This is a genomic window from Micromonospora sp. NPDC049240 (assembly GCF_040647835.1).
Lineage (GTDB): Bacteria > Actinomycetota > Actinomycetes > Mycobacteriales > Micromonosporaceae > Micromonospora.
Genome location: NZ_JBEZCX010000009.1, coordinates 1 through 55340 on the forward strand (window position 1 = coordinate 1; position 55340 = coordinate 55340).

53 protein-coding genes, 1 other RNA gene and 3 pseudogenes (1 of these 57 running past the window's edge) are annotated in these 55340 nt (G+C 71.3%); 21 read left to right on the forward strand and 36 right to left on the reverse strand.

Annotated features, from left to right (window positions below):
• A pseudogene (locus AB0B02_RS15110) lies at window positions 1–260 on the forward strand (type I glutamate--ammonia ligase); the annotation flags it as partial.
• 78 nt (window positions 261–338) lie between these two features.
• Here the strand turns inward: AB0B02_RS15110 and mptB (AB0B02_RS15115) are convergent.
• Complete coding sequence (gene mptB / locus AB0B02_RS15115) at window positions 339–1802, reverse strand: polyprenol phosphomannose-dependent alpha 1,6 mannosyltransferase MptB (protein ID WP_357300627.1); 1464 nt, start codon at window positions 1800–1802, stop codon at window positions 339–341.
• An 11-nt stretch (window positions 1803–1813) separates the two neighbouring features.
• On the reverse strand, window positions 1814–3217 hold the full coding sequence (gene mptB / locus AB0B02_RS15120; RefSeq protein WP_357300981.1) for a polyprenol phosphomannose-dependent alpha 1,6 mannosyltransferase MptB: 1404 nt from the start codon (window positions 3215–3217) through the stop codon (window positions 1814–1816).
• Window positions 3218–3262: 45 nt separating this feature from the next.
• Here mptB (AB0B02_RS15120) and AB0B02_RS15125 point away from each other — a divergent pair, with 45 nt between their 5' ends.
• Window positions 3263–4894, forward strand: a complete 1632-nt coding sequence (locus tag AB0B02_RS15125) for a hypothetical protein (protein WP_357300629.1) — start codon at window positions 3263–3265, stop codon at window positions 4892–4894.
• Between the two features lie 3 nt (window positions 4895–4897).
• Here the strand turns inward: AB0B02_RS15125 and AB0B02_RS15130 are convergent, their stop codons facing one another.
• From AB0B02_RS15130 to AB0B02_RS15145, 4 genes are all read right to left on the reverse strand, one after another.
• A complete protein-coding gene (locus AB0B02_RS15130) occupies window positions 4898–5347 on the reverse strand; it encodes a DUF6069 family protein (RefSeq protein ID WP_281936825.1) in 450 nt (149 codons plus the stop codon).
• A 46-nt stretch (window positions 5348–5393) separates the two neighbouring features.
• Window positions 5394–6377: an RNA polymerase subunit sigma-70 gene (locus AB0B02_RS15135; RefSeq protein ID WP_281936827.1), complete on the reverse strand. Its 984-nt coding sequence runs from the start codon at window positions 6375–6377 to the stop codon at window positions 5394–5396.
• Window positions 6378–6655: 278 nt separating this feature from the next.
• Window positions 6656–6859, reverse strand: a complete 204-nt coding sequence (locus AB0B02_RS15140) for a DUF397 domain-containing protein (RefSeq protein ID WP_281936829.1) — start codon at window positions 6857–6859, stop codon at window positions 6656–6658.
• Entirely contained in the window at window positions 6847–7593 is a 747-nt protein-coding gene (locus AB0B02_RS15145; RefSeq protein ID WP_281936831.1) for a Scr1 family TA system antitoxin-like transcriptional regulator, read from the reverse strand. Before AB0B02_RS15145 ends, AB0B02_RS15140 begins: the two co-directional genes overlap by 13 nt.
• Before the next feature lie 208 nt (window positions 7594–7801).
• Here AB0B02_RS15145 and AB0B02_RS15150 point away from each other — a divergent pair, with 208 nt between their 5' ends.
• From AB0B02_RS15150 to AB0B02_RS15160, 3 genes are read left to right on the forward strand one after another with little or no spacing between them, the layout of a single operon-like run.
• Window positions 7802–8062: a hypothetical protein gene (locus AB0B02_RS15150; RefSeq protein WP_357300634.1), complete on the forward strand. Its 261-nt coding sequence runs from the start codon at window positions 7802–7804 to the stop codon at window positions 8060–8062.
• The gene (locus AB0B02_RS15155) at window positions 8059–8370 is read left to right on the forward strand and encodes a hypothetical protein (RefSeq protein ID WP_281936835.1); all 312 of its coding nucleotides are present in this window, start codon (window positions 8059–8061) and stop codon (window positions 8368–8370) included. Before AB0B02_RS15150 ends, AB0B02_RS15155 begins: the two co-directional genes overlap by 4 nt.
• Window positions 8367–8621 (forward strand): flavin reductase, encoded by a 255-nt coding sequence (locus AB0B02_RS15160; RefSeq protein ID WP_281936836.1) that lies wholly within the window; start codon window positions 8367–8369, stop codon window positions 8619–8621. The genes AB0B02_RS15155 and AB0B02_RS15160 overlap by 4 nt, the downstream gene beginning before the upstream one ends.
• Before the next feature lie 139 nt (window positions 8622–8760).
• Here the strand turns inward: AB0B02_RS15160 and AB0B02_RS15165 are convergent, their stop codons facing one another.
• Both AB0B02_RS15165 and AB0B02_RS15170 read right to left on the reverse strand, forming a co-directional pair.
• Complete coding sequence (locus AB0B02_RS15165; protein WP_357300637.1) at window positions 8761–11793, reverse strand: bifunctional [glutamine synthetase] adenylyltransferase/[glutamine synthetase]-adenylyl-L-tyrosine phosphorylase; 3033 nt, start codon at window positions 11791–11793, stop codon at window positions 8761–8763.
• Between the two features lies 1 nt (window position 11794).
• Entirely contained in the window at window positions 11795–12562 is a 768-nt protein-coding gene (locus AB0B02_RS15170) for a type 1 glutamine amidotransferase (protein WP_281936838.1), read from the reverse strand.
• Between the two features lie 66 nt (window positions 12563–12628).
• On the opposite strand from AB0B02_RS15170, the gene AB0B02_RS15175 reads away from it, so the two are divergent.
• Complete coding sequence (locus tag AB0B02_RS15175; protein WP_281936839.1) at window positions 12629–13558, forward strand: LD-carboxypeptidase; 930 nt, start codon at window positions 12629–12631, stop codon at window positions 13556–13558.
• Between the two features lie 14 nt (window positions 13559–13572).
• Here AB0B02_RS15175 and AB0B02_RS15180 read toward each other — a convergent pair whose 3' ends face one another.
• Window positions 13573–14463, reverse strand: coding sequence for a virginiamycin B lyase (locus AB0B02_RS15180; protein ID WP_357300640.1), 891 nt, complete (start codon window positions 14461–14463; stop codon window positions 13573–13575).
• A 182-nt stretch (window positions 14464–14645) separates the two neighbouring features.
• Between AB0B02_RS15180 and AB0B02_RS15185 the strand changes: the two genes are divergently transcribed.
• Window positions 14646–15110 carry a hypothetical protein gene (locus AB0B02_RS15185; RefSeq protein ID WP_357300642.1) on the forward strand — a complete coding sequence of 155 codons (465 nt, stop codon included), beginning with the start codon at window positions 14646–14648 and terminating at the stop codon, window positions 15108–15110.
• 131 nt (window positions 15111–15241) lie between these two features.
• On the opposite strand, the gene AB0B02_RS15190 is transcribed toward AB0B02_RS15185, so the two are convergent.
• From AB0B02_RS15190 to glnA, 6 genes are all read right to left on the reverse strand, one after another.
• Window positions 15242–18256, reverse strand: a complete 3015-nt coding sequence (locus AB0B02_RS15190; RefSeq protein WP_357300644.1) for a carbohydrate binding domain-containing protein — start codon at window positions 18254–18256, stop codon at window positions 15242–15244.
• Between the two features lie 181 nt (window positions 18257–18437).
• Window positions 18438–18809 carry a VOC family protein gene (locus AB0B02_RS15195; protein ID WP_281936845.1) on the reverse strand — a complete coding sequence of 124 codons (372 nt, stop codon included), beginning with the start codon at window positions 18807–18809 and terminating at the stop codon, window positions 18438–18440.
• Between the two features lie 38 nt (window positions 18810–18847).
• The gene (locus AB0B02_RS15200; RefSeq protein ID WP_357300646.1) at window positions 18848–22192 is read right to left on the reverse strand and encodes a hypothetical protein; all 3345 of its coding nucleotides are present in this window, start codon (window positions 22190–22192) and stop codon (window positions 18848–18850) included.
• Window positions 22193–22260: 68 nt separating this feature from the next.
• Window positions 22261–22953: a WYL domain-containing protein gene (locus AB0B02_RS15205; RefSeq protein WP_281936848.1), complete on the reverse strand. Its 693-nt coding sequence runs from the start codon at window positions 22951–22953 to the stop codon at window positions 22261–22263.
• Window positions 22954–22987: 34 nt separating this feature from the next.
• Complete coding sequence (locus AB0B02_RS15210; protein ID WP_107161579.1) at window positions 22988–23413, reverse strand: DUF350 domain-containing protein; 426 nt, start codon at window positions 23411–23413, stop codon at window positions 22988–22990.
• 82 nt (window positions 23414–23495) lie between these two features.
• Window positions 23496–24845, reverse strand: a complete 1350-nt coding sequence (gene glnA / locus AB0B02_RS15215) for a type I glutamate--ammonia ligase (protein WP_107161577.1) — start codon at window positions 24843–24845, stop codon at window positions 23496–23498.
• Window positions 24846–25042: 197 nt separating this feature from the next.
• Here glnA and AB0B02_RS15220 point away from each other — a divergent pair, with 197 nt between their 5' ends.
• Both AB0B02_RS15220 and panB read left to right on the forward strand, forming a co-directional pair.
• Window positions 25043–26803, forward strand: a complete 1761-nt coding sequence (locus tag AB0B02_RS15220; RefSeq protein WP_357300649.1) for an NAD+ synthase — start codon at window positions 25043–25045, stop codon at window positions 26801–26803.
• 117 nt (window positions 26804–26920) lie between these two features.
• Entirely contained in the window at window positions 26921–27766 is an 846-nt protein-coding gene (gene panB / locus AB0B02_RS15225) for a 3-methyl-2-oxobutanoate hydroxymethyltransferase (RefSeq protein ID WP_357300651.1), read from the forward strand.
• Between the two features lie 76 nt (window positions 27767–27842).
• Here the strand turns inward: panB and npdG are convergent, their stop codons facing one another.
• The 5 genes from npdG to AB0B02_RS15250 all read right to left on the reverse strand — a co-directional run bounded on the left by npdG (window position 27843) and on the right by AB0B02_RS15250 (window position 31833).
• A complete protein-coding gene (gene npdG / locus AB0B02_RS15230; RefSeq protein ID WP_281936855.1) occupies window positions 27843–28541 on the reverse strand; it encodes an NADPH-dependent F420 reductase in 699 nt (232 codons plus the stop codon).
• A 157-nt stretch (window positions 28542–28698) separates the two neighbouring features.
• Window positions 28699–30135, reverse strand: coding sequence for an RNB domain-containing ribonuclease (locus AB0B02_RS15235; RefSeq protein ID WP_357300654.1), 1437 nt, complete (start codon window positions 30133–30135; stop codon window positions 28699–28701).
• A gap of 88 nt (window positions 30136–30223) precedes the next feature.
• A complete protein-coding gene (locus AB0B02_RS15240) occupies window positions 30224–30907 on the reverse strand; it encodes a histone (protein WP_357300656.1) in 684 nt (227 codons plus the stop codon).
• Between the two features lie 77 nt (window positions 30908–30984).
• Window positions 30985–31188, reverse strand: a complete 204-nt coding sequence (locus AB0B02_RS15245; RefSeq protein ID WP_107161651.1) for a hypothetical protein — start codon at window positions 31186–31188, stop codon at window positions 30985–30987.
• A 135-nt stretch (window positions 31189–31323) separates the two neighbouring features.
• Entirely contained in the window at window positions 31324–31833 is a 510-nt protein-coding gene (locus tag AB0B02_RS15250) for a hypothetical protein (protein WP_357300658.1), read from the reverse strand.
• Window positions 31834–32076: 243 nt separating this feature from the next.
• On the opposite strand from AB0B02_RS15250, the gene AB0B02_RS15255 reads away from it, so the two are divergent.
• The gene (locus tag AB0B02_RS15255) at window positions 32077–32448 is read left to right on the forward strand and encodes a hypothetical protein (protein WP_107161564.1); all 372 of its coding nucleotides are present in this window, start codon (window positions 32077–32079) and stop codon (window positions 32446–32448) included.
• Between the two features lie 5 nt (window positions 32449–32453).
• Complete coding sequence (locus tag AB0B02_RS15260; protein WP_281936864.1) at window positions 32454–32930, forward strand: roadblock/LC7 domain-containing protein; 477 nt, start codon at window positions 32454–32456, stop codon at window positions 32928–32930.
• A gap of 63 nt (window positions 32931–32993) precedes the next feature.
• Here AB0B02_RS15260 and AB0B02_RS15265 read toward each other — a convergent pair whose 3' ends face one another.
• On the reverse strand, window positions 32994–33620 hold the full coding sequence (locus AB0B02_RS15265) for a hypothetical protein (protein WP_281936866.1): 627 nt from the start codon (window positions 33618–33620) through the stop codon (window positions 32994–32996).
• 143 nt (window positions 33621–33763) lie between these two features.
• On the reverse strand, window positions 33764–34720 hold the full coding sequence (locus AB0B02_RS15270; RefSeq protein ID WP_281936868.1) for a threonine/serine dehydratase: 957 nt from the start codon (window positions 34718–34720) through the stop codon (window positions 33764–33766).
• Window positions 34721–35066: 346 nt separating this feature from the next.
• Here AB0B02_RS15270 and AB0B02_RS15275 point away from each other — a divergent pair, with 346 nt between their 5' ends.
• From AB0B02_RS15275 to AB0B02_RS15285, 3 genes are all read left to right on the forward strand, one after another.
• Complete coding sequence (locus tag AB0B02_RS15275) at window positions 35067–36335, forward strand: LysR family transcriptional regulator (RefSeq protein WP_281936870.1); 1269 nt, start codon at window positions 35067–35069, stop codon at window positions 36333–36335.
• A gap of 215 nt (window positions 36336–36550) precedes the next feature.
• Window positions 36551–37108, forward strand: coding sequence for a hypothetical protein (locus AB0B02_RS15280; RefSeq protein WP_281936872.1), 558 nt, complete (start codon window positions 36551–36553; stop codon window positions 37106–37108).
• Window positions 37109–37178: 70 nt separating this feature from the next.
• Window positions 37179–37532 carry a hypothetical protein gene (locus AB0B02_RS15285; RefSeq protein ID WP_357300662.1) on the forward strand — a complete coding sequence of 118 codons (354 nt, stop codon included), beginning with the start codon at window positions 37179–37181 and terminating at the stop codon, window positions 37530–37532.
• An 81-nt stretch (window positions 37533–37613) separates the two neighbouring features.
• Here AB0B02_RS15285 and AB0B02_RS15290 read toward each other — a convergent pair whose 3' ends face one another.
• Together AB0B02_RS15290 and AB0B02_RS15295 are read right to left on the reverse strand one after the other, a co-directional pair.
• Window positions 37614–39029 (reverse strand): HAMP domain-containing sensor histidine kinase, encoded by a 1416-nt coding sequence (locus AB0B02_RS15290; protein WP_357300664.1) that lies wholly within the window; start codon window positions 39027–39029, stop codon window positions 37614–37616.
• Window positions 39026–39403 (reverse strand): hypothetical protein, encoded by a 378-nt coding sequence (locus tag AB0B02_RS15295; RefSeq protein ID WP_357300666.1) that lies wholly within the window; start codon window positions 39401–39403, stop codon window positions 39026–39028. Before AB0B02_RS15295 ends, AB0B02_RS15290 begins: the two co-directional genes overlap by 4 nt.
• Window positions 39404–39607: 204 nt before the next feature.
• Between AB0B02_RS15295 and AB0B02_RS15300 the strand changes: the two genes are divergently transcribed.
• Together AB0B02_RS15300 and AB0B02_RS15305 are read left to right on the forward strand one after the other, a co-directional pair.
• Window positions 39608–39961 carry a hypothetical protein gene (locus AB0B02_RS15300; protein WP_357300668.1) on the forward strand — a complete coding sequence of 118 codons (354 nt, stop codon included), beginning with the start codon at window positions 39608–39610 and terminating at the stop codon, window positions 39959–39961.
• A 391-nt stretch (window positions 39962–40352) separates the two neighbouring features.
• Window positions 40353–41534 carry a Cmx/CmrA family chloramphenicol efflux MFS transporter gene (locus AB0B02_RS15305; protein ID WP_357300671.1) on the forward strand — a complete coding sequence of 394 codons (1182 nt, stop codon included), beginning with the start codon at window positions 40353–40355 and terminating at the stop codon, window positions 41532–41534.
• 220 nt (window positions 41535–41754) lie between these two features.
• On the opposite strand, the gene AB0B02_RS15310 is transcribed toward AB0B02_RS15305, so the two are convergent.
• A complete protein-coding gene (locus AB0B02_RS15310) occupies window positions 41755–42156 on the reverse strand; it encodes an immunity 51 family protein (RefSeq protein WP_357300673.1) in 402 nt (133 codons plus the stop codon).
• 28 nt (window positions 42157–42184) lie between these two features.
• Between AB0B02_RS15310 and AB0B02_RS15315 the strand changes: the two are divergent.
• Window positions 42185–42313: pseudogene (locus AB0B02_RS15315) on the forward strand (IS5/IS1182 family transposase); the annotation flags it as partial.
• 16 nt (window positions 42314–42329) lie between these two features.
• Here AB0B02_RS15315 and AB0B02_RS15320 read toward each other — a convergent pair.
• The gene (locus tag AB0B02_RS15320) at window positions 42330–42683 is read right to left on the reverse strand and encodes a nuclear transport factor 2 family protein (RefSeq protein WP_281936886.1); all 354 of its coding nucleotides are present in this window, start codon (window positions 42681–42683) and stop codon (window positions 42330–42332) included.
• 209 nt (window positions 42684–42892) lie between these two features.
• Here AB0B02_RS15320 and AB0B02_RS15325 point away from each other — a divergent pair.
• A pseudogene (locus AB0B02_RS15325) lies at window positions 42893–43105 on the forward strand (GntR family transcriptional regulator); the annotation flags it as partial.
• Window positions 43104–43649 (forward strand): HAD-IA family hydrolase, encoded by a 546-nt coding sequence (locus AB0B02_RS15330; RefSeq protein ID WP_357300675.1) that lies wholly within the window; start codon window positions 43104–43106, stop codon window positions 43647–43649. The pseudogene AB0B02_RS15325 and the gene AB0B02_RS15330, both read left to right, overlap by 2 nt.
• A 90-nt stretch (window positions 43650–43739) precedes the next feature.
• On the opposite strand, the gene AB0B02_RS15335 is transcribed toward AB0B02_RS15330, so the two are convergent.
• From AB0B02_RS15335 to AB0B02_RS15360, 6 genes are all read right to left on the reverse strand, one after another.
• Window positions 43740–43934, reverse strand: coding sequence for an AlpA family phage regulatory protein (locus AB0B02_RS15335; RefSeq protein WP_281575159.1), 195 nt, complete (start codon window positions 43932–43934; stop codon window positions 43740–43742).
• A gap of 1897 nt (window positions 43935–45831) precedes the next feature.
• Window positions 45832–46320 (reverse strand): SLATT domain-containing protein, encoded by a 489-nt coding sequence (locus AB0B02_RS15340; protein WP_281936893.1) that lies wholly within the window; start codon window positions 46318–46320, stop codon window positions 45832–45834.
• Window positions 46298–47824, reverse strand: a complete 1527-nt coding sequence (locus tag AB0B02_RS15345; RefSeq protein ID WP_281936895.1) for an RNA-directed DNA polymerase — start codon at window positions 47822–47824, stop codon at window positions 46298–46300. Before AB0B02_RS15345 ends, AB0B02_RS15340 begins: the two co-directional genes overlap by 23 nt.
• A 294-nt stretch (window positions 47825–48118) precedes the next feature.
• On the reverse strand, window positions 48119–48334 hold the full coding sequence (locus tag AB0B02_RS15350; RefSeq protein ID WP_281936897.1) for a hypothetical protein: 216 nt from the start codon (window positions 48332–48334) through the stop codon (window positions 48119–48121).
• A 415-nt stretch (window positions 48335–48749) separates the two neighbouring features.
• An RNA gene (gene rnpB / locus AB0B02_RS15355) (RNase P RNA component class A) lies at window positions 48750–49158 on the reverse strand.
• Window positions 49159–49225: 67 nt separating this feature from the next.
• Window positions 49226–50200 carry a serine hydrolase gene (locus AB0B02_RS15360; RefSeq protein WP_357300679.1) on the reverse strand — a complete coding sequence of 325 codons (975 nt, stop codon included), beginning with the start codon at window positions 50198–50200 and terminating at the stop codon, window positions 49226–49228.
• A gap of 114 nt (window positions 50201–50314) precedes the next feature.
• On the opposite strand from AB0B02_RS15360, the gene AB0B02_RS15365 reads away from it, so the two are divergent.
• Entirely contained in the window at window positions 50315–51076 is a 762-nt protein-coding gene (locus AB0B02_RS15365; RefSeq protein ID WP_281936902.1) for a sulfite exporter TauE/SafE family protein, read from the forward strand.
• A gap of 7 nt (window positions 51077–51083) precedes the next feature.
• Here the strand turns inward: AB0B02_RS15365 and AB0B02_RS15370 are convergent, their stop codons facing one another.
• Window positions 51084–52307: an MFS transporter gene (locus AB0B02_RS15370; RefSeq protein WP_357300683.1), complete on the reverse strand. Its 1224-nt coding sequence runs from the start codon at window positions 52305–52307 to the stop codon at window positions 51084–51086.
• Window positions 52308–52363: 56 nt separating this feature from the next.
• On the opposite strand from AB0B02_RS15370, the gene AB0B02_RS15375 reads away from it, so the two are divergent.
• Window positions 52364–52831 (forward strand): MarR family transcriptional regulator, encoded by a 468-nt coding sequence (locus AB0B02_RS15375; RefSeq protein ID WP_281936906.1) that lies wholly within the window; start codon window positions 52364–52366, stop codon window positions 52829–52831.
• Between the two features lie 61 nt (window positions 52832–52892).
• On the opposite strand, the gene mctP is transcribed toward AB0B02_RS15375, so the two are convergent.
• The 3 genes from mctP to AB0B02_RS15390 form a co-directional block, all read right to left on the reverse strand.
• Window positions 52893–54542, reverse strand: coding sequence for a monocarboxylate uptake permease MctP (gene mctP, locus AB0B02_RS15380; protein WP_357300686.1), 1650 nt, complete (start codon window positions 54540–54542; stop codon window positions 52893–52895).
• Complete coding sequence (locus tag AB0B02_RS15385; RefSeq protein WP_281936910.1) at window positions 54542–54787, reverse strand: DUF3311 domain-containing protein; 246 nt, start codon at window positions 54785–54787, stop codon at window positions 54542–54544. Before AB0B02_RS15385 ends, mctP begins: the two co-directional genes overlap by 1 nt.
• A gap of 133 nt (window positions 54788–54920) precedes the next feature.
• Window positions 54921–55340: the final stretch of a bifunctional RNase H/acid phosphatase gene (locus AB0B02_RS15390; protein WP_281936912.1), read on the reverse strand. 792 nt of this gene lie beyond the right edge of the window; only the last 420 of its 1212 coding nucleotides appear in the window; its start codon lies off the right edge, out of view; the stop codon is at window positions 54921–54923.

Below are 55340 nucleotides of genomic sequence, written 5' to 3' on the forward strand. Positions count from 1 at the left end.
GCAAGATCGAACCCCCGGCCCCCATCGACAAGGACCTCTACGACCTCCCCCCGGAGGAGTGGGGCGACGTCAAGCAGGTCCCCGGCTCGCTGTCGGCCGTGCTCGACTCGCTGGAGGCCGACCACGACTACCTGCTCGACGGCGGCGTGTTCACGCCGGACCTGATCTCCACCTGGGTCGACTGGAAGCGGGCCAACGAGGTCGACCCGGTGCGCCTGCGCCCGACCCCGCACGAGTTCGCGATGTACTTCGACTGCTGAGCACACTCTCGTCAGCACCGGCCGGGCCGGCTCCGCCTTCCGCGGGGCCGGCCCGGCCGTTCCGCTGGCGGGCCGGTGTCAGCGCGGCAGGTGCCGGCGGCGCAGGCCGGCCCGGACGCCGGCCACCACGACAGCCACCACCAGCACCGTCATCAGCACCGCGCCGGGCGCCTTGGTGAACCGGGCCAGGTTCGTGCCGTCGGGCAGCGTGAGCACCGAGGCCACCGCGCAGGGCGCCACGAACCAGACGGTCCGGGCCGGCGACACCACCGCCACCGCGAGCAGGGCCAGCGGCCAGACCGCGTACCAGGGGTGGAAGACCGGGGCGAGCAGCACGGTGGCGGCCAGCGCCAGCCCGCCCCCGAACAACGCCACCCGCTGCCGATCCGCGCCCGACCGGCGCAGCGCCGTCCACACCCACCACCAGAGCGCCACCAGCAGCCCGGCCAGCAGCACCAGCCCGACCACCCGGGTCACCGGCACGGCGTGCGGGTCACGCCCGGCCGCCTCACCGGCGTAGTCGATCACGAAACCGACAGCGGTCGGCGGCGAGGTCCACTGCTGCGAGTCGCCGCTGCGGCCGAGCCCGTCCACCCAGCCCAACCCGAGGCCGGTGGCGAGCGACAGGACGACGAGCGTGCCGAGCACCGCCGCGGCCAGCCGGCCACCGTCGCGCAGCAGCGCCCGCCAGGTGTGCCGGCCGGACACCGCGGCGAGCGCCGCGAACGGCAACACCACCACGGCGACCGCCTTCACCGCGACCGCCAGGCCCAACAACACGCCGGCCACCAGCAGCGCGCGCGGCGTGCCCGGCCGGCGGACGAGCGCCAGCAGCCCGAGCAGGAGCAGCCCGAGCGCGAGCACGTCGTTGTGCGCGCCGGCCACCAGGTGCACCCCGACCAGCGGGCAGGCCAGCACCAGCCAGGCCGCGCGACGGGCCGGCACCCCGGCGGCCCGGGCCAGGCCGGGCAGGGCGGCGGCGACCAGCAGCACCCCGGCCACCGCGACCAGCCGCAGCAGCACGATCGCCCCGACCAGGCCACCGCCGGCGAGCACCGCCAGCCCGGCCAACAACACGAAGAACGGCCCGTACGGCGCGGGCGTGTCCCGCCAGATCGGCGACACCGAACCGGTCCACGGGCAGCCGGCCGCCGCCACCCCCACCCGGTACGGGCTGACCCCCTGCGTCCAGGTCCAGCCCTGGCAGGCGTACGAGTAGACGTCGCGGCTGCCCAGCGGCGGCGCGGCCAGCAGCGGCAACGACCAGAGCCCGGCCGTCAGGTACGCCCACCGGCCCGACGGGGCGCCCCAGCGCAGCGACCACCAGGCGCCGACCAGCAGCACCGTCCCCACCAGCCAGCAGCCCAGCGTCACCGGCCCGTGCGGGGCCTGCCAGAGACCGGCGAGCGTGGTACGCGGCGGCGCGTCGGGCAGCGCCCCGCCCAGCCAGCCGGCCGCGGTGAGCAGGACCGCACCGGCGAGTCCGGCGTACCGGGCGAGCGCGGCGGCCACCGGCCGGACCGGCGCGTCGGGCTCGCTCACCGGCACACTCCTCACTCCACCGGAACCGGCTGCCGCCCCTTCCGAGCCGACCGTACCAACCACACGACCAGCACTATCACGAACAGCGTCATCAGCGGCGCACCCGGCATCTTGGTGTACCGGGGTAAACCGGTCCCGTCCGCCAGCACCAGGAACGACGACACCACTGTGACGATCGAGAACCAGCGCGTACGGCGCGCGGTGGCGGCGAGCACGGCCAGCGGCCAGAGCCAGTACCAGGGGTGGAACAGCGGGGCGAGCGCGACGGTGGCGACCAGCGCCAGCGCCGCGTACCAGAACGGCTCGCCCCGGCGCCACGCCCGGAACCAGAGCCACACCAGCAGCGCGACAAGCACCACCATGCCGATCGCCCGGGTCACCGGCAGCGCGTCGACGTGCACGCCGAACGGCGCCAGCAGGTACCCGACGGTCTGCCCGACCGCGGTCGGCGGTGAGGTCCAGGCCACCACCAGCCCGCCCTGCTCCAGGCCGCTGATGAAGCCGAGCCCGAGACCGGCCACGAGCGTCGCGCCGGCCAGCGCGGCCAGCGCGCCGCCGACCACCCACCCGCCGTCGCGGACCAGCGTCCGGATCCGGTACGGCCCGACGACCGCGGCGAGCGCCGCGAACGGCACCACCACCAGCGCGGTGACCTTGATGCCGGCGGCCAGGCCGAGCAGCAACCCGCCGGCGAGCAACGGCCCGGGGCGGCCCGGCCTGCTCGCCACCACGGCCAGCCCGGCGACGAGCAGGCCGACCATCATCGCGTCGTTGTGCGCCCCGGAGGCCAGGTGCACCGGCACCAGCGGGCTGGCCAGCGCCAGCCAGAGCGCCTGCTTCGGCGGCACCCCGCAGCGGCGGGCCAGCGCCGGCAGCGCCCAAGCGGTCAGCGCCACCCCGGCCACGGCGAGCACCCGGAACAGCGCGACGGCGCCCCACAGCGACCCGGTGGCCTTGACCACCGCGCCGGCGATCAGCACGAACAGCGGCCCGTACGGCGCCGGCGTGTCCCGCCAGATGTACGAGATGGTGTCCAGCCACGGGCAGGGCAGCGCCGACACGCCCTGCTCGTACGGGTTGATCCCGGCCGAGAAGCTGGCACCCTGGCAGGCGTACGCGTAGACGTCCCGGCTGCCCAGCGGTGGGGCGACGAGCATCGGCAGCATCCACAGCGCGACGGTCACCAACGCCCAGCTGGCCGAGGGCACCCGGTTCCGCAACGACCACCACGCCCAGGCCAGCAGCGCGGTGCCGGCCAGCCACAGTCCGATGATCAGCGGCCCGTCCGGGCCCTGCCAGATGCTGACCGGGGTGGGGCGCAGCTCGCCGTCGGGCAGGGCGCCGCCGACGTACGCGGCCACGGCGAGCAACACCGAGCCCGCCAGGCCGGTCCAGCGCGAGAGGTGGTGAGACACCCTCGTCATGCTGCCAGTACGGTGGTTCGCGATCAGGAGGTGGGCATGCGGGGCGGTCGGGTGGTGGCGGTGTCCGCCGCGTCGGCGCTCGTCCTCGCCGTGCTCCTCCTCGTCCTGCCGGCCACCGGCTCGGACCTGTCCGCCCAGGTGGCGCGCGCCGGCTTCTTCGCCGCGCACGGGCCGGCCCTGGTCGATCTGCGCTGGTACGGCGGCGTGCACCCGTGGGGCTACAGCCTCGTCTCGCCGCCGCTGATGGCGCTGCTCGGGGTACGCCCCACCGGCGCGCTGACGCTGCTCGCCTCGGCCACCGCGTTCGCGGCCCTGCTGGTCCGGCTCCGGGTGCCCCGCCCGCTGCTCGGCAGCCTGGTCGGGGTCGTCACGATCGCCGGCAACCTGGTCTCCGGCCGGGTCACCTACGCGCTCGGTGTCACGTTCGGCCTGGCCGCGCTGCTCGCCCTGACGCTGCCCGCCGACGTGACCGGCCGGGCCAACCGGATGCGCGCCGCAACGGTCGCCGTCGCCGCGCTGCTCGCCTCCGCGGCCAGCCCGGTGGCCGGGCTGTTCGTCGGGCTCGCCGGCGTCGCGCTGCTGCTCACCCGCCGGTACGCCGACGGCCTGCTGCTCGCCGTGCCGGCGGCCGGGCCGCTCGCGGTGACCGGGCTGCTGTTCGGGGAGGGCGGCTGGATGAACATCAGCCGGGCGGACACGGTCCACGCGGTGGTGACCAGCCTGCTGGTCGCGGCGCTGGTGGCGTACCGGCCGGTGCGGGTGGGCGCGCTGCTCTCCGCGGCCGGGGTGCTGGCGGCCGCGTTGCTGCCCACCCCGGTCGGGCTGAACGCCACCCGCCTGGTGGTGATGTTCGCGCTGCCGGTGCTGGCCGCCGCCGCGTCCCTGCCGCGCGGCCTGACCGGTCGGCTGTCTCCCGCCGCCGACCGCCGGGACGCGTTCGCCGGGCGCGAGGCGGTCGGGCGCGGGCTGCCCCGGGCCGCCGGGGCGGTCGGGTTGGCCGCGCTGCTGGCGGCGGTCTGCTGGTGGCAGCCGCCGGTGGTCACCGCCGACCTGCGCAGCGCCGACGACCCGACGGCCGATCCGGCGTACTTCGCGCCGCTGCGGGCGGAGCTGGCCCGGCGCGGGCTCACCGGGCGGGTGGAGGTGCCGCCGACCCGCAACTACTGGGAGGCCGCCCGCCTCGGCGAGGTGCCGCTGGCCCGGGGCTGGCTGCGACAGGCCGACATCGACCGCAACCCGCTGTTCTTCACCACCGTGCCGGGCGCTGCCGGCACCGGCGTCCCGCTGACCGCCGACAGCTACCGGGCCTGGCTGGCCGACAACGCGGTGCAGTACGTCGCCGTGCCGGACGCGGAACTGTCCTGGGTGGGGCGGCCGGAGGCGGAACTGGTGGCCGCCGGGCAGCCGTACCTGACCGAGGTCTGGTCGGACCGGCACTGGCGGCTCTACGCGGTCGCCGACCCCACGCCGCTGGTCGGCGCGCCCGGTGAACTGGTCCGGCAGGACGGCGCCTCGGTCACGTTCCGGGCCTCCGTCGCCGGTCCGGTGCCGGTCCGGGTCCGCCACGACCGCTGGCTGTCCGTCACCGACGGCGCCACGCTCTCCCCCGACGGCGACTGGCTCACCGTCACGGTGCCCCGCCCCGGCACCTACACGCTCACCGGCTGACCGTCACCCGGCCCGGCGGCGCAGGCTCCGCGTCAGGGCCGGGATCATCACCGCCGCCGCCACCAGATGCAGCCCGACCAACGCGGCGACGGTGGCGGTGTCCGCCCCCACCAGAAACGGCGGGACCAGCGAGATCGCGGTCAGCGACCCGACCGTCCACCCGAACCGCTCGGCGGGACGGGCGCTCCACCGCAGCAGGGCGGCGGCAATGATCACGCCCACGACGGAGAAGAAGCCGGTTACCACCGCGAACCCGCCCAGCGGGATGGTCTCGCCGCCGTCGGGGACCGCGAAGTCGACGCCGAGGGCGCGGGCGACGGCGGCGGCGAGGGTGGTGACCACCACCGCCGCGAGCGTGGCGACCAGACCGGTGCCGGCGAGCCGGCGGAAGCGGTGGCCGGTCCGGCCCGGCGCCGGGCCGGCGACCACCGAGGCGTCGTTGGCGCTGGTCATGTCGTTCCTCCAGGATTCGCTTCGGGGGACGCGGATGCGCACAGGACTACTCGGCGTCGTCGGCCGGCAGACGCCCGGGCAGCCCGAGCCGTGGGAACTGGTCGGCGTGGAACGTGACGATCTCGGCGATCGCCCCGCCGCTGACGCGCAGGGCGTCGACCGTCAGCGGCAGGTACGCGCCTGCCCCCTCCTGCCAGAGGTAGAAGGCGACGGCGGGCTGCCGGTTCACCGAGGTGGGAACGGCCCGCAGGCGCCCCAGCTCCGGGAAGCCGTCCGACACCCAGTCCGCGACCACTGCGGCGCGACCGACTTGGAGGCCCGGCGTGGGCGGCATCGAGCAACGCACGTCCTCGCGCAGCAGCGCGGCGAGTCGGCCGACGTCCTTGGCCACGCTGGCGTCGGTGAAGCGGCGGACCAACTCGCGGGTGCCGGCGTCCTCCTCGCCGCCGGTCCAGTCCTGCCGCTCGGCGGGCAGGTGCGCGCGCATTCCGGCACGGGCCCGCTGCAATGCGCTGTTCACCGAGTGGACGGAGTCCCCGAGCAGCTCCGCGACGTCCCGCGCCGGCCAGCCGAGCACATCCCGCAGGATCAGCACGGCGCGCGGGCGCGGCGCGAGGTGCTGGACCGCGACCAGGTACGCCAGCTCGATCGTCTCCCGTGCCACGGCGACCGCCTCCGGTTCGTCCGCGTCGCCTCCGGGCACCTCGTCGAGCAGCCGGTCCGGGTAGGGCTGCAACCACGGCACCTCACCGCCGGTCGCCGGCGCCGGGCGGCGCTTGGCGAGCAGGTCCAGCGAGGCGTTGGTGGCGATCCGGTAGAGCCAGGCCCGGAGCGTCGACCGGCCCGCGTAGGTCTCCCGCCGCCGCCACGCTCGCAGGAAGGTCTCCTGCACCACGTCCTCGGCGTCCTCGAACGACCCGAGCATCCGGTAGCAGTGCACGTGCAGCTCCCGCCGGTGCCGCTCGGTCAGCCCGGCGAACACCGGCCCGTCGATCTCGTCCCGCCCCGCCCGCCACGTCTGCGCGCTCATCTCGTCATCCTCGTGTCTCGTCGTGTCCCGTCGAGGGTGTGACGGACGCGGGCGGGAGAACTCATCACCGGTCGTCTTCGCCGCGCTTCGGCGTCGCCGGAACCCGGCCTCGCAGCCGTCCGCCCCCGACTTCGAGGAGGCATACGAACTGGGGCGGGCCGACGAACGGACGGCGCAGCGCGGCGAGGACCGCCCGGTGTCGCGTATCTACCAGTTCCCGCGCCGCGAAAGCTGAAGGCCCCCGGGCATGATCGCCGAGGGCCTCCAGGTGGTCGAGGTCAGCCGAGCGGGCCGATCTCCTTAGCGAGGTTGACGAAGCCCGCCCATGCTGCGGGCGGGAAGGCGAGCGTCCCGCCGTCGCGGTCCTTGGTGTCCCGCACGAAAACGCGGCCGGGAAGATTGTCCGCGACTTCCACGCACGCCCCGCCGTTGGAGCTGCTGCGGGTGCTCTTACGCCACTGAGCGCCGGTCAGATCATCCATGATCGTGCTTCCAATAGCTCGACGGTCTGGTCTCGCGGCAGCGCGACCGACCTCACGGTATCCCAAACCGCCCACAGCGGAGCAACGTCATTAGTGATCCGCCCGGCCGCCTGGTCGTCGAGGTAGCCGACGTCGTCCCCCTCGGGCGTGCTGGCGATGATGAACGGCCCCGCTTGGCCGGGGTGCAGGCCGGCTCGCAGAGGCAGTACGTGGATCATCACGTTTGGCCGCTGAGCGAGCGCGGCGAGGTGGTCAAGCTGCGGGCCGAGGACATCGGGTGCCCCTCGGCGTAGCGCCCCCTCGTCGATGACGAATACGACCAGCGGCGGGCGAGGGCGGTCCAGCACGGCCGACTGCCGACGTAGCCGAGCCTCGACGAAATGCTCAGCGTCCGCCGCGAGGAGTCCACTGGCGAGAACGGCGCGGGCGTAGTCAGAAGTCTGAAGCAGCCCGGGAATGACTGCGCTTTCGAACCAGCGCAGCCCCAGCGCCTCGCGCTCGATGTCAGCCCATGGACGAAACCACTTCGGGTCGCGCCGCCGCGACGCGTCCGGCCAAAGTTCCTCCGCGTCCCGACGAAGGAGCTCAGCCACCGTCGCGCGATGCCGAGTTTGGGGGATGCGGTCCTGGGTGACCCAACGGGCAACCGTCTTCGGGTCTACGCCTACCTGAGCTGCGACGCTTTCGGCGGTGTGCCCCGCCTCTGACATTGCTCGCTGGACAGCCCGGTTCATCCTTCTGTCTCATCCGATCGTCCCTGATGTCTGAGTTACATACTGCTACGCGGTGTTACTGTCCCGCAACTCTCGGCAGGCTGCTCTTTAGACGGCGCGGCCGGTGGGAGAAGGGGCCCGGCGACCGTGTCAGTCACGGGACCGCCTCGTCCGTCTGTCACTCAGCGCGGGGCGGCCCCTCTCCCAGTCCCCATGAGAGGAGCGCGCCGTGCACAGACAGAAGCCGAGGCTCTACCGGATTGCCGTCCTCTCCTCCCGCTTTCACCGCCCCCGCCTGCGCCTGGTCCCGCCCGGCCTGGCCTGCTCCTGCGGTCTGATGACCTGGCGCTACTGCCTGAGGTTGCGTCGCCGGGCCCAGGTAACCCCGCTCTACCCGCCACCGGCCACCCGCCCCCCGACGACCGGCCACGCGTGGGCGTCCTCCCCCGCGACGACGACCGTCTTCCGGCGCAACGGGGAGCGGCGATGACCGCGCCCCGTGGCCGCACGGTCGGCCCGCCCGCCCTTCCAGCGTTTCGCGCGGGCGACGTGCTTCACCTGACCCGTTCGGCGTCCCCCCAGTTCGCGCACCCGATCACGCTCCGCGTGATTCGCGAACTCGACTGGACGACCTTCGACGGGTGGCGCTGGGTGGACGGCTACCAGCTCGGCCCGGACGGCGGCGCGACCGCCCGCCGGTCGCTGTACGTTCGCGCCGACGGCGTCCGCAGACTCGATGCCCCGCCCCGCCGACCCGCGGCCCTACGCTGTTCGCTGGCTGCGGGGGTGATGGCGTGAATCACCTCACCGACGACCACTCCCCGGTCCGCCCGGGGTGGACGTGCCGCGCGACGGGCGGCCTTTGGCCGTGCACGACCGCCCGCACGGCGCTCCTCGTCATGTTCGACGGCGACCGCCGGGGCCTGATTCTTCACCTCGGCGCACAACTCGCCGACGCGATCGACGACTACGCGGCCCAGAACTCGGGGAGCATCCCACCGGGTCTGGCGGAGCGCATCATGGGTTGGGCGCTGGCGCTGCCCGAATGACCCCGCCCACCCGAGACCCGCTCCGTGTGCCCTTTCCGGACAGCCCAGCGCGGGCCACATTCTTCTTGGGACACTCCTCGGCACGCTGGCGCACAGGCGGTGTGCGTACGCGACGGCACGTTGCAGGGCCGGTATCAGGTCAGAGTGGGGCTTCGAGGATGCGCTGGACGACGGTGCGCGAGTGGCGGCCGGTGCGCAGGTACTCGTCGAGGAACTCGCCCGGGTCCTCGTGGCCGAGCAGGCGCACCACGCCGGCCAGCTCCACCCCGTGCCGGGGCAGTTGGTCGCCGGCCCGGCCGCGTACCAGCATCAGCGCGTCGCGGACCTGCGCGGCGAGCGTCCAGCCGGCGGCCAACTCGGCCGCGTCGTCGGGGTCGAGCAGGCCGGCCTCGCGGGCCGCCGCGAGGGCGTCGAGGGTACGGGTGCCGCGCAGCGCGGGCAGCCGGCCGGCGTGCCGGAGCTGGAGCAGTTGCACGGCCCACTCGACGTCGGCGAGCCCGCCCCGGCCCAGCTTGGTGTGGGTGGCCGGGTCGGCGCCGCGGGGCAGCCGCTCGGTCTCCACCCGCGCCTTGATCCGGCGGATCTCCACCACCTGCTCGCGGCTCAGCCCGTCGGCCGGGTAGCGCACCGGCTCGACCATCGCCTCGAACTCGGCGCCCAGGTCGGCGTCGCCGCAGACGAACCGCGCCCGCAGCAGCGCCTGCGCCTCCCACACCTTCGACCAGCGCGCGTAGTACTGCGCGTACGCGGCCAGGCTGCGGACCAGCGGGCCCTGCCGGCCCTCCGGGCGCAGGTCGGCGTCGACGCCGAGCGGCGGGTCAGGCGCCGGCGCGGAGAGCAGCCGGCGCAGCTCCTCCGCGATCGCGTGCGCGGCGGCGCTGGCCGCCCCGGCCGCGTTCTCGTCCGCCCCGGGCGGCGGGTCGTAGACGAACAGCACGTCGGCGTCGGAGAGGTAGTTGGACTCGTACCCGCCGAGCCGGCCCATGCCGATCACGGCGAAGCGCAGGCCCGGTGGCCCGGGTTGGGCGACCCGGGCGGCGCGCAGCGCGGCGGCCAGCGTGGCGTCGGTGACGTGGGAGAGCGCGGTGCCGACCGCGCTGACGTCCACCACCGTGGGACGGCGTGCCCCGCCGCCCGGCGGGCGTGGGGTGAGCGGGGCCAGCGACCCGGCCCGGCTGAGCACGTCGGCGGCGGCGATCCGGACCAGCTCGCGGCGGCGCAGCGCGCGGACCGCACGGGTGGCCTCGACCGGGTCGTCGTGCCGGACCGCCGCCGCCACGAAGCCCTCTACGAGGGTCTCCCGGGGACGCGGGGTCAGTTCGCTGTCCTCGGCCAGCAGCCGCAACGCCTCCGGCTCCCGGGCCAGCAGGTCGGCCGCGTACTTGGAGGAGGAGAGCACCCGGGCCAGCCGGCGCGCGACCGGGCCGGAGTCGCGCAGCAGGCGGAGATACCACGGGGTGCTGCCGAGCTTGTCGGACACCTGCCGGTAGTTGAGCAGGCCGCGGTCCGGCTCCGGGGCGTCGGCGAACTCGTCGAGCAGCACCGGCAGCAGCGTGCGCTGGATCGCGGCGGTGCGGCTGACGCCGCCGGTGAGCGCCTGGAGGTGCCGCAGCGCGCCGGCCGGGTCGGCGAAGCCGAGCACCTCCAGCCGGTGCCGGGCCGCCTCCGGGGTGAGCCGCAGCCCTTCGGCCGGCACCCGGGCCACCGACTCCAGCAGCGGCCGGTAGAGCAGTTTCGCGTGCAGTCGGCGTACCTCGGTGGCGTGGGTGACCCACTCGGCGCGGAACTCCTCGACGGCGCTGCGGCCCGGGGTGGCCGCGTAGCCGAGCGCGGCGGCGAGCCAGCGCAGCGCGGCCGGCTCGGTCGGCACGGTGTGCGTGCGGCGCAGGCCCTGGAGCTGGAGCCGGTGCTCGACGGCGCGCAGGAAACGGTAGCCGCGCAGCAGCGCCTCGCCGTCGGCGCGGCCGACGTAGCCGCCGGCGACCAGGGCGCGCAGCGCCGGCAGGGTGCCCGGCACGCGCAGCGACTCGTCGCCGCGGCCGTGCACGAGCTGGAGCAGTTGGACGGCGAACTCGATGTCGCGCAGGCCGCCCGGACCGCGCTTGATCTCGCGTTCCAGCTCCTTCGGCGGCACGTTGTCGAGGATCTTGCGGCGCATGGACCGGACGTCGGAGACCGCTTCCGGCCGCTCCGCCGCGGTCCAGACCAGCGGGGCGAGCGCCGCGATCCACTCCCGGGCCAGCACCAGGTCACCGACCGCCGGGCGGGCCTTGAGCAGCGCCTGGAACTCCCAGGTGCGGGCCCAACGCTTGTAGTAGGCCAGGTGGCTGGCGAGCGTGCGGACCAGCGGACCCCGGTTGCCCTCCGGGCGCAGCGCGGCGTCGACCGGCCACGCGACCAGCCCGCAGATCCCGATCAGCCGGGTGGCGACCTGGGTGGCGGCGATCAGGTCGTCGTCACCGGCGGCGACGAAGATGACGTCGACGTCGGAGACGTAGTTCAGCTCGTCGCCGCCGCACTTGCCCATCGCGACCACCGCGAGCCGGGGCGGGGTGGTGCCCTCGGGCAGCTCGTCGACCGCGATGTCGTAGGCGGTGGCCAGCGTGGCGTCGGCCAGGCCGGACAGCGCGGCCATGGTCTGCTCCAGGCCGCGCCCGCCGGTCAGGTCGGCCGCCGCGATCCGCAGCAGCGCCAACCGGTACGCCTGCCGCAGCAGCGGGACCGCGCCGGTGAGCGTGGTCAGCTTGGCGGCGGCGGTCAGGTCGAGCCGGCCGTCGGCGGTCGGGGCGAGCCCGTCCGGCTCGGTGGCCAGCACCGCCCACTGTCCGGGGTTGGCGACCAGGTGGTCGCCGAGCGCCGAGGAGGCGCCGAGCACCGCGACCAGCCGGCGGCGCAGGCCGGGGTCGGCGGCGAGCGCGTCGCGGACGGCGACCTCGTCGCCGTGCTGCCGTTCCGCCTCGACGAGCCGGTGGAGCTGGCGCAGCGCCAGGTCCGGGTCGGCGGCCCGGGAGAGCGCGGTGAGCAGCTCGACGGCCTGGTCGTCGGTGGGTTCCTGGGTGTCCGGCCGCCACAGGCCGAGCCCGTCCGGGCCGAGCAGGTCGACGGCGCGTGGACCGGTGTCGCTCTCGGCGAAGCCGTAGCGGGCCAGGCGCCCGCGGGCCGGCCGGGTCACCTCACGCCCCGAGCAGCGGCAGGCTGCGGCGCGGGCTGTCGTCGCCGAGTTCGCCGAGCGCGAGCGCGGCGAACCGGACCGCGAACGGCTGCCAGGCCTCCTCGACGTCGGCCATCGCCCGGTCGCACGCGGCCACCACCAGCTCCGGGTCGTAGCCCAGCTCGGCGAGCGTGGCCGAGTCGCGCGACCACTCGGCGATCATCGCGGTGTCGCACTCGATGTGGAACTGCAACCCCCAGGCCCGGTCGCCGAGGCGGAACGCCTGGTGCGGGTAGCGGGTGGACGCGGCGAGCAGCGTCGCGCCGTGCGGCAGCTCGGTGATCTCGTCGGCGTGCCACTGGAGCACGTCGGGCATCAGCGGCACGAAACGGAACAGCGGGTCGGTCTCGGCGGCGTCGCGCCGGCCGACCACGGTGGGGCCGACCTCCGGCCCGGACGGGCTGCGCTCCACCCGTCCGGCGTGCGCGGTGGCGAGCAGTTGCGCGCCCAGGCAGATCGCCAGCGTGGGCAGCCGGTGGCGGACCGCCTTGCGTAGCAGCCCCTCCAGCGCCGGGAACCAGGGCGCGCCCGGGCTGTCGTCGGCCAGCGGATAGGCCTGCTGGTCGCCGCCGAGCACCACCAGGGCGGCGTACCCGTCGAGGTCGGCGGGGAGCGCGTCGCCCGCGTGCGGGCGCAGGACGCGCAACTCCAGACCCCCCTCGGTGAGCCACTCCCCCAGTCGGCGGAGGTCGTCGGTCGGGTCGTTCTCGATCACCAGCGCGGTCGCCACGACGTCGAGGCTAGCCGGTACGCCCGACACCGGACGGTCCGGCTCGGCCGCACTAGGCTCGCGATCGTGTCCACCGACGACTGCCTGCGCCCACCGGTCCTGCGTCCCGGCGACGCGGTGATGCTGGTGTCGCCGTCCGGCCCGACCCGGCCCGAACGGGTGGCCCGCGGCGTCGAGCTGCTCACCGGCTGGGGGCTGCGGCCGGTGCCCGCGCCGAACGCGTACGCCCGGCGGGGTTACCTGGCCGGCGACGACGCGCTGCGGGCCGCGGACCTGAACGCCGCGTTCGCCGACCCGGGGATCCGTGGCGTGCTCTGCACCCGGGGCGGGTACGGCGCGCAGCGGGTGGTGGACCTGATCGACATGGCGGCGGTACGCCGCGACCCGAAGGTGGTGGCCGGCTTCTCCGACATCACCGCGTTGCAGTTCGCGCTCTGGCGGGGCGCCCGGCTGGCCGGGGTGCACGGTCCGGGCGCCGCCTGGCGGGACGAGCGCACCCCGATCCGCTCGGCGGAGTCGCTGCACGCCGCGCTGATGACCACGGAACCGGTGACGGTCGCGGCGGTCGGGACGGAGGAGACGTACCCGGTGCGGGTGCCCGGGCGGGCCGAGGGCCGGCTGCTGGGCGGCAACCTGTGCCTGCTCACCGCGTCGATCGGCACGCCGGACATGCCGGACCTGACCGGTGCGATCCTGCTGGTCGAGGAGGTGCAGGAGCCGCCGTACAAGATCGACCGGATGCTGACCCACCTGCGCCGCTGCGGTGCCCTGGCCGGGCTCGCCGGCGTGGCGGTCGGCCAGTTCACCGAGTGCGCGGACGGCTGGGACACCACCGTCGTCGACGTGCTGACCGACCGGCTGGGCGACCTGGGCGTCCCGGTCCTCGGCGGCCTCCCGATCGGCCACGGCCCCGGCCAGCTCACCGTCCCGGTCGGCACCCCCGCCGTCCTGGACACCGCCACCGACACCCTCACGGTCACCCCCGCCGTCCGCTGACCCCCTTCACCTCGTCAGGCCGGCGGGGTCAGGTGGGCGACCGCGCCGGTTTCCAGGGCGACCCAGACCGAGCCGTCGGGGGTGACCGTGAGGCCGTGCGGCTCGGAGTTCGGGGTGGGCAGGTCGTGGTGGGTGAACGTGCCGTCGGGGGCGAGGTGGCCGAGGCGGTTCGCGGCCCACTCGGTGAACCAGCAGCCGCCGGCGGGGTCGGCGACGATCGCGTGCGGCCGGGCCGCCCGGTCCGGCAGCGGGAACTCGTCGATCCGCCCGTCCGGCGTGATCCGACCGAGCTGCCCGGCGAGGATCTCGACGAACCAGAGCGCGCCGTCGCCACCCCGGGTGATGCCGACCGGCCCGGCCGCGTCGGTGGGCAGCGGATGCACCGTCACCGAGCCGTCGAGGTCGACGCGGGCGATGGCGTTCGCCTGGTTGAGCGTCAGCCAGAGCGCCTCGTCCGGCCCGACGGCCAGCATTGACGGGAAGCCCTTGGCGACCGGCAACGGGAACGTGCTGACCTCCCCGTCGGCGGTGACCCGGCCGACCGTGTCGTCGCCCATGCCGGCGTACCAGAGCGCGCCGTCCGGCCCGGTGACCAGGCCGCACGGGGCGCAACCCGAGGGCAGCGCAAGCGAGCCGCCCGTGCCGTCGACGGTGAGCCGACCGAGCCGGTGGTCGCCGGAGCGGGTGTACCAGAGCGCGCCGTCCGGACCGGTGGTGATGATCAGCGGCCGGCTCTCCGGCGGGTCCGTGCGGAAGGCCCGCACCGCGCCGTCCGGGCCGAGCCGGGCGACGCCGCCGGAGCCGGCCAGCGTCAGCCAGAGCGCGCCGTCCGGCCCGACCGTGATCGCGTACGGGCCGGAGCCCGGCCCGGTGAGCGCGACCTCGCGGATGACGGACTGTGTCATGAGGGGTGTCCTTCCCTCGGGATCTCCGCCAAGCGTCGCGGCCGTCCCGACGGCGCGGCAACCACATTTGTCCGGATGCTCGCCCGATTCCCAGCTCGCTGACAGGGTCGCCACGGGTTGCCCCCAGCTCCGACCGTCACTGTCGGTGACGTCATCGCACCACCACCGAGAAGGAGAACCGCATGATCCGCACGACGAGGAAGCGCCTGCTGGTCGGTCTCGCCGCCGCCGGCGTGCTCACCGTCGGGATCGCCGCCCCGACGGTGGCGCTCGCCGACGACAACAAACCGAGCGCCAGCACGAGCAGCGACCAGGGCGGCGACCGCCAGCAGCGGCACGCCGACCGGCAGGCCGAGTTCGCCGAGGCGCTCGCCAAGGAGCTGGGTGTCCCGGCCGACAAGGTCACCGCGGCGCTGGAGAAGCTGCGCGAGCAGCGGCAGGCGGACCGGCCGGAGCGGCCGACGCCACCGTCGGCGCAGGACCGCCAGGCCGCCCTGAAGGAGCGGCTGGACCAGGCCGTCAAGGACGGCAAGCTGACCCAGGAGCAGGCCGACGCGGTGCTCAAGGCCGCCGAGGCGGGCGTCTTCCCCGGTCCGGGCGGCCCCGGCATGGGCCACCGCGACTGGCACGGTCAGGGCGGCAAGTGACCCGGTGGCCCCGCCACCCCTCGCCGGCCGCACCTCCCTCCCGGCCGGCCCCGGCGGGGCCACCCAGATGAAAGGCGGGGCCCCTTCCTAACGCATTTCGCATAGGAGGGGGCCCGCTTAACACCTCCCGCTCAGCGCAGGTACGGCCCGTCCGCGCCGATCTTGCCGGGCGCCGGGTTGCCGGGTAGGTCGAGCACGTAGACCCGCAGGTTGCCCTGGCCGCTGACCGAGGCGGTCAGCGTGCCGTCGGTGACCGTGCGCACGTCGCCGCTGACCGCGTCCACGTACCGGCCGTTCGGCACGCCCCGGAACGTGGCCGAGCCGGAGACGGTGACCAGCGCGAAGCTGTCCACCGCGCCCTGCGTGAACCGCCGCTTGTACGCCATCGCGCCGCTCACGCCCTCGGTCGAGTACTGCCCCTTCTGCAACGCCGGCACGGCCCGCCGGATCAGGTTGAGCCGCTGCACGTGCTTGACCAGCGGCTGGGCGAGCGTGGTGGCCACCGCCCCGCTGGCCGACCCGACCACCCCGAAGTCGGCGGCGGTGACGCTGCCGGCCAGGTGGTCGCCGTAGTAGGCGCGGCCGGTGGTGGCCAGCGGGCAGGTCGGCCCGCAGTCGATCCGGGCGCCCTTCTGGAACTCGATCTCCGAGCCGTAGTAGAGCGTCGGGATGCCGCGGAACGTCCACATCAGGCTCATGTTCTCCGCCCAGGCGTCGGTGCCGCCGGTGTAGCGGGTGGCGGACTTGTTCGGCCCGTAGTCGTGGCTGTCGACGTAGACGACGTTGTAGGTGGCGTCGTTGTAGCTGTCGTCGGAGTCCTTCCCGTTGCCGAACGCGTTGCCGGCGTCGGAGAAGTTCATGTGCATCCGCATGTCGATGACGTTCATGCCGGAGAACTTCGAGTGATCCGGCGCGTGGTACGCGTTGCCGCGCAGGAATGCGTTGTCGGTGGTGGGCTGCCCGGCCGGGCCGAGGAGCTGCTCGTAGTCGTACTGCTCGATCGCGGCCCGCACGTCGTCCGGGCTGTACTCCTTGCGCTCCTGCCAGGTGAAGAACTGCGCGGAGTGGTTGACCGAGCCACGGTTCCACTTGTCGTTGACGAACGCGGCGACCTCGCCGAAGACGTAGAAGTCCTTGCCCTTCGCGCCGAACTTCGACACCGCGTGCTGCTGGATGGCGGGCAGGAAGCGCCGGTTCCAGGTGACCCGGGGGATGTGCACGGCGGTGTCGATCCGGAAGCCGTCCACGCCCATGTCGATGTACCTGTTGTACGCGTTGATCAGGTATTCCTGCACGGCCGCGTTCTCGGTGTTGAAGTCCGCCAGGTCCTCGTGCAGCCAGCAGCTCCGCGCGTCCTCGCCCTCCCAGTTGCCGATCCAGCACTGGTGGTACCTGTCGGCGGGGAACAGCTTGCTGGTCGGGGTGGGCCACTGGCACTGGTAGAGCGAGTAGCCCTCGGCGCTGCGCCCGCCGGTCGGCGTACCCCAGTTCAGGCACTGGTTGCCGGCCGGCGCGGCGGACGACCACACGTCGCCGTTGTACGGCCGGCCCTTGGCCTTGGCGTTCTGCGCCGGGGTGAGCGCCGGGTCGTTTCCGGTCGCCTCGACCATCGGGTCGTACTCGCGGCCGGCCTGCTGCTGGTCGTAGTACCACTTCCACTGGTCGTCGCGGGTGCCGTAGACGGTGGGCGTGAACAGCCCCTTGGCGCCCCACCGGGAGCTGTGGTTGTAGACCACGTCCTGGAAGATCTTGATGCCCTTGGCGTGCGCCGCGTTGATCAGGTCCTGGTACGACGCCCCGGCGCTCTCCAGCCGCGGGTCGACGCGGTAGAAGTCCCAGCCGTGGTAGCCGTGGAAGTCGTAGTCGGAGCGGTTGAGCACCACCGGCGTGATCCAGATGGCCGAGAAGCCGAGCGCCTTGACGTAGTCGAGCTTGTCGACCAGCCCCTTGAAGTCGCCCCGGAACATCGGGTCGTTGTTCGCCGCGTTGCCGGAGGCCACGTGCTGGCTGCCGCCCCGGTTGTTGGCCGGGTCGCCGTCGGCGAACCGGGCGGTCATCACGAAGTAGATGCTGTCCTCGCGCGGGTCGCCGCCGAGCGGGGCGCCGCCGGCCGGCGCGCTGCCGGTGGTCGCGGACGCCGGCGCGCTCGCCGTCGACCGGTTGCCGGCCGCGTCGAGCGCCCGCACCGTCCAGGTGTACGCCGTGCCGGGCCGCAGGTCGTACGCGACGTACCGGGTGGTGGTGCTGGTGACCGTGGTGCTCCCGGCGCCTCCGGTGCGGGTCAGCTCGTACCCGGTGACGGCCCGGTCGTCGGTGGCCGCCGTCCAGGTCAGGGTGACCGCCAGCCCGTCGGCGACGGCGGTCAGGCCGCCCGGCGTGGACGGCGGCGTGGTGTCCGGGACGGCCGGCGCGCAGGGGTCGGCGGCGGAGGCGGTGACCCGGCCGTTGTCGACGACGCTGCGTCCGGTGCCGAGGGTGTAGTCCGCGCCGCCGTTGTTGTCCCAGGTGCCGGTCGTGTTGTTGAACGCGGCGGTCAGCCCGGTGGCCGCGCCGAGGTCCACGATCCGGCGGGCCCAGCCGGCGCAGCGCGTCTCCATGGCGACGCCCGGCGCGGTGGTCCAGGTGCCGCCGGTGGGCCGGTAGTGCAGATTCGCGGCGCTCCATCCGCGCGGGGTGAGGTGGTACCAGACCTCGGCGGTGTTGCCGGCGATGCCGGACGGCGTCGGTGTGGGCGGGGCGGACGGCGTCGGCGTGGCACCCGCGCACGGGTCACCGGTGCCGATCCGGCCGGCGGCGACGGTCACGGTGCCGGCGCCGAGGCGGTAGTTGGCGCCGTTGTTGTTGTCCCAGACGCCACTGCCGTTGGTGAAGACGACCTGGGCGCCGGTGGCCGCGCCCAGGTCGACGACCTTGCGACGCCAGCCGGCGCAGGCGGCGTCCATCGGCACGCCGGGCACCGGCGTCCAGGCCTGCCCGTCCACGCCGTAGTGGATGTTGACCGCGGTGCCCCAGGCGGCCGGCGGTTGGTAGTAGACGGTGACGGTGTTGGCCGCCGCGGCGGCGGTGAACGGCAGCAGCGCGGCGAGCACGCCGGCGGCGAGCGCGAGCGCTCCCCACCGGCGGCGGGTGGTGGTCCTGCCTCTCATGGCGGCTCTCCTGACACCCCGGCCCAACTCAGCGGACGCAAGGGGATGAAGGCGTTGCAAGAACTTGCGACGCGTGGTGCCAGGAAGTTACCAGCTTCGATCAGATGAAACCAGATGTTCACCATCGACGATGTGTGCAACCCCTTGCACCGACCGCCCACCTCTTTCATCCGGACCGCGCTCAGCCTCCGGCGGGCGGGGTGAAGACGCCGAGCAGGTTGCCGGACGGGTCGCACAGCCGCGCGTGCACCAGGCCGCTCGGCGCGGTCACCGGCGCCGCCAGCACCGTGCCGCCGGCCGCCTCCGCCCGCCGGCACGCCTCCGCCACATCCGTCACCTGGGCGTAGAAGATCGCGTAGTTGTCGGCGGCGGCGTCGGTGCCCCGGATCGCGCCGCCGATCCCCCGCTCGCCGCCGGCCGCCGTCTGCCGGTACGAGTTACCCGGGCCGCCCTGCTCCTCGAAGCTCCAGCCGAACAGGTCGGCGTAGAACCGCTGCGCCTCGTCCGGCCGGTCGGAGCCGATCTCGAACCAGGTCACCGGCGTGCTGGACATGCTGCCTCCTCACCGCACCGGCCGGTCGGCCGACGCCGTCAGGATCCAGCGTCAGGGGTGCCCCCGACAGCGTCCTGTCGGTGTTTCGGCGACAGATTCTCTGGATCGTCCACCAGCGGAACCAGCCGGTGCGGCAGGTCGGGCCGCCGCCCGCCGTACCGCCGATCGATTTTGTCGAGAAGCGATGCCGCAATCGGCATGGTCATCACGCCGATTTCGTGCAACCGCACCATCACGTCGACCAAGGCCTCTTCGGAGAACAGATCGGGCAGCGGCACGTGCTTTTCCACCACCGCGTCGACGAGTGCGGCGAGTCGCTGGTCCACCTCCCGATCCATGCCGAGGACCCGCTGCACGCAGCGCATCATCGCCGACAGATGAGCCCTGGAGGCCAGCAGGTTCAGCCGCCACACGGCCTCCGACACGTCGGCCACCACCTCGGCGGACGCCTCGTCATCGCCGGCCACGCGATCGAGCAGCAGGCGCAGGAAGGTGACCCGATCCCAGTCGGGTACCCTCTCCGCGCCGCGCTCGGCCAGGACCACACAGCGCAGGTACACCCGCCGACGCTCCTGCTGCGAGGCCGGACGCATCGGCAGCAGCCACGCATCGAGCAACGCGTGGGCAGCGGACGACGCGCCGTCCTGGTCCGGCCCGACAACCACGGCGAGCGCCGTGGCGAGCTTGTCGAACACCGGCTCCAGCGCGCCGACCAGCACCGCTCCGTCGACGTCACAGGCGAGGTGGGCGGCGCGGCGGACCCGGATCAGCATCTCGGCCGACAGGCCGATGCTCGCCTCCTGCGGCGCACCGAGCGCCCACAGGGGGTCGGCGTCCGGTGGCACCGCGAGGCGGTCACCCAGTCGCAGCCGGACGTCCCGGTCCGGTCCCGCCCCGAGCCGATCCAGGGCCAGCACGTCGCTGAGGCTCTGCCACTCCTCCGCTGGGAGCTGGGAACGCCACAACCCCACCTGGGCCCGCCACTCGGCCACCGGATCCTCCGGAAACAGCGTCCGTCCGGACGTCTCCCACACCGCCACCAGGATCAGCAGCAGCAGGTTGGCGGTGTAGGCGGCGCATCGAGCGGGCTCCCGCAGGCGACGGGGACGGTAGTCGTCGAAGCGGCGGCCACCGGTCGCGAAGAGCGCGGCCCGGAACAACCGCACCAGGAGGTCGGCCCAGGCGTCCCGGACGGGAATCTGCCGCCCGCGCAGGTTCTCCTCGATGAAGACGAGCACCGTGCTCCGGCTGCTGAGCACCGCGTACGAGAGCAGGGCGTGCAAGAGGTCGTCCTCGACCGGTTCGACGGTCAGCGTGAGGCTGGCCGCCCCACGCCGCGTGACCAGATCGTCGACCACCTGCGCGGTTAGCCGGGCCACCAGGTACTCGCCGAATGTGGCGTGCAGGAACTCGTACGTCTCGCGGCGCTGTGCCTCATCCTCGACGCGGGCGCGATGGATGAAGAAGAACCGGCCCAGCACGACCTCAGCCGCCGCCAGCGGGGCGCGCAGCCCGTCCCGCCGGCCAGCCGCCGACCCGCCGAAGGGCAACGCGGCCAGGTCGGCGTCCAGCTCGACGGTGCTCACCCACTGCACGCCCCGGTTGAACATCGCAAAGGCGACCACCGCCAGCCGGCACAGCTCCTCCTCGACCGCCCGGTCCAGCTCCGGCTCGGGCAGGCCGGCGCGTTGCTTGACCACCTCCCGCCGGGCGAAGCGGCGCAGCAGCCGCTCGTACAGCTCGCCACGGCGCAGCTCGCCGGCCTGGCGCAGGTCGTGCCCCTCGGCGTCGTAGAGGGCCAGCATCAACAGCAACAGCGGCTGCTCGGCGAGTTCCCGGTGTGACAGCACCGTGGCCGGGTCGAGCGGCCGGGCACCCGGCACCCGGAACGCCGTGGCGTTGACCCGGTTCCAGGTGCGCACCCAGGCGTCGATCCGGGGCTCATCGAACGGTTCCAGCCGCACCGCGAACGTGCCGGGCGGCGGCTGGGCGCGGTCGGCCACGCTGGTGCGGCTGGTCACCACGACCGCCACCGGCCGCCCCTGGTCGGCCTCCCGCCGCTGGAACTCGGCCACCCGGCGCAGATAATCGGTCTGGCTGACGCCGGTGGCCTGCAACAGCTCGTCGAAGCCGTCGAGCAGCACCATCGGCAGCGCATCGCCGGCCGAGCGGGACAGCGCCGGCCACTCGACGCGCTCGCCGGTGTCCTGCCGCACCGCCTGTTCGATCTGCTCCTGAATGTCGCCGGCCGCGTACACGTCGCGGAGCGCCACCCGGACCACCAGGAAGTCGGCGGCGGGCAGGCGGGCGGCGATGATCCGGGTGAGCACTGACTTGCCCGAGCCGGGTTGCCCGAGCACCAGCAGCGGGGCCCGGACGGCCCCGGGCGAGGTGAAGTGGACGACCAGCGCCTGCCAGAGGTCGTCGCGGTCCGGTTGGTCGTGCCACCAGTTCTCGTCGCTGGGCCGCGCAGTCCGGTCCAGCTCGGCGATCCGGCACAGCGGCGGCACGTACGCCTCGCCCAGCGTCGGCACGGTCAGCCCGGCCGGCACGTCGCCGGAGGTGATGATCGGTCGGGTCAGTTCGGCGGCGTACGCGGCGGCGAGGCCGGCCCGCCGCCCGTCCGGAGCCGAACCGGTGGACAGCTCGGCCAGGGCCCGGTGCAGATCCGCCAGGCCCAGCGACAGCCGACGGACCTCGACCCGGGTGGCCTCGTGCTCGTGCAGGTCGATCCAGAAGGACACCTCGGGGAAGTCCACGGCGAGCCGGTGCAGCAGGGCGGCGTACCGGTCGACGGCGGCTTCGGGCAGATCGTTTAGGGCCTGCTCAGCGACCCGCCAACTCAGGTCGGAGAGCGCATCTCCGGCGGCCAGCCCGCCGAGGAACCTGACGAACCCGTGGGCCTGTTGCGCATACCAGGCGGCGAGCGCTGCCCGCAGCGCCGGCTGGGGCAGGTGCGGGCCGGGCACCGGCGCGGCGGTTTCGAACAGTGCGGCGATGAGGTCGTCCGCGGCGTATGGGGCGCCGGCCAGGAGCAGTTGGTCGGACCGGTCAATCGCCAGCTCTCCGACGTCGAACGGCAGGCCCAAGCCGTCGAGCGCCTCGAAGAACGCGGTCACCGCGATCACCGCGTGCGCCGCCTCCAGCCGCTGCGTCCGCCCGTACCGGGACAGCCCGGAGCGCTTCTCGGACACGCCACGCACCAGCTCGTGACCGAGCCGCACGAACTCGGCTTTGGCGTCGAAGATGCCGAGTAACGCCGGCACCGGCACCGACGCGGCCAGCAGAACGCCCCCGGTCAGCTTGTCGAACCAGTCGACGACCTTGCTCTTCTCCCCGCCGAGCAGGCGTACCGCGTCGGCGTAGCTGAGCGTGTCGGGCACCGGCGTTCCTCCCCAGGGACGGCAGACCCGCCAGCGTCCCCCATCCGAACCGGAGACGCTGTCGGTTTTCAGACCAGGGTCAGCGGGCGCAGCCGGTCGACCGGGAGGTCGAGGTCGTCGAGGTGCAGCTCCCGGGTCACCGGCTCGGCCAGCGGGCGCACCGAGCGGATCCGGTCGGTGCGGAAGCAACGCAGCCCGTCGCGAAGCCGGCACCAGGCCACCAGGTACCAGTGCGTGGCGTTGCCCAGGTAGGCCAGCGGCTCCACGTCGCGCGCCGAATCCGCGCCGTCGCGGTCGGCGTACCGCAGGCGCAGCACCCGCCCGGCGGCGACCGCGTCGGCGACGGCGGCCGGGACCGGCGTGCCAGGCCCGTCGCCGACCAGGTGCACCCGGCCGGCGAGCCGGTGCGCTTCGGCCACCGCGGCCGGCGGCATCACCGCGACCAGTTTGCGCAGCGCGGCGCCGGCGGCCGGGGCGAACGGGGAGCCGCCCAGCCGGTGCAGCGCCACGGCCATCGCCACCGCCTCGGCCGGGGTCAGGTTGACCGGCGGCAGCGTGCGGGCGCGGTCGACCACGTAGCCGCCGGTGCGGCCCGGCTCGGCCCAGATCGGCACCCCGGCGCCCTGGAGCGCGGAGATGTCGCGCTCGACGGTGCGGGTGCTGATCTCGAAGCGGCGGGCCAGCCAGCCCGCGCTGCGCGGGCGCGGCGACACCGCCCGCAGCTCCTCGACCAGGGCGTAGAGACGGTCGGTGCGGTTCACGTCCCGGACGCTATGCCCCGGGTCCGACAATCGGTCAGGCGATGCAGGCGCAGACGATCAGCGCGGCGCCGAAGTGGGTGGCGGCGCTGACCCGGGCCGCCGGGTGCGGCTCGTCGGCGGCGATGACGTCACCGAGGCGGCCCGGCGTGAGCAGGTCCAGCACCAGGAAGGCCAGCGCCATCACCAGCAGGCCGACCAGCCCGAAGATGACCGTGGAGGCCAGCCCCTTGGCGAACGAGCTGTAGCTGGTCAGCACCGCGGTGAAGACGATGCCGGCGATGCCGAGCTGGTTGGCGGCCAGCAGCAGCGCGGCGTTGCCGTTGCGGCGCGTCCAGATCAGCTCGCGCAGCTTGCCCGGGGTGAGCAGGTCGACAAGCAGGAAGCCGGCGGCCATCAGCGCCACCCCCACCACCCCGAACACGATGCTCTGCCACGCCCCGTTGAGCAGGTCTTCCAGCACCGAACGCCTCCCCGGCTCCACCCGCCCGGGCGCGGGTGCGCGGGCGGTGCCGCAGACGATAGCGGCACCGCGCAAATTCGATCTAGAGGGAGAGGTAGCGCTGCCGCTCGTAGGGGGTGACCTCGCGGCGGTACTGCTCCCACTCGGCCCGCTTGTTGCGCAGGAAGAAGTCGAAGACGTGCTCGCCGAGCACCTCGGCGACCAGCTCGGAGCCGGCCATCACGTCGATCGCCTCGGACAGGTTCTCCGGCAGCGCCTCGTAGCCCATGGCGCGGCGTTCGGCGCTGCTCAGCGACCAGACGTCGTCCTCGGCGCCCGGGGGCAGCTCGTAGCCCTCCTCGATGCCCTTCAGACCGGCGCCGAGCATGACCGCGAAGGCCAGGTAGGGGTTGGTCGCGGAGTCCAGCGAGCGGACCTCGACCCGGGCCGAGTTCGGCTTGCCGTACGCCGGCACGCGGACCAGCGCGGACCGGTTCAGGTGCCCCCAGCAGACGTACGCCGGGCTCTCGGTGATCCGGTCCGGCAGCGCCTGCGGGAACAGCCGCTTGTACGAGTTGACCCACTGGTTGGTGACCGCGGTGTACTCCCGGGCGTGGGTGAGCAGCCCGGCGATGAACGACTTGGCGACCTTGGACAGCTTCATCGGGTCGCCGGCGTCGTGGAACGCGTTGCGCTCGCCCTCGAACAGCGACAGGTGGGTGTGCATGCCGTTGCCCGGCTGGTCGGTGAACGGCTTCGGCATGAAACTGGCCTGCACGCCGGTGGAGAGCGCCACCTCCTTCACCACGTGCCGGAACGTCATGATGTTGTCGGCGGTGGTGAGCGCGTCGGCGTACCGCAGGTCGATCTCCTGCTGGCCGGGGGCGACCTCGTGGTGGCTGAACTCCACCGAGATGCCGATCCGTTCCAGCGCCAGCACCGCCTGGCGGCGGAAGTCGCGCGCCACGGCGTGCGTGGTGTGCTCGAAGTAGCCACCGGTGTCCACCGGGATCGGCACCGAGCCGTCCTGCGGGCCGTTCTCCAGCAGGAAGAACTCGATCTCGGGGTGGGTGTAGAAGGTGAAGCCCTTGTCGGCCGCCCGGGACAGCATCCGGCGCAGCACGTGCCGCGGGTCGGCCCAGGAGGGACTGCCGTCGGGCAGCAGGATGTCGCAGAACATCCGGGCGCTCTCGCCGCTGACCCCGCCCTCGAACGGGAACACCTGGAACGTGGTCGGGTCGGGCATGGCGACCATGTCCGACTCGAAGACCCGGGCGAACCCCTCGATGGCGGAGCCGTCGAAGCCGATGCCCTCCTCGAAGGCCGCCTCCAGCTCCGCCGGGGCCACCGAGACGCTCTTGAGCGTGCCGAGCACGTCGGTGAACCACAGCCGGACGAAACGGATGTCCCGCTCCTCCAGCGTACGGAGGACGAACTCCTGCTGACGGTCCACATCCACCCCTCGTGACACGTACGTTCTCCACCGATCGGGTCGGACCGGCTGACCGCTCAGTCTCCACCGACCCCGTTACGCCGACGTTACGCCCTTCCCCGGCGCGCCGCGCTACCGTGTCCCGGCCCGGGAGACGGTTGCCGGGTCCGGAGCATCCGGCCGGATTCGGGCCGGACGACTGGGGCAAGATGGGGAACATGCCCACCCTGCGTCTCGCCCTGTGCCAGGTCAACCCGACGGTCGGCGACCTCACCGGCAACGCCGACCGGGTCCGCGCGTGGACCCGCAAGGCCGCCGACTCCGGCGCCCAGCTCGCGCTCTTCCCCGAGCTGATGCTGACCGGCTACCCGGTCGAGGACCTGGTCTTCCGCCGGTCCTTCGTCGCCGCGTCCCGGGCCGCGCTGCACCGGCTCGCCGCCGACCTGGCCGACGACGGCCTCGGCGAGCTGCCGGTGCTTGTCGGGTACCTGGACGCGGACGGGCCGCCGCAGGTCAGCGCCGACGCCGAGCCGGGCCGGGGGGCCCGCAACGCGGCGGCGCTGCTGCACCGCGGCGAGGTGGTGGCCACCTACTTCAAGCACCACCTGCCCAACTACGGGGTGTTCGACGAGGACCGCTACTTCGTGCCCGGCGACACGCTGACCGTGGTGCGGGTGGGCGGCGTCGACGTGGCGCTGACCATCTGCGAGGACCTGTGGCAGGCCGGTGGGCCGTTCGCGGTGGCCCGGCAGGCCGGCGTCGGGCTGGTGCTCAGCATCAACGGCTCGCCGTACGAGCTGAACAAGGACGACGCGCGGCTGCCGCTGGTGCGCCGGCGTGCCGCCGAGGCGGGCGCCGCCATCGCGTACGTGAACATGGTCGGCGCCCAGGACGAGCTGGTCTACGACGGCGACTCGCTGATCGTGGCCGCCGACGGCACGCTGCTGGCCCGGGCGCCGCAGTTCGTCGAGCACCTGCTGGTGCACGACGTGGAGCTGCCGGCGGCGCCGGCGACGAGCGGCGGCGCCACCGACCTGGCCGACGGGATGCGGCTGGTCCGGCACGAGGTGCCGGCGGTACCGGCCGCGCCGACCGGGCCGGCGGCGACCGGCGGGATCATCGAGCCGGTCGCCGACGAGGCCGAGGTGTGGCAGGCGCTGGTGCTGGGCCTGCGCGACTACGCCGACAAGAACCGGTTCCCCTCGGTGGTGCTCGGGCTCTCCGGCGGCATCGACTCGGCGGTGGCCGCGGCGCTCGCGGTGGACGCGCTCGGCCCGCGCCGGGTGGTCGGCGTCTCGATGCCCAGCCAGCACTCCTCCGAGCACTCCCGCGCCGATGCCGAGGAGCTGGCCAAGCGCACCGGCCTGGACTACCGCATCGAGCCGATCCAGCCGATGGTCGACACGTTCCTGGCCAACATGTCGCTGTCCGGCGTGGCGGTGGAGAACCTCCAGGCCCGGGTCCGCGGCGTGATCCTGATGGCGCTGTCGAACCAGGAGGGCCACCTGGTGCTGACCACCGGCAACAAGAGCGAGCTGGCGGTGGGCTACTCGACGCTCTACGGCGACTCGGTGGGCGGCTACAACCCGATCAAGGACGTGTGGAAGACGCTGGTCTGGCGGCTGGCGAAGTGGCGCAACGCGGACGCGGAACGGCGCGGCGAGACGCCGCCGATCCCGGAGAACTCGATCGGCAAGCCGCCGTCGGCCGAGTTGAGCCCCGGCCAGCTCGACAGCGACACGCTGCCCGACTACGACGTGCTCGACCCGATCCTGATCGGGTACGTCGACGGCGACCTGGGCCGCGACGGCCTGGTCGAGTCCGGTCACGACCCGGCGGTGGTCGACAAGGTGCTGCGGATGGTGGATACCGCCGAGTACAAGCGGCGGCAGTCCGCGCCCGGCACCAAGATTTCCATGAAGGCGTTCGGGCGGGACCGGCGGCTGCCGATCACCAACCGTTGGCGCGAGGACGGCTGAGCGCGCCCGCGCCGGGAGTGAATTCCTCCACTCCGGCCTGCCCCCGACCGGCCGCCCGGTGCGACGATCGCGGGGAACCCGGGGACCGCGTGCGCGGCCTCGAGGAAGGAGATTGTCATGGTGGAGTCCACCCCGACCGAGGTGACCGCCCTGTACGGCGGGCCGGCCACCCGGCGGATCCGCACCCGCGACCTGATCGCCGCCAAGGAGCGCGGCGAGCGGTGGGCCATGCTCACCTCGTACGACCAGTACACCGCCTCGATCTTCGACCGGGCGGGGATTCCGGTGCTGCTGGTCGGCGATTCGGCCGCGAACAACGTGTTCGGCTACGAGACCACCCTGCCGGTGACCGCCGAGGAGCTGTTGCCGCTGGTCCGCGCCGTGGTACGCGCCACGACGCACTCGCTTGTCGTCGGCGACCTGCCGTTCGGCTCGTACGAGGAGGGGCCGGCGCAGGCGCTGCGCACCGCGGTGCGGTTCATGAAGGAGGGCGGCTGTCACGCGGTGAAGCTGGAGGGCGGCCGGCGCTGCGCGGCGCAGATCGAGGCGATCGTCGGCGCCGGCATCCCGGTGATGGCGCACATCGGGTTCACCCCGCAGAGCGAGCACACGCTCGGCGGGTACCGGGTGCAGGGCCGGGGCGACACGGCCGAGGAGGTGCTCGCGGACGCGCGGGCGGTGGCCGAGGCGGGCGCGTTCGCGGTGGTGCTGGAGATGGTTCCGGGCGAGGTGGCCAAGCGGGTGACCGGTGAGCTGTCCATCCCCACGGTCGGCATCGGGGCCGGCCCGGACACCGACGGTCAGGTGCTGGTCTGGCAGGACATGGCCGGGTTGCGCACCGGCCGCGCGCCGCGGTTCGTCAAGCGCTACGCCGACCTGGCCGCCGCGCTGACCGAGGCCACCCGCCAATTCGCCGACGAGGTGCGCAACAGCGAGTTCCCCGCCGCCGAGCACACCTTCTGACGGCGTAAGGAGGGGCCCCTTCTCAACGCCTGGCGTATAGCAGGGGCCCCTTCTCAACCAGCGCGCGCCAGCGCGCTCAGAGGTCCGTCACCCGGATGCCGGCGTGCGCCTTGTAGCGTTTGTTGATCGCGATCAGGTTCGCGGTGAACGCCTCGATCTGGTGGGCGTTGCGCAGGCGGCCGGCGTAGATGCCGCGCATGCCGGGGATCCGGGCGGCCAACGCGGCGACCACGCCGACCAGGTCCCGGTCCTCGGTGCAGATCAGCACGTCGAGGTCGATCCGGTCGACCTCCGGGTCGGCCAGCAACGGCGCGCTGACGTGGTTGAACGCGGCGCAGACCCGGGAGGCGGGCAGCAGCGCGGCGGCCTGCTGCACGGCGCTGCCCTCGGCCACGGTGAGCGCGTACGGGCCCTGCTTGTCGAAGCCGAGCGGGTTGACGCAGTCCACCACGATCTTGCCGGCCAGCGGCTCGGCGAGCGCGGTGAGGGTGGCGGCGTGCCCGTCCCACGGCACCGCGACGATCACCACGTCGCTGCGCCGGGCGACCTCGTCGTTGCCGGCGCCGGTGACCGTGGCGTCGGCCGGCACGCCGGGCAGCGCGGCGATCTCGGCCGCGGCCTCGGCGGCCCGGTCGGCCGTGCGGGAACCGATCAGCACGGTCTGCCCGGCCCGCGCGAACCGGTAGGCGAGCCCTCGGCCCTGGTCACCGGTGCCCCCGATGATGCCGACGGTGAGCCCGGAGATGTCGGGCAGCGTGGTCGCGTCGTAAGCCATGCGGCCATCCTCGCAAAGAGCGGCGGCGCGCCGCGCGCCGAGACGCTGTGACAATGCCCGCGCGCGGGGGCGACAACGGCCGGGCGGACGCCGAGGCGGCCGGTTCAGGCGCCGGGTCCGGCGGAGACGACCCGGGTCGGCGCGAGGACGGTCCCGGTCAGGCGCGCTCGAAGGCGACCTTCCGCTCGGCCGGGTCGGCGACGGTCAGCCGGACCCGGACGCGCTCGCCGAGCGGCAGTTCCCCGGTGCAGCGGGCCCGTACCGGCGGCTCGTCCAGCGCGACCGTGCCGCCCGGCGGGCGGCCGGGCCGGCCGTTGCCCGCCGGTCGCGGCTCGTCCACGTCCAGCACCGCCGCCTCGAACGTCTCCCCCACCCGGGGCGCCAGCAGCACCGCCTCGGCCAGCTCGATCGCGCCGCGGGTGGCCGCGCCGGCCGTCCGGTCGGTCGCCGCCATCACCTCGGGCAGCTTCGGCAGCGCGGCACGGACGTGCGCGGGCACCTCCCGGCCGTCGTGCAGGGCCAGGCAGACCTCGGTGGCGTACCGGTCGGCGAGCCGGCGCAGCGGCGCCGTGACGTGCGCGTACGCGGCGGCCACCCCGCCGTGCTCCGGCTGCTCGGGCACCGCGCCGTCGAAGGCGGTGTACGCGGCCCCGCGCATCAGCTCGGCGGCCTGGTCGACGAACGCGGCGGCCCGGGGCTGCGACGCGTCCAGCCCGGCGAGCACCCGACCGACCGACGTGCCGTCCGGCCAGGGCACACCGAGCGGGCCGGCGGCCAGCCGCAGCCGGTCGACCGCCTCCGACCGGGGGCGGGGCATGGTCCGCAGCAGCCCGATCCGGCCGGCGAGCATGATGTCGGCGGCGGCCATGCCGGTCAGCAGCGAGATCTGGGCGTTGTGCTCCTCCATCGGGCCGGGGCCGCGCAGCACCAGACGCCACCCGTCGCCGTCGGGCTCGACGTCCTGCTCGGGCAGCGGCAGGTTGATCGCGCCACGGCGCAGCCCGCGCTCGGTGAGCAGCGCACCGATCTCGGGCAGCAGCGCGATGGGCTCGGGCAGCCGGCCGGCGTCGGCGTCGCGCTGCACGCCGCCGTAGTCGAGTTTGGCGCGGCTGCGGATCCGGGCCCGTTCGAGCGTGACCGCGACGGTGCCGCCGTCGGCGTCGAGGTCGATGGTCCAGAGCACGGCGGCCCGGTCGACGTCGGGCAGCAGGCTGGCCGCGCCCTCGCTGAGCGTGTGCGGGTGCAACGGCACGTTGCCGTCCGGCAGGTAGACGGTCTGGCCGCGACGCCAGGTCTCCGCCTCCAGCTCACCGCCGGGGCGGACGTGGGTGAGGACGTCGGCTATCGCGTACCGGACGCGGTAGCCGCCGCCGGTGCGGCGGGCGAGGTGCATCGCCTGGTCGAGGTCGCGCGAGGTCGCCGGGTCGACGGTGACGAACGGGACGTCGGTCCGGTCGGCGACGGCCGGCAGCGGCGCGGCGGCGGCGTCGTCGGCTTCGCGCTGCGCCGCGGGCGGGAAGCTCTCGGGCAGTCCCAGCTCGCGGCGCAGCGCGCCGAAGTCGATGCGGGGCGCCAGTACGCGTCGGATGACCACGCGGTCAATCCTGACAGCGCCCCGCCCGTTCCGCTCACCGAGCCCGGCGGGTCGGCGCGCGGCCCCTCCCCGCCGGCGGCGGCAGCCGTCAGGCGGAGGCCCGGCGGGCCGGCGCCTTCCGGGCCGTGGTCTTGCGCGCGGTGGTGGTCTTGCTGGCCGGCGCCTTCTTGGCCGCCGTGGTCTTCTTCGCGGCGGTGGTGGTCTTGCGCGCGGTGGTGGTCTTGCGCGCGGGCGCCTTCTTGGCCGCCGCCTTCCGGGCCGTCGGCCGGGTGGAGGCGGTGGTCTTCTTCGCCGTCGTCTTCTTCGCGGCCGTGGTCTTGCTGGCGGTGGTCTTCTTCGCCGCCGTGGTGACCTTCCGGGCTCCGGCCGTCTTCTGCGCCGCCGTGGTCTTCTTCGCCGCGGTGGTCTTCCTGGCGGCGGCGGTGGTGGTCTTCCTGGCCGGCGCCTTCTTCGCGGCGGTGGTCTTCTTCGCCGCTGCCGTCGTGGTCTTCTTCGCGGGGGCCTTCTTCGCCGCCGTCTTCTTCGCGGTGGCCTTCCTGGCGGGCGCGCTCTTGGCGGTGGTCCTGGTGGCCGGCGCCTTGCGCGCCGCCGACACGACCTTCTTGGCCGCCGCCTTCTTCGCGACCGCCTTCCTGGCCGGGGTCCGTCCGGCGCCGGCGCCCGAGGCGTTCGGCGACGCCTTGGTGACCGTCGTCGTCCTGCCCGCGGTGGTCCTCTTCGCGGTCGTCCGTTTCGCGGCCGGGCGGGTGGTGGCCTGCTGTGCTACGGCCATCTCGGTTCCCTTTCCTGGGGACGTGCTCTCGCCCTCGCGGAGCACGGATCACCTCGACGCGGTCCGTCCCGCGCCGTCTATCGGCCCTCCCCGGCCCAACGGGCGTCCTCGGCGTCCCACGCGTCGTTCCGCTCCCGCACCTGTTGCAGGGCGTTCTCCGCGTCGGCGGCTGAAGCGTACGGTCCGAGAACGTGCTTCGCGGGGCACACGTCGGCATCGGTCTCGACCCGGTGGTGTCGCGTGCACCAGTAGTAGTGCCCACCACTTCCGTCGTCGCTCATGCGATCACTGTGCACCGGGAACCGCCCGGCCGCCACCGGAACGCCACAAATAGTCGTCGCCTTCTCCACATTAGACCTGATCGGGGCCGTTCCGAGGGGGAACGGCGGAAGACCCCCGCGGGATCCCGCCGGGCGTCAGACGGGTGCCGCGACGGGTTCCGGAGAACATGGGCTCGACCACCACCCGGTCGGTGATGAGGAACCGTTCCCACGCCGTCGGGCGGGGCAGTCCGAACGACGAGTCGGTCCAGCAGGTGAACAGCCGAGCGGCGCGGACACCCGGTCCACCGCGTCCGGCGGCAGGTCGGCGACGGCGGGTGCGGTCGCCGGAATCGCGGCGACCACCGTGCGGGCCACCGGCGCGTCGGCCGCGACCAGCGCGCCCAGGACTCCGACCAGCCAGGCCGTCCGCGTCCGTCCCCGCCGGGTCAGCGCGACGAGGCCGGCCGGCGGCGCGAGCAGCAACACCCCGGCGGTACGCCACAGGCGCCCGCGCGGCACGGCCCGGTCGACGGGCGACGTGGCCGCCCGGCTGGTCGCCGGGCTGGCGGCGAAGCGGAGCATCGCCCACCGCCGCCCCGACCGGGCCAGCTCGTGCAGTTCGGCGGCCCACTCCCGGCCCAGCTCGGCGCGGGGTGGTGGCACCCGCCGCTCGACGGCGCCTAGCAGGTAGGTCCACGATCGACCATCGGCCGCCGAGTCCCATATACGGGACCAGCGGCCGGCCGGGGCGGACCGGACAGGTGGATCACCGGCCGCTCGGGTGCAGGCCGGACCTCCTTGTGGAAGCCTTCGACGAAGCATATTCACGGGAGGCGCCGGCTGTCAGCCCGCACGACACCCCGAGCGGAGACCGGCCCACCCGGCCAACACCCTGGGGAGAACACCGTGGGCAACCTCGACGTCGCGTTGAAGAACGCGATGAGCATCGACGGCGCGATCGGAGCCGCGCTCGTCGACTACACCAGCGGCATGACACTCGGCGTGGCCGGCGGCACCGGTGAGATCGACCTGACGGTTGCCGCCGCCGGCAACACCGACGTGGTCCGCGCCAAGCTGCGCACCATCGAGATGTTGAAGCTCGACGACGAGATCGAGGACATCCTCATCACGCTCGGCAGCCAGTACCACCTCATCCGGCCGCTGAGCAACCGCACCGGCAAGGGCCTGTTCCTGTACCTCATGGTGAGCAAGAGCCGGGCCAACCTGGCGATGGCCCGGCACCAGCTGCGCGCGATCGAGGAGAGCCTGGAACTGTGAGCCGGGTGGACGATCTCCCCCGCCGTACGCCGGCCGCGGCCGGCACGCTGCCACCGGCGCGGAGGTTGCCGCCGTCGCTGGCGGGCAACCCGACGCTGCCGTACCCGGCCATCGGCCAGGAACTGTCCGAACTGCGGCTGCAGATCCCCGGTGTGCACGGCTGCGTCCTCGGCGGCGTCGACGGCCTGCTGATCACGCACAACCTGCAGAACGAGGCCAACCCGGACGACCTGGCGGCGCTCGCGGCGACCATGTTCGGGCTGGGCCGGCAGGTCGGCTTCCGGCTGGGCCAGGGCGACTTCCAGCAGTCCACCGTGCGCAACGAGAACGGCTACCTCAGCGTGTACGCGGTCAGCCGGCAGGCGTTGCTCGCCGTGGTCGGCACGGACAGCATCAACGTGGCGCGCCTGCACCTGCACGCCCCGACCACCGCGGCCCGGCTCGCCGACCTGCTCGACGGCGTCACCCCGGCCACGCCCTGACCCGAGCCGGTCGCGGCGTCCGCGAGGGTCGCCGCGACCGGCTCGTGGTGGTGGTCTCCGGCTTCAGGAGCCGACCTGGCTCAGCGGGCCGGCCAGACTCGGGTAGTTGCGGGTGCTCATGGCCTGCACACCCGCGGTGTGGTCCCCGTTGAACGGGGTGGTCGCGCCCGGGCAGCCGGCCGCCACCGCCTCCTGCGGCGAGTTGAACCAGAGGCCCAGGTGGTACGTGTGGATCGGGCCGAACGCCGGGTTGAGCGTCGCGTCGCGGCCCGGGTGGGTGTTCGGCGCGGGCCCGGCGCCGGGCGCGAGCGCGAACGTCTCGATGTTGAACCGTCCGACCACCGTCACCCGGGCGACGCCGTACTGGCTGGTCCGCATGTCGCTCTGGTACCACGACACCCCGAACGGCGCGTCCGGCAGTTGCAGGACGAACAGATCGAAGTTGGTTCGTGGCGGCAGGCCGGCGGCCCGGATGGTCATGATCTCGTTGAGCCCCTCCGGATGGACCCGCACCTCGGCGCGAGCGTTCGGCAGGCAGCCGGCAGCCTCGGCGCCCTGGGAACGGACCATGGTGAACGAGAAGGTACGCCCGTCCGCGCTGGCGGAATTGCGCACGACACCCGAAGCGACGAGCGTGCTGGCGGCGGCCACGGCGAGAAACGCCCCGACGGTCCTGATACGGAACCTCATGATGTCCTCCCTTCGCCGGGTCGATGAATGCCCGGCTGTGGAGAGGTTATGACCGTCGATTACCATCAGTGCCGCAAAGACCGAGATCCGGCAATATGAGCGCTTTTCGCCGGAGGTCCGTGTCGATCTCGTGGCACCCCCGCTCAGCCGGCGAACCGCCCGGCCCACGACACCACGTCGGCGACGGTGGTGTTGCCGCCGCAGACCACCAGGCCCAGCCGGGCGTCCGCACCCACCCGGTCGCGGACCCGACGGGCCGCCGGCAGCAGGCATCCGGCGGCCGGCTCGGCCCAGACCTTCGCGTGCTCCGCCAGCTCCACCGTGCCGCGCACCGCCTCCGCGTCGGAGACCACGAGCACGTCGGTGACCAGCGCCGTCACGTGGTCGTAGGTGAGCTGCGAGACGGTCGGCGCGCTGAGCGTGGTGACGATCGACGACAGCGGCACCTCGACCGGCCCGCCCTTGGCCAGGGCCTGCGACATCGCCTGCGCGCCTTCGGTCTCCACGCCCCAGACCCGTACCCCCGGCCGGCGGGCTCGCAGCGCCGCGGCCACCCCGGAGATCAGCGCCCCGCCGCCGACGCTGACCAGCACGTCGGTCAGCTCACCGGCGTCCTCGGCGAACTCCAGCCCGACGGTGCCCTGCCCGGCGAGCACCACCGGGTCGTCGAACGGGTGCAGCAGCGTGCGACCGTCCTCCCGCAACCGGGACATGAGCGCGAACGCGGCGGCCATGTCGTCGGTCAGGCGGACGTCCGCGCCGGCCGCGCGGGAGACCTCGACGGCCCGCGCGGGCGCGGTCCGCGGCATCACCACGGTCGCCGCCACGCCCAGCGTCCCCGCCATCACCGCCACCGCGATGCCGTGGTTGCCGCCACTGACCGCCACCACGCCGGCGGCCCGCTCGGCGTCGTCCAGCGCGAGCAGCTTCGCCGCCGCGCCCCGGGCCTTGAACGACCCGGTACGTTGCAGCAGCTCCAGCTTGGCGGTGACCGGCACGCCGAGCAGCTCGGACAGGCCGGGGCTGGGCACGGTGGGCGTGTGGACCACGTGACCGGCGATCCGGTCCGCGGCGGCCTCGATGTCCGCGAGCGCGATCATCACCGCAGCGTGCCACAACCCCTCGCGCCAGGACCGGCGAGGGACCGCCGGCCCGACCGAGGTGGCCCCCCGCGCCGGTCGGTCGCGTCGGCGGAGGGGCAGGTGGGCCGGCGCTGACCGGCGGTGCCGTCGCCCCGGCGTACGGAAGATGACGGGGTGATCGCCCGACGGCGATCCGAGCGCCGGAGGCCGGTGGCCGACGGTGCGGTGCGTCCCGGTGGCCCTGGGCGGCGAGACGCCGGTCGGTCGCCTAGGCTGCGCGCATGTCGATGCCGGCGGCCGGTGGTGCCGTGGCGCGGTGCGGGGCGGTCGCGCTCGCCGTACACCCGACGGAACGGTGAGCACGATGACCGCACCCGGGTCCGCACTGCCGTGGGGGATGCTGCACACGATCGGCGTGGTGAGCACCACGCCCAGCATGACCCGGGCCGCCGAGCTGCTGCGGGTCTCGCAGCCGGCGCTGAGCCGACGGGTGAACGCCGCCGAACAACTCGCCGGCACCGACCTGTTCGACCGCACCGGCAGCGGGGTGCAGGTCACCGCCGCCGGTCGGGCGCTGGCCGACGCCGCGCGACGCATGTCAGGTCCGCTGCGCGCCGCCACCGCTCCCCCGGTCGCCGGCCCGCCGGAGTGCGCCTTCGCCACCTATGTGACCTCGCTCGGCGAGCTGGTGCGGTGGTTCTCGCAACGTTGGCCGGCGAGCCGGTGGCACGGGGCCGAACTCCGGCCGGAACTCGCGATGGTCGACCTGGCGCAGGGCGCCCTCGACATCTTCCTCGGGGTGCACACGCTGCACCACGCGCCGGTCACGGCATCGGTACGGCGGCACGTGGCCGTCCGCGATCCGCTGCGGCTGGCGATGAGCACCCGGCATCCACTCGCCGCGAACCCGGTGCTGACGCTCGCCGAACTCCGGCACGAGCCCTGGCTGACCAGCAACGATCCAGCGGTCGAGCAACTTCTGGTCGAGGCGTGCCGGGGCCACGGCTTCCACCCGCGGATCGCGTACCGGACCGACCGCACCCGCAGCATCCGGGATCTGGTGGCGGGCGGGCACGCGGTGACGCTCTGCGTGCCGGTCGCCCGCACCGACGACGAGGTGGTGGTCCGCCCGGTGATCGGCCTGCCCAGCCTGGACCTGGTGGTGGCCTGGAATCCCGAGCGGCTCTCCGCCGCACTCGCCGACCGGTTCTGCGGCGTCCTCATCGGCTGGTATCTCTCCCGTGCGTGGTCCGTGCCGGCGTTCCGGTCCTGGTTGGACGCGCACCACGCCGAGGTGATCAGCGCCGTGACGATCGGCGTCGACGAGGCCGGCGACCCCGACCCGGCTCGCGACGTCATCGACTGGAACGACCTCCAGGCCGCCTTCGAGGTGCTGCGCACCGGCTCCGCCCCGCAGGCCGCCTCCCGGCTGGGCTGCTCGCCGAGCACCGTGCAGCGACGCCTTCACCGGCTGGAGCGCCAGGTGGGCGACGCGCTGCTGGAGCGGTCCGCCGAGGGCCGGCCGGAGCCGACCGTACGGGGCTTCCTGCTGCTGCACCACCTCTACCGGGCGCAGGCGGCCCGCGATGCGCAACTGACCGCCGAGACACCGTCGATCTCCAACAACACATAGCCGCAGCTTGAATTGTCTTAGCATTGACGGAACGGCTTTTCCGGAGCAGAGAAACCGGATCGTCGCTTCGCGCAATTCACCTCTGGTTGCTAACGTCCGATCTCGTCGAGCGTCCTTCGTCAATGCGACGGGGAGCAATTACCGACGCTCCGAGAGTGGCCCGCGAACTGGAGGTAAGACGTATGCGGAAACGCGTTCCCAGCCGGATGGGAGCAATGCTGCGGCACGGACTCGCCGCCCTGGCCGTGCTCGGCCTGACCGTCGTCGGCACCGTCGCCGGCAGCACCGAACCCGCCCGAGCCGACTCGACTGTCGTCTGCGCCAACGCCGGGGTGCCGGCCGGCTACGTGGTCACCGGCGTCGGGATCAACCAGTGTGCCGGCTACCACCGACTGGCCATCACCAACGACCTCTACGAGGGCATCCCCGTCTGCAGCCTGTGGGGAATCCCCGGGGGCTGGTACGCCACCGGCGGCGCCGCCAACGACGCCACCTGCGGATACAGCAACCGTTTCCAGATCAGGGCCGGCCTCTACGACGGCATCTCCGTCTGCGCGGCGACCGGCATCCCCGGCGGCTGGATCGCCACCGGCGCCCGCTCCAACGACCCGAACTGCGCGAACCTCAACCGCTACCAGATCACCTCCAGCCTCTACGACGGCATCTCCATGTGCGCGGCGTCCGACGTCCCGGGCGGCTGGGTCGTCACGCAGGTGCTGGCCAACGACCCGAACTGCGCATACCTGAACCGGTACGTCATCCGACGACTCTGAGCGCAGTTCGACCTCGGCGTAATCCCATTCCGCACAGCTCGCATCCCGCACCCGAGAAAGGCAGCAGACAATGGACAGAAGACACGTCAGAACGTGGGCGACGACGGCCCGGAACGGCGCGGTGGCGCTGACCGTCACGGTGGCCGGAGTGGGCGCGTCCCTGGCGATCGGCAGCCCGGCCCAGGCCGCGACGACCTCCATCTGCGCGGTCGGCTCGATTCCCGCCGGGTGGGTCGCGACCCTGGGCCGCTCCAACGACCCGAGCTGCGGCTACCTCAACCGGTGGCAGATCACGAACGAGATCTACCCCGGCATGAGCATGTGCGCGGCGAGCAACGTGCCGGACGGCTGGTACGTGTCCCAGGTCTTGGCCAACGACCCCAACTGCGCCTACCTGAACAGGTTCACCATCTACCCGTACTGACCGGTGCGACGTGGACGGGCGCGGCGGACGGCCGCGCCCGTCCCCGGGTGGGCAGCTGATGGCTGCTGGCTCCTCCGGCGCCTATGCGCGGTATGGCAGGCGGAGGCTGAAGACCGCTCCCCCCTCCGCCTGATTGGCGGCCTCGATGTCACCGCCCATCAGTCGCGCATTTTCCCGGGCGATCGACAGCCCCAGCCCGCTGCCGTGGGAGCGGGGACGGCGACTGTCCGCCTTGAAGAAGCGATTGAAGACGTAGGACAGCGCCTCCTCGGGGACGCCGCCGCCGCTGTCCCGCACCTCGACGAGGAAGTCCGTCGGGCGTGGCAGGACGCCCACCGTCACGGGGGTCGCTCCGTGCCCGAGCGCGTTGCCGATCAGGTTGCCGAGGATGACGTCCAGACGCCTCGGGTCGAGGCGTGCGCGGAGGGTGCGCGGCGCGTCCAGCGTGACGGACGACCTCCATTCGTGGACATCGAGACATGCGGCCACCTGCTCGACGACATCCACCTCTTCCGCGGCGGGTGCTGCGACGCCCGCGTCGATCCGCGACAACTCCAGCAGGGTGTCGACCAGATCGTTCAGCCGTCGCGTCTCGGTGACGAGCAGCCGCACCGGCCGCGCGATCCGTGGTTCGAGTCGGTCGATCTCCTCGTCCAGCAGGTCGGCCACGGCGCTGAGTGCGGTCAGCGGCGTACGCATCTCATGGGACAGATCCGCGGTGAACCGCCTCATGACCGACTCCGGCGAGTGCCGGACCGGATCCGCACGTGGCTGGTAGGCCGGATTCGGCACGAACGGCGCCGTGCCCAGGGAATTGCGGTCCCGACACTGCGGCTCCGGTCGCTCGGCCGCGCGCAGCGACGAGCGCATTCCTTCGTAGATCTCGTTCAGGGTGAGCGACCTGTCCGCCCCCGGGATACCCCGATGCAGGATGCCGACGAGTTCTCCGGTGAAGGCCGTGTGGAGCTCGCCGGGCGGGGCCAGGGCGAGCGCGTTCTCCGCGGCCGCCGCGAGCAGATAGGTCCCGTCGATCTCGGCGAGGCCGAGCCCTTCGGACATCGCACCGAGGACCCGCCCGCTGTAGCAGCAGTCCAGGACCACGATGCGTCGCGCCGCCCGGCTCGCCTCGAACGGGCGTCTGATCCACTGGTAGGGCACCGCCGAGTCGTAGACCTCGTGCGCGTGGCTGTCGTACAGAGCGAGGTACAGCTCACCGGTGCCCGGGTCGATCAATCCGTGGCCGGCGTAGTAGAAGACCAGCGTGTCGGTCGCCTCCCGGGCGGCCCGCTTGAGCGCCTGCGAGACCAGGCGGGGCTCCCGCGGGTCGGACACGACGGTGCAGTGGGTCGGGGGCAGGGCCCACACGTCCTCGGACGTGAACTTGTCCCGCAGCGCCGCCACATTCGCGGAGACGGCCGGCAGGTCGGCCAACTGCGCGAAGCGGCTGGCACCCACCAGCACCACTCGGGACCGGTCCGGATCGGGCAGCCCGGTCACGAACGGCCGCGCTCGTCCGACGGTGCGTCAAGAAGGCCGCGGAGCAGCCGCTCGGCCTGGTCCGGCGCCACGTCGGTGATCGTCACACGCCTGCCGTCGGGATGCTCCACGGTCACCGACCGGGTGCCCGCCCCGCGGGTGGCGCGCCACTGCACGATGGACAGCGCCAGTGAGGCGACGCTGAAGCCGGAGCCGACGATGAGCGAGACGACGTCGAGCCCCGAACCCATCCCGCCAACCGGCGGGTGCGCTGCCGCTTCCCATTGCACATCGGCACACCGCCGCGCCTGCGGATCGGCGAGCAGCCAGGCATGGATCGAGCGAAGCTCCGCCTCCGCCGTCGTGGCCGGCTCGACCGAAAGACTCAACCGCACCCGAGTCCCCCTTCGGCATCGATCCTGATGCTGCCGATGCCAATCTACGACCTCCGTGCACGCCCGGTGTGGCCGGCGCATTCCCCTTCCCGGAGGGCCAGCCGGCCTGGTCTGGGCCGGCTGTCGGGAACCGAATGCGGTGGTTCCGGCGAGGCGTGCACCGGTACTGTCCGAGCCCATCATGAGGCGAACAGGAAGCTGGACGTGAGCAGCGACGACGGCACGACGGTGCTCTGGCGCCCGACCGGGCCGGCAGAGCTGGATCTCGTCCGCCAGTCCGGATGGCGGGCGTGGCCACCGCGTCTGCCGGACCAGCCGATCTTCTACCCGGTCCTGAACGAGGAGTACGCGGTCAGGATCGCCCGGGACTGGAACGTGCCGGCATCCGGCGTCGGCTACGTGACCCGCTTCCAGGTGGAGTCGGAGTTCCTGAAGCGCTACCCGGTGCGGCAGGCCGGCGGGCAGACCATCCTGGAGCTGTGGGTGCCCGCCGAGGAGCTTGCCGAGTTCAACGCGCACATCGTGGGTCCGATCGAGGTCGTGCACGAGTTCCGGTAGCCACACGAGTTCCGGTAGTCGCCGAGGCGCGCCGCAACCGACAACCAGCCACCGCTACCAGCTGATCCAGGTTCCCGCGCTTGGCGGCGATCCACGCCTCGACGTCCTCGGCGAGTCAGACGTTGCCCATCCGGAGCGTGGCCACAGGTTCGGGGAGCCCGGAATCCGTTTGCATGCAGACCGGTGGGGGTGAGTAGTGTTTGCGCCATGTCGAGCCCTGAGGCATCCAAGGTGGGGGCTTTCGGTCACGCCGTCAGCCCCCTGAACCGCTGAGTTCATAGTCCGCTTCCCCGCAGTCTTCGCTGCACCGGACAATCGCGCGCACGCCTTGGGGCGCTGGCCGCGGTGACGAGACGTCTCCTTCTCCTTCTCGCTCACCTCGGAGTTCTTGATGCCTCTCCCGCTCCACCTGCTTGCCGTGGCGGTCTTCGCCATGGGCACCTCGGAATTCATGCTCGCCGGCCTTGTGCCGGCCATTGCCGTAAGCCTCAACGTGTCGGTCGGAACCGCCGGTCTCCTGACCTCGGCGTTCGCCACTGGGATGATCGTCGGCGCGCCGCTGATGGCGGCGCTTGCGCGCCGATGGCCGGCCCAGGCCAGTCTGTTGAGCTTCGTGCTGGTCTTCGCCGGGGCCCACGTCCTGGGCGCACTCACGACGAGTTTCACGGTTCTGCTCATCACCCGCGTGCTCGCCGCCCTGGCCAACGCGGGCTTCCTGGCTGTGGCACTGAGCACGGCCGCCACGCTCGTCGCACCTGATCAGAGAGGGCGGGCACTGGCGGTGCTGCTTTCGGGTATGACGGTGGCCATCATCGCTGGAGTCCCTGGCGGTGCGCTGCTCGGCACGTTACTCAGCTGGCGTTCAACCTTCTGGGCGATCGCACTGCTCTGCCTTCCCGCCGCCCTGGGCGTCGTGAAAAGCATCCCGGCCTGTGCCGGAGAGACCCCTCAGGGCACTCCGGCCGGCTCGTCCCTCCGGAACGAGCTGGCCCAGCTCGCGATGCCCAGGCTGCTCCTGGTGATGCTGCTCGGTGCCCTGGTCAACGCTGCCACCTTCGCCACGTTCACCTTCCTGGCACCGATCGTGACGGACACCGCCGGCCTAGGCGACCTGTGGGTTTCGATCGTACTGGTGCTCTTCGGGGTCGGGTCCTTCGTCGGCGTCAACCTCGCGGGACGGCTCTCCGACAAGCATCCCGGCATCGTGATCGCAGTCGGTGGCCCGATGCTGATGCTCGGCTGGGTCGCACTGGCGGTCCTGGCTGCCCAACCCGCAGCGCTTCTGCTCCTCGTGTTCGCGCAGGGCGCGCTCTCGTTCGCGTTGGGCAGCACCCTCATCGCCCGGGTGCTTCACGAGACAGCAGGCGCCCCCACCATGGGAGGATCGTATGCAACCGCGGCGCTCAACATCGGTGCTGCTGGCGGGCCCATCGTTGCCGCGGCGACCCTCAGGGCCGATGCGGGTGACCTCGGCCCGGTGTGGGTCAGCGCCCTCTTGGTCGCGGTCGCACTGCTCATCGCCCTGCCGCTCCGGCGATTCATCGCACCCCGCCTCGGCCAGGCGATCCGATGACCCACGCGAACGCTCCGCTGAGCAGCGCGGGACGTCCGCGTCCCATCGAGCGCTGCCGAACCCGCCTAAGTGGCCCGCTTGATCACACCCGTCGGGTGGTGATGAACATCAGCGGCACGGTCACCCGCTCCTCGCTGAACGGGTCCTCCCACGGCAGACTGATCGAGAGCGGTTCGTCCCGGGCTATGCAGCGCGGGCCAGAACCGGCCACCCTCGGCTGTCAGTCGTCGAACTCAAACCCGCGCGCTTCGGCGTCAGCGACCAGGCGCCGCATGCGTTCGCCGTTGGTCGCGACCGCGTCCATCAGAGCTTCCAGCTCTTGCAGCGCGCCCCGATCAGTGCCGTAGGCGCAGAACATGCCACCTTCCGGGTCGTAGGCGAACCGGCCTTCGAGCGTCGGGGCCTCGGTGCTGACGAGAACTTCCGCGACGCCTTCCCAGAAGTACCCGTTGGGCTCGTGACCGAGTTCCTCGACCAGGGCGTCAACCGGCGTGGTCCCCGCGTCCAGCAGCAGCGAATACTGTCCTGGAGTCGTCTCGATCAGCCTGAGCAAGGTCATCTTCGAAGCCTGGCATCGGTCGGTGATCGGCGCAAGATCCGGAAGAGGCAGCAGCCAGCCCACCGCCCGACGCCACACTTCGCGATGGGCCGTAGCGCATCTACTCGACGGTGACCCGGTCACTCGGCTGGCAGACGGGTTCGCCGTCGACACCGCGACCGCCTGGCGCTACGTCCGCGAAGCGATCACTCTGCTCACCGCCCCAGCAGACGACCTCACCACAGGTGAAGCGCTCACTAGACCGGGACGAAGGTGGCGGCCAGCACCCGCCAGTTGCCGTCCTCACGCACCCACAGCCGGGTGTAGCGCAACCGCGCGGACACAACGGCACCGCCCTGAACGGCATCCACCGCAGCGACCATGCGGGTCACCCCCGTCTCGCCGTCTTCCTGGACATCGAGCGACTCCTCCACCAGGTTAGTGATGCGCAGGGCCCCCGAGCGGTAGCTCTTTAGGTCATCTTCCTTCGTAAAGACCGTGCCATCTGGTCCTGCGCCCACGACACGGGAATGCAGAAGCCCGTCGAGGGACTCGACATCGCCGGCGCGCTGCGCGGCTTGGAGCTGCCGTTCCGCAGTATGGAGATCCATCCCGCGATCCTCTACAGCGCCCCGCAACAAGACAAGCGGGTTCGCTCGCGGCAGAATGCCAGCCCAGCACGGCGGTAGCGGCACAACCGGGGTCCTAAGCCTTACTCCGAGACGGGAGGTGATCACTTCCATTTCTCGGGCCACCCAGCCGCCCACGTCGCTGCAACGATTCACAGCAGCATTAGACAACTGAACCCCCCGCAGAGCAGATCGCGGCCACTCTCCGCGCAGAGATCAAGACCGGGAAGTTCGCTCCCGGTGAGAAGCTGCCGTCGCAACACGACCTCGTCGAACGGTTCAGCGTCGCCCGCGAGACCATCAAAGCCGCCCTGCGGAAGCTGCAAGACGAGCGCCTGATCGTGACCCGTCAGGGCAGCGGCACCTTCGTCCGCGCCAACACCGAACGCCCGGTGGGACTACGTGACCCTGCCGCCCGAGATCCTGGCCGAACGGGACCCGCTCGCCGTGCTGCGTTTCACCGGAACGCTCGGGCGCCCGGCCGTCGTCCGCCTGATCGACCAGGCCATGACCCGCGAGGAAGTCACCGCGGCCCGCACCGCCACGCCCACGCCGTACGGCCGAGAGGTCATCGTCGCCGCCCAGCAGACCGGCCGCCGCGTCGCCGTCGTCTCAAACAACTCGGCCGAGTCCGTTCACGCCTTCCTGAGCGCCCGCCGGCTGAGCGGCTACGTACACCCGGTCATCGGCCGGCCGTATGCGGCACCGGAGCGCATGAAGCCGGACCCGTTCCCGGTGCGGGAAGCCGTCCGCGAGTTGGGCGCCGAGCCGGCGGAATGCGTCCTCGCCGGGGACTCCGAGACCGACATCGAGGCCGCCCACGCCGCCGGGGTCCCCGCCATCGGGTACGCCAACAAGCCCGGCAAGCGCGAGCGGTTCGCCGCCGCAGACGCCGTCATCGACAGCATGGCCGAGCTGGTATCGGCGTTCGCCGTCGACGAGCTGTAGCACCCTCCGCACACGAGCGCCCCGGGGATCATCACCGGGGCGTTTCTCGTTGCCTCGGATTGGAGTACCAACGCGAGGGACGGCTACGAGCTAGTCCAGGTCCCCGCGCCTGGCAGCGATCCAAGCCTCAACATCCTCAGCAAGCCAGACGTTGCCCATCTGGAGCGTGGCCACAGGCTCAGGGAAGTCGCGCCGGTTGGTGATCTGGTAGACGCGCTGCCGGGAGACGCCGCCGAGCATGGTTCGGATCTCGCCCGAGCCCACCAACCGCAGCTTCTTGCCCATGACACTGACGCTAGGCAAGCGTCGCCTAGGCATGTATCAACTTGATGCAGACCTAGTTCACGCCTGCTCTAGTCGTCTACTCTTTACGCATGACTAGGTTCAAGTGGTTCCAGCGCCCTGATCATCCGGTTGACTACGTAGCCGGCGAGCCGGTCTCCTCCACACGCACCCCGCAGGCAGAGAAGTGGGTCGGCAAAGTAGCCGCTCCCGGCCCAGAGAAGCCGTTAATGACCAAAGCCGGCGCGCTTCGTCCGTCAGTCGTCCTCAAGCGCCTCAACCAGAGGTGAACCGTGCTGCTCCCTGAACAACAGCCAGAACCCCCCTTCCCCATCCTGATGGCGGGCTACGTCGTCGACTTCCACCACCGATCCGTCTGCTCGAAGTGCGCTGACGACGGATGCCCCCGTTTAGCAGCAGCTGGCGCAACCCTACGTGCCTGGCGGGACAGGAAGAGCCGACGTGAAAGCCGGTGACGTGCTGCACCTAACCCGGACAGCCAGTCCACAATTCGTACAACCGATCGTCTTCCGCCTAATAAAGATCCGCACAGACCTACAGACCTACGACGGCTGGACATGGCTGGATGGCTATCAGCTTAATCAAAAAGGCGAGGCCGAAGCTCGCAGAGAATTGTTCGTACTTAAAGCCGGCATACGGCTACTGAATGCCCCAATCAAGGAGAGCCTCCACGGCGTGCCGTACAGCGGACACTCCCAGAGTAAGCAACAGCAATATCGACCGTTAAACCGTTAGACGGAACCCCGCTAGGCCGATATGGTGGTTTTACCAGATTGGTCAGCCCAGGATGCGCGCATCGGCGAGGGCACGAGCCAGACGAGCCCTTGAGGCACCGGCGGCGAAAGGTGCTGGCGCTGACAACTATGGGCTCAATTCTGACTCCGACAGCCTCAAAAGCTGTTATCTACTCAAAAGCCTCGCAGGCATCGAAGTCGTCGAATAAAACGCCGAATTTGGCTCATCCCATGTTCGGGCGCCGACTTCACGGGTACCGCTTTCATTGAATTTCTTCGCAGTTTCGCCTGAATGCTGTCCAGCCGGCGCAGAACCTGGTTGGCTTCCATTTCGAGGCGACTTCCAAAGTGCCTACATCTTAACTGATAGTTCAGCCAGCCCAGTATAGGACTGAGCAGCCCGCTGCATCCCCCCGCAACGAGGAAAGCCATCAAAGAGTAGACAAAGAATGAATTCTTCGGAGTCTCTCTGTCGAGAACATTTAGACTTACGAAAAGCAACGAGAATGCCGGCATTACATAAAGCGTGATGGTGATTGCACGATTACTTGTATCACTCAACCTTCCACGTAGCCACGGCCTGAATTTTACGTTACTCCGATAGCTATGCAGTCGCTTCCCCGTCGCTCGAAGTCGGCGAACTTCGGGTATAAGCAGCACTAATCTTTCATCCGACCTTAAGGGATCCTCCAAGGCGGTCGAGATGCGAGCTAGGCGAATCAGCGCCCTGCGGGCTCGGCCAACCTGACCGTCCGAGGTCGTAATCATTACGAAGCCAAGCCACCATGCTATAGGCAGACTAACAACCATGAGAGTCAGTCCGGCAGCGAATGTCCTACCATCTCCACCGTCACCAGTCGCTAGATTGATCCCAACGCCCGCTAAAATGGCGACAAATACTGAGGCTCCCGGCAGAGTTATCACAGATCTGACGTAGTCAGGGTGATGAGCATGGAGGTCGTAAACCTCTTTTGCCATGTTTCGAAGGACGAAATACTCAGCCGTTTTGTAAATGAGCGTAACGCAGGCATACGCAAGCGCCATAAATCCAATAATCGCGGGAATCGCAAGCAAGGAATTAAGATAGGCCAGCACCGCTTACCCTTGAGGCAGTAGCGCAAAAATTCGCTAGCAGGACCCTAGCATCACTCTTCATACTCTAGAACTTTCTTATCCATTTGCTTCTGAGCGAGCTTAAAAAAGCGGTCGGATACGGTCTCATTCGTAGCAACTATCGCTCCATACTCTTCACGGAGCCCACGGACCACCCTCTCAAGCATCTCACTATCACGATCGGGCGAGAGCGCCATTTCCAAGCGAACCTTGTGGCGCAGCACCGTTAACTTCTTAGCAGATTCCTTTAGTGAGTCTGCCCTCTTACCGGCACCTAAGAATGTCGCAGTTGCTACCACTGCACTCGCTAGCGCGCTCACGGCACTCCACTCACGAGGCTGGTTGAGCGCCACCAACAATGACGCCAAAGCACTGATAACAGCAGGCCAAAAGACAATTGCTTTAGCCGAAAATTCTGCTGACTTAGCAGCGTTGAAGTATGTTAGAGAAGAATAGTTGCAGTCCTCGTAAAGACGTGCATACTCTTTCGCAAGTCGGTCATGTGAGTCGGAGACGGTCATAGGGAAACCTGCCTGCCATAGGAACTGGGATCTTCTTCGGGCCACTCCTGAGGTATTCCGCAGTTAGGCGAAGCGCTGCGGAAGACTTCGAGACAACAGCAAGGGCATCTTGCTCATAATTACCGGATTCATAACACGCCACGAGGAGGGCGCGGCGAATCTTGGAGTCTCGCTCCTCTTTAAACTGGTCTCGCAGTAAAGTCCTGTACTGCCCACCATGCAATCCGAGATAACGAGCCGCGAACTCCCTCACGAACCCAGCCGCATTTCTGTCTACCAGAATCTGCCATGCCGCCTTTGCCGCCGACTCTTCGAAAACCCGATTCCTAATCAAGTACAAAAACACGTTCTGCTGCGCAAAAGGGTAACATGCAAGCTTACTATTTGAAATAAAGTCAGCTACCTGACCACCATATGTTGAACTTTTATGGAATATGCCAAGATAGTTAAGCGCTTCACGACTGGCATGAGGAACAGATCCGATATTCTCTAGGACCCAGGCTACGGCGTAATCATCTTTAATATCACCTAGCTTTGTCAGGCTGAAAGTAAAATCTCGCTTATCAACAGGGCTGCCGGCTACGGCGTCGTCAAAGAACCTTCGAAGTTCATGAGGGGTCCTTGAGTCCCCTGTGGCGATGCCATAATTTATGGCATTCTTTCTTGCATCTGAGAGCAAGTCGAGTACACCGTCGCTCGGGACAATCTCCGTTTTGGAGCCCGCAAGCACTAGTCGACGACTACGGAGAGTCCTAGTAATTTCAAGAAGTACAGCGCGGAGAGACAACCAGTCCTCGCCGAAAATGAACATGTCGTCTGAGTACCGGAAGTGCGTTAGACCCTCGCGCTCAAGTAGTTGATCCACCGGAAGAAGGTAGTAGTTTGCCAAAACCCCCGTGACGTCGAATCCTTGCGGAAGCCCCCACACATTGTTGAACGCGTTGAAGGCCTTCAAGAATATTTCTATCGTCTCGTAGGCCCACTTCGGCGGATCTAACGCTGCCAGCTCGCGCAAAAGTATAGATGGATCCACATTCTCGTAGAATGCCGATATGTCAGCGCGAATCATATGCAAATGGGGGTTCGCTCGATGAAATGCTACAGCTTCATCGAACATCTTTATCCAGCGGCCTACCGGTGCGTAAAGTCTCTTCTGCCAAGCTAGCCACCTGTGACTGAACACCGCTTTCGGAGTTTCACCGTCGATCTTCTCGATCATCGACAGCACCGCAGCCTCATACATCAAACGGCTTTCAAGGCTGACGCGCGCGAGGGGGCGAACTAGAAGCTCATTCTTGGGCAGGTCTATGACCTCAAGGTCTGCTGGCTGGGTGTCACCGGCGAGGATGCGCTTGATTAAAACCTCTCGCTGCATCTGCCACGCATGCCTCATGTCAGCAAACGCGATGGGATCAGGCAAATCGAGATCCCCGGAACAGGCACCGACGTGCGACCAGGCCAGGTCTAAGTACTCAGCAGGGCCTGCAGCGTCCCCCGTTGCCATGACGTGAGACTCTACATTGCCTCCCACAACACCAAGCTCGCCATTCGTGAGCAGCATAGTCGCCTTTATGCGATTCGTTTGGATATGCCCGTACTGAGCCTAGGTGCACCCTGCTTGAAGCCAGTGCCGCAGTCAGTAATCCGACTGCCGAATAGATCTTTTGCTAATCAAGGCACCGCGCTCCGCGCGGTGCGGGGCGGCAAGCCCGGCCGGCGGCAAGCCGCCCCGGCCGCCTACGGCGCCGGGGCGGTGAGCCACCGACAGCCGCCGGGACACCGCCCCACGGTAGGGACCTCAGCTCAGCGCGGGCTCGTCCGGGAAGCGCTTGTGAAGCGCGGCGACCGCATGCTTCAGGCAGTAGTCGAGGCTCTGCCCGTCGACCCTGATCGCCGCACCGTCGAGCCGCTGCCCTGAGATCACCACGGTCCAGGGCTTGCGCTCCCACTCCCCGTCAATCTTGACCAGCCCGACGAGACCCATCTCTCCCAGGTGCTCCAGCAGCTCCGGCACGCACTCATCCCACCGCATCCATGAATGGGGTCACCGAGGCCGCTACGGAAGCCAGCGGGTCGGCCTGGTCGTGCGTCGGGGCTTCCGGCTGCCGCGCCAGTCCAACCCCGGGACTGGCTTGCCACTGGGTCACCGGGTCGCGGCACCAGCTCCACCGCCAGGACGTGCCCGGCCCTCCCCCACAGCCGCCGGCCCCGCTCCGGAACCATCAAGCGCCGACCCCTCAGACGGCCGACAGCGGCACAGCGAGCCTGGCCCGAGATGAGGTCAACTGAGCCACCGCTCAGGGCGTCTCCAGGGCGTCAGGGCGTCGTCAGGGCGTCAAACGCCGCCCAATGTTGACCATGAACGACCATCGACGCCTGAACATAGAACCAGCTCAGAGCCTTGATCAGGTCTCTGAGCTGGTGGGCGACGGACGAGCCGACCTGTACGCCGGATTCTGTGCCCGGCACGCCCGTAGGCGCACCGGCGGCGGCCATCCATCTAGGCCTGCCGTCGCCGGCAGGCTCCAGCGGCCTACCCGCAGACATCGGGCGGGCAGCCCTCAAGCGTCTGCGCGGGTCGTCATCTTGCGGTGACGGCCCTTTCTTGGCCTTGCTCCGGGTGGGGTTTACCGAGCCACCCCGGTCACCCGGGGTGCTGGTGGGCTCTTACCCCACCGTTTCACCCTTACCGTCCCTTGACGGGCCGGCGGTCTGTTTTCTGTGGCACTGTCCCGCGGGTCACCCCGGGTTGCCGTTAGCAACCACCCTGCCCTGTGGAGTCCGGACGTTCCTCGGCGACGGGCCAAGGCCCGCCGACGCGACCGCCCGGTCGACTCGTCCGTCGCGCCCCCATCCTAACGACGCGCCCGCCGCGCCCATTTCCGCCCCGACGCCTCCCGGCGCGTCACCCGCCCTCGGCGAGGATGACCTGCTCCAGCAACGCGAGCGGGGTCCGCCACTGCTCGGGGTCGTCGTAGTTGCCGGCGGTAACGGCCACGCTGAGGTCCAGGTCAGGCAGGACGTAGAGGCGCTGACCGCCGTTGCCCATCGCCGCCACCAGCTCGTGGCCCGCGACGGAGTCGAGGTACCAGTGGTAGCCGTACCGCGCGCCCCATTCGGTCTCCAGGCGCGGCTGGAGCATCGTGCGGAGCCAGTCGGCCGGGACGAGCGGGCGGCCGTGCCACACTCCCTCGCGCAGCACCAGCTCGCCCAGCCGGGCCAGGTCGCGGGGCGTGAGCCGCAGCCCGGACGCGGCGGAGGCCACTCCGTCCGGGCCGACAAGCCACTCGTGGCGGTTGATGCCCAGCGGGCCGAACAGTGTCGCCTGCGCGTACTCCGGCAGGGGCTGCCCGGTGCCGTCGGCGATCAGTCGGCCGAGCAGGGCGGTGGCGCCGCCGCAGTAGGCCCACCGGGTGCCGGGCGGCTCGACGACAGGCCGCTCCAGGATGTAGCGGTACCGGTCCGGGGCCAGCTCCATCGCGATCTCGGCGTTGGCCGGGCTGTCGTACGGAAGGTCCTCGCGCCATTCCAGCCCCAGCGACATGGTCAGCGCGTGCTCGACGGTGAGCCGGGCACGCGCGGGATCGGCCGCCAGGTCGGGATAGCGCGGAAGGTGCGGCAGCAGCGGCTCCCCCGGCGCCGGGACCAGCCCGTCGCCCAGCGCGATGCCGTACAGCAGCGCGGTCACGCTCTTGGTGACCGCGCGGATGTCGTGCAGGGTCCCGGGCCCGAACTCCACGACGCCCAGCGAACGCCCCCAGGTGAAGTCCTCGCCGACGCCGTAGTGTTCCAACACGGTCTCGTCGCCGCGAACCGCCACGACGGCGTGCAGGCCGTCGAGTTGGCCGGCGCGCAGCGCGTCATCCAGTCTGTCCCGCATCGATGCCTCCCCCGGGCCCCCGTCACGCCTGGTTATACCGGAACCCGGGCCGCACAGTGGTCCCCCCGACTCGTACCCGGACAGCCGGACCGGGGCGTACTAGCCTCGGGGATCATGGACCTCTCCGACGTCGCGCTGCTGCTGGTCGCCGGTCTGGCCGCGGGCACGGTGAACGCGGTCGCCGGCGGCGGCTCGCTGATCACGTTCCCGGCGCTGATCGCGACCGGGCTGCCGCCGGTGGCGGCCAACGTGTCGAACTCGGTGGCGGTCTTCCCGGGGTACGCGGCGAGCGTGGTGGGCAGCCGGGCGGATCTGCCGCGCGGTCGGGCGTTGTGGGCGCTGCTGCCCACCGCGGCGGTCGGCACGGCGTTGGGCTGCGTGCTGCTGCTGGCCACGCCGGCGCGCGCGTTCGAGGTGGTGGTGCCGTTCCTGGTGCTCGGCGCGACCGCGATCCTCGCGTTCCAGGATCCGCTGCGCCGGCTGGTGGGCCATCCGTCGCGGTTGAGCCCGCGCCGCCGTACCGTCACCGTGCAGACCATGGTCCTGGTCGGCACGGTGTACGGCGGCTACTTCGGTGCGGCGCTCGGGGTGATGCTGGTGGCCGGGCTGGCCCTGGTGCTGGACGCGACGCTGGCCCGGGTGACAGCGGTGAAGAACCTGCTCTCGGCCGTGGTGGGGCTGACCACGCTGGTGGTCTTCGCGTTGTTCGGCCCGGTGCAGTGGGTGGCCGTCGCGGTGGTCGCGCCGGCCACCGTCGTCGGGGGGTACGCGGGCGCCCGGCTGGCCCGCCGGCTCCCGGCGGTGGTGTTGAAGACGGTCATCGTGCTGTTCGGCACCACGATCGGCCTCTACCTGCTGTGGCGCGCGCTGACCTGACGATCGGTCAGTACGCCTCCCCGACCGGCTCCTCCGGGGCGTGTTCGGCGGCGCGGGCGGCCCGGTTCCAGATCACCCGTTCGCCGTAGCCGGCGGCCATCAGGTGACCGAACGCGAGGTAGACCAGCACGCCGACGGCGAGCACCCCGAAGCCGACCCAGAACGGCAGTGCCAGGCCGTGTTCGGCGAGCTTGCCGGAGATGATCGGCGCGGGCGCGGCGGCGCCCCAGCGGACCAGGTTGAACGCGCCGGTGGCGACGCGCCGGTCGGCGGAACCGAGGCCGAGCGCCAGGTCGGTCAGGTTGGCGTTGGCCAGGCCCATGAACAGGCCGGCGACGACCAGCACGACGAGCGACATGGCGGTGCCGGTGGAGGTGGCGAACAGCACCATGCAGACCAGCAGGCCGAGGATGGCCACGCCGACGGTCTGCACCGCGCCGATGCGGTGGGCGAGCCGGTGGCCGATCAGCAGGATGCCGGCGGCCAGGCCGAGGCCCCAGCCGGTGAACGCGAGGCCCAGCGGGATGACGTCGAGGCGCAGGAACAGCGGTGTGTAGCCGAGCACCACGAAGAACACGAAGTTGTACGCGGCGGTGACCACGCAGAGCGTGACGAACGCCGGCCGGCGGTAGGTGGCGAAGATCTGGCCGACGCGTACCGGAGGCTGTTTGTTCGTGGGTTCGCGGAGCTTGCGGGCGGCGACGCCGAGCGCGAGCACCATGAAGATGCCGCAGACGAAGAACGGCAGCCGCCAGCTCACCTCGCCGAGCAGGCCGCCGATGAGCGGGCCGACGGCGAAGCCGAGGCCGAGCGCGGTCTCGAAGAGGCCGACCACCCATTCCCGGTCGTTGGCGAGGTTGACCAGCACCACCATGGCGGTGGCGAAGAACATCGCGTTGCCCAGCCCCCAGACGCCGCGCAGCACCGAGAGCTGGACGATGTCGTTGCTGAACGAGGCTCCGATGGCGGCCAGGCCGACCACCGAGACGCCGGTGATGAGCACCGGTTTGAAGCCGAAGCGCCCGCTGGCCAGCGTGGCCGGGATCATGCCGACGGCCATCACCGCGATGTACGCGGTGAAGAGCAGTTCGACCTGCCAGGCGGTGACGCCGATGGCTTCGCCGATGGCGGGCAGGATGGGGTCCACCACCGCGATGCCGGCGATGGCGAGGAACGCCACGAGCGTGGTGGCGTAGATGGCACTGCGGTTGGGTTCGGATCGCCGATCCACTCCGCAACCTCCCAGATAGCTGTATCGTACAGGTAATTTCCTTGTATCATACAGCTATGAGCGACGACGACCACGCGAAGGAAGTCACACTCGGCCGCATCGAGACCGAGGTCGCCCTGCTGATGCGGCTGGGCGAGGCCACCCGGCGCGGCACCGGCACCATGGAGCACCGGCTGCTCGACCGCGCGGCGTACGTGATCCTGCGGCACCTCGACGACGCCGGCCCGCAGAACGTCTCGGCGCTCGCCGCCCGGCTGAACCTGGACGGCTCCACGGTCACCCGGCAGGTCTCCGCGCTCCAGCGCGACGGCCTGATCGCGCGTACCCCCGACCCGGCCGACGGTCGCGGCACGGTGATCACCGCGACGCCGGCCGGGCTCCAGCGGATGGCGGCCGTGCGGGCCGCGCGGACCCGGCTCTACGGCGAGATGCTGTCGGCCTGGTCCGACGACGACCGGGACACGCTCGCGGAACTGCTGCACCGCCTCAACGAGGCGCTGGACGCGCGCAACCGTCGCCGCTGACGGTGGCTGGTTAGGAGGGGCCCCCTGTTATGCAGAATGCGTTAACAGGGGGCCCCTCCTTTCACGCGACGGGTTCGGGTGCGGGGTCGGCGCGGTCGGCGGAGACGCGGGGCGTGTCCTCGTCGGCGAAGTAGTCGTCCGGCGTGGTGCCGTCCGGGCCGTCGGCCACCTTCGCGGCCCGCAGCACCAGCGTGCCCAGCGCGGCCACCACCAGGTTCACCAGCACCGCCACGATCCCCACGTAGATCGTCTTCTTGGTGTCGAAGCCGAACTCGGAGAGCGGGAACGCCGAGCCGGCGAAGTGCTTCTTCCCGGTCGCCGGGTTGCCGATCTGGTAGAGCATCCACATGCCCAGGCCCATGCCGGCCACCCAGCCGGCGATCAGCGCGCCCCGGTGGAACCAGCGGGTGTAGAGGCCCAGCGCCACCGCCGGGAGCGTCTGGAGGATGATCACGCCGCCGATGAGCTGGAGGTCGATGGAGAACTGCGGGTCGAGGAAGACGATGCAGGCCACCGCGCCGACCTTCACCACCAGCGAGGTGATCTTCGAGACGTTGGCTTCCTGCGCCGGCGTCGCGTCCCGCTTCAGGTACTCCTTGTAGATGTTGCGGGTGAACAGGTTCGCCGCCGCGATCGACATGATCGCCGCCGGCACCAGCGCGCCGATGCCGATGGCCGCGTACGCGACGCCGGCGAACCAGTCCGGGAACTGCTGGTCGAACAGCAGCGGCACCACCGTGTTGCCGTCGACGCTGCCCTCCTTCGCGCCGGGCAGCGGCTTCACGTTAGCCGCGATGGCCATGTAGCCGAGCAGCGCGATCAACCCGAGCAGCAGGCTGTACGCCGGCAGCGCGGACATGTTCCGCTTGATCACGTCCCGGTTCCGGCTGGCCAGTACGCCGGTGATGCTGTGCGGGTAGAGGAACAGCGCCAGCGCCGAGCCGAACGCCAGCGTCACGTACTGGAGTTGGTTGTTGGCGTTGAGCAGGATGCCGTCGTTCGGGTTGTTGGCCGTCGCCTGGAACTTCGCGTCGGCGGCGTCGAAGATGCTGCCCCAGCCGCCCAGCTTGTACGGCAGGTAGACCACCGCCACCAGGATCACGACGTAGATCAGCGAGTCCTTCACGAACGCGATGAGCGCCGGCGCGCGCAGCCCGGACTGGTAGGTGTAGGCGGCCAGGATCGCGAACGCGATGATGATCGGCAGGTGCCGGGCCACCGCGCTGTCCCCGGTGACACCCATGGTCTTGAGCACCGCCTCGATGCCGACGAGCTGCAACGCGATGTACGGCATGGTGGCGACGATGCCGGTGATGGCGACCAGCAGCGCCAGGATCGGCGAGCCGAACCGGTTGCGGACGAAGTCGGCCGGGGTGACGAAGCCGTGCCGGTGCGAGACCGACCAGAGCCGGCACAGCACCAGGAACACCATCGGGTAGATGACGATCGTGTACGGCACGGCGAAGAACCCGGCCGCGCCGGCCCCGAAGATCAGCGCCGGCACCGCCACGAACGTGTACGCGGTGTAGAGGTCACCGCCGACCAGGAACCAGGTGATCCAGCCGCCGAAGCTGCGCCCGCCCAGCCCCCACTCGTCGAGGTGGGCCATGTCCTGGGGCCGGTGCCACCGGGCGGCCACGAAGCCCATGGCGCTGACCAGCAGGAACAGCACGGAGAAGACGATGATCTCGGTGAGGTGGTCACGCCACATCAGTGGTCACCCCGCTTCTTCTTGGTCATCTGGTAGACCAGCGTGGTGGTGCCGACGCCCAGCAGGATCCAGGCCAGTTGCAGCCAGTAGAAGCGCGGGAACCCGAACAGCCGGGGCGAGTCGGCGTTGAAGAAGGCCGGGATCAGCGGCACCACGATCGGGATGAAGAGCAGCCAGTTCCAGGGGCTCTTGTCCTTCGCCCGGGAACGCGCCGTGTCCAGCGCCTCCGGTTCCGGTGTGGCCATTGACAACCTCCGGGAAGTCGTAGCGGGCCAGGTGACGGCCGGAGGCTACGACCCCGTGAGCGCGGTCACATTCGACAGGCGGACGTCGATGCGCCGAACGGCCGCCCGGCTGCGCCGAACGGCCGACTCCCGGTCAGAGGTCGCCGAGGTGGGCGGTGTCGTTGACCGAGCGGACCGCGACGCCGCCGTCCGGGTACAGGTCGAGCACCGAGACGCCCGCGGTGTCCAGGTAGAGCCGGTGCAGGAACGCGTCGCCGGCGGCCAGCGCGTCGCGCAGCACCAGCTTGATCGGCGAGACGTGCGAGACCACCACCACGGTCTCCCCCGGGTACGCCGACCGCAGCCGGTCCACCGCCCGGCCGGTACGCTCGGCGACCTCGGCGAACGACTCCCCCTCCGGCGGCGCGACCCGGGTGGAGGCGAGCCAGGCGTCCAACTCGCCCGCCCAGCCGTCCCGCACCTCGGCGAACGTACGCCCCTCCCAGACCCCGAAGTCGCACTCGATCAGGTCGTCGTCGGTGCGTACCGGCGGGTTGCCGACCAGCGCGGCGAC

What these genes read in the sequence shown, in the direction of transcription:
- AB0B02_RS15125 (WP_357300629.1), top strand. Translation starts at nt 3,263, where the DNA reads ATGCGGGGCGGTCGGGTGGTGGCGGTGTCCGCCGCGTCGGCGCTCGTC.
- AB0B02_RS15130 (WP_281936825.1), bottom strand. Translation starts at nt 5,347, where the DNA reads ATGACCAGCGCCAACGACGCCTCGGTGGTCGCCGGCCCGGCGCCGGGC.
- AB0B02_RS15135 (WP_281936827.1), bottom strand. Translation starts at nt 6,377, where the DNA reads ATGAGCGCGCAGACGTGGCGGGCGGGGCGGGACGAGATCGACGGGCCG.
- AB0B02_RS15140 (WP_281936829.1), bottom strand. Translation starts at nt 6,859, where the DNA reads ATGGATGATCTGACCGGCGCTCAGTGGCGTAAGAGCACCCGCAGCAGC.
- AB0B02_RS15145 (WP_281936831.1), bottom strand. Translation starts at nt 7,593, where the DNA reads ATGAACCGGGCTGTCCAGCGAGCAATGTCAGAGGCGGGGCACACCGCC.
- AB0B02_RS15155 (WP_281936835.1), top strand. Translation starts at nt 8,059, where the DNA reads ATGACCGCGCCCCGTGGCCGCACGGTCGGCCCGCCCGCCCTTCCAGCG.
- AB0B02_RS15180 (WP_357300640.1), bottom strand. Translation starts at nt 14,463, where the DNA reads ATGACACAGTCCGTCATCCGCGAGGTCGCGCTCACCGGGCCGGGCTCC.
- AB0B02_RS15185 (WP_357300642.1), top strand. Translation starts at nt 14,646, where the DNA reads ATGATCCGCACGACGAGGAAGCGCCTGCTGGTCGGTCTCGCCGCCGCC.
- AB0B02_RS15190 (WP_357300644.1), bottom strand. Translation starts at nt 18,256, where the DNA reads ATGAGAGGCAGGACCACCACCCGCCGCCGGTGGGGAGCGCTCGCGCTC.
- AB0B02_RS15195 (WP_281936845.1), bottom strand. Translation starts at nt 18,809, where the DNA reads ATGTCCAGCACGCCGGTGACCTGGTTCGAGATCGGCTCCGACCGGCCG.
- AB0B02_RS15220 (WP_357300649.1), top strand. Translation starts at nt 25,043, where the DNA reads ATGCCCACCCTGCGTCTCGCCCTGTGCCAGGTCAACCCGACGGTCGGC.
- panB (WP_357300651.1), top strand. Translation starts at nt 26,921, where the DNA reads ATGGTGGAGTCCACCCCGACCGAGGTGACCGCCCTGTACGGCGGGCCG.
- npdG (WP_281936855.1), bottom strand. Translation starts at nt 28,541, where the DNA reads ATGGCTTACGACGCGACCACGCTGCCCGACATCTCCGGGCTCACCGTC.
- AB0B02_RS15240 (WP_357300656.1), bottom strand. Translation starts at nt 30,907, where the DNA reads ATGGCCGTAGCACAGCAGGCCACCACCCGCCCGGCCGCGAAACGGACG.
- AB0B02_RS15245 (WP_107161651.1), bottom strand. Translation starts at nt 31,188, where the DNA reads ATGAGCGACGACGGAAGTGGTGGGCACTACTACTGGTGCACGCGACAC.
- AB0B02_RS15265 (WP_281936866.1), bottom strand. Translation starts at nt 33,620, where the DNA reads ATGAGGTTCCGTATCAGGACCGTCGGGGCGTTTCTCGCCGTGGCCGCC.
- AB0B02_RS15270 (WP_281936868.1), bottom strand. Translation starts at nt 34,720, where the DNA reads ATGATCGCGCTCGCGGACATCGAGGCCGCCGCGGACCGGATCGCCGGT.
- AB0B02_RS15275 (WP_281936870.1), top strand. Translation starts at nt 35,067, where the DNA reads ATGACCGCACCCGGGTCCGCACTGCCGTGGGGGATGCTGCACACGATC.
- AB0B02_RS15280 (WP_281936872.1), top strand. Translation starts at nt 36,551, where the DNA reads ATGCTGCGGCACGGACTCGCCGCCCTGGCCGTGCTCGGCCTGACCGTC.
- AB0B02_RS15285 (WP_357300662.1), top strand. Translation starts at nt 37,179, where the DNA reads ATGGACAGAAGACACGTCAGAACGTGGGCGACGACGGCCCGGAACGGC.
- AB0B02_RS15305 (WP_357300671.1), top strand. Translation starts at nt 40,353, where the DNA reads ATGCCTCTCCCGCTCCACCTGCTTGCCGTGGCGGTCTTCGCCATGGGC.
- AB0B02_RS15320 (WP_281936886.1), bottom strand. Translation starts at nt 42,683, where the DNA reads ATGGATCTCCATACTGCGGAACGGCAGCTCCAAGCCGCGCAGCGCGCC.
- AB0B02_RS15335 (WP_281575159.1), bottom strand. Translation starts at nt 43,934, where the DNA reads ATGGGCAAGAAGCTGCGGTTGGTGGGCTCGGGCGAGATCCGAACCATG.
- AB0B02_RS15340 (WP_281936893.1), bottom strand. Translation starts at nt 46,320, where the DNA reads ATGACCGTCTCCGACTCACATGACCGACTTGCGAAAGAGTATGCACGT.
- AB0B02_RS15345 (WP_281936895.1), bottom strand. Translation starts at nt 47,824, where the DNA reads ATGGCAACGGGGGACGCTGCAGGCCCTGCTGAGTACTTAGACCTGGCC.
- AB0B02_RS15360 (WP_357300679.1), bottom strand. Translation starts at nt 50,200, where the DNA reads ATGCGGGACAGACTGGATGACGCGCTGCGCGCCGGCCAACTCGACGGC.
- AB0B02_RS15365 (WP_281936902.1), top strand. Translation starts at nt 50,315, where the DNA reads ATGGACCTCTCCGACGTCGCGCTGCTGCTGGTCGCCGGTCTGGCCGCG.
- AB0B02_RS15375 (WP_281936906.1), top strand. Translation starts at nt 52,364, where the DNA reads ATGAGCGACGACGACCACGCGAAGGAAGTCACACTCGGCCGCATCGAG.
- mctP (WP_357300686.1), bottom strand. Translation starts at nt 54,542, where the DNA reads ATGTGGCGTGACCACCTCACCGAGATCATCGTCTTCTCCGTGCTGTTC.
- AB0B02_RS15385 (WP_281936910.1), bottom strand. Translation starts at nt 54,787, where the DNA reads ATGGCCACACCGGAACCGGAGGCGCTGGACACGGCGCGTTCCCGGGCG.